Raw genomic sequence first — 53,905 nt, 5'->3', positions numbered from 1 at the left:
GACCCTGCTTATCGTTGTCGAGGCCGACCACGCCGACCGCCGTGCGTCCGGTGCGCAGCGGCAGATAGAGCCGCTTCGCACCGGGCAGCGTATCGGCGCCGCGGCCGGCGGCGCGGTCGTGCTCCCAGGCCCAGCGGGCCGCGGCGATATCGGCTTCGGCCAGCGTATCGTCGGGCGGATAGCCCGCCTTGACGGTGATGGCACCGTTTTCGGGCAAAAGCAGCACGACCCGCAATTTCAACATGGAGGCGATCTGGAAGGCCGTGACCCACAGGACGTCGTCGAGCGAGCTGGCGCCGGCAAGCTTCTTGGAGAACAGGTAGATATCCTCCGTTGCCCGTGCCCGTGAGCGGGCGGCGGCAGCCTGGCGCTGCACGCGCGCCGTCAGGTTGCTGGCGATGACGGCAACGACAAGGAAGACGGCAAACGCAACGATGCTCTCAGGATCCCTGATCGTCAGCGTGTAGCGCGGCTCGAGGAAGAAGTAGTTGAAGGCAAGGGCGCTCAGGAAACAGGCGTACAGGGCAGGCCACAGTCCGAATGTCACCGCCGATGTCAGCACCGCCAGCAAGAGCACGATCGCCAGATTGCGCACGTCGAGGAACTGATCGAGAACCGTGCCGACGGCCAGCGAGCCCGCGACATAGGCCGTGGCGAACAGATATGGCCATATCTGGAACGGCCGCTGCTCGGCGGCCGTCCTGACCTTTCTCGATGCTGCGTCGGTATCGCGCTCGGTTCCCGAAATGACATGGACGCTGATGTCGCCGGCATTGCGGATCAAATCATAGGTGAGCGAGCCCTCGATCAATTCCCGCCAGCGCGACCGGGTCGGCCTGCCGACCACGATATGGGTGAAATTGTTCGCCGTCGCATGGCGAACGATGTCCTGCGCGACGTTCTGGCCCGGAATGGTCGTCACCTCGGCGCCGAGCTGCTCGGCAAGGCGCAGATGGGTCGCCAGCCTGTCCTTCTCTTCCTCCGACATGGAGGCCGAACGAGGCGTGTCGACATGAAGCGCCGTCCATGGGGCGCGGAGCCGGTCGGCCAGCCTGCGCGCATAGCGCACGCGCGCCGCCCCGCCCGGACGCGCGTCCAGGCAAACGAGCACCCTTTCCCCCGCCGCCCATGGGCCCTGGATGGCATGGGACTGCATGTGGTTGAGCAGTTGTTCGTCGACACGCTGGGCGGTGCGGCGTAGCGCCAGCTCGCGCAGCGCCGTCAGATTGCCTGGCGAGAAATAGTTCTCGATGGCGCGCTGGGCGGTATTGGGAAAATAGACCTTGCCTTCCTCCAGCCGCTTAATCAGGTCGTCGGGCGTCAGATCGATGATTTCGACATCGTCGGCCTGGTCGATGATGGAATCGGGAACCGTTTCGCGCACCCTGACCCGCGTGATCTGGGCGACGACGTCGTTCAGGCTTTCGACATGCTGGATGTTGAGCGTCGTGTAGACGTCGATGCCGCGCGCCAGGATTTCCTGCACGTCGAGATAGCGCTTGGGGTGGCGGCTGCCGGGCGCGTTTGTGTGGGCGAGTTCGTCGACCAGGACCAGTGCCGGGCGGCGTGCCAGGATGGCATCTATGTCCATCTCGTCGAGAGTGCGCCCCTTGTATTCGACCGGCCGCCGGGGAATGACCTCGTAGCCCTCGACCAGGGCCAGCGTTTCCTTGCGGCCGTGCGTCTCGACGATGCCGATCACCACGTCGATGCCGTCGGCCAGCCTGGCGCGTCCCGACATCAGCATTTCGTAGGTTTTGCCGACGCCCGGTGCCGCGCCCAGGAAGATGCGCAGACGCCCGCGGCCCTCGCGCTCGGCATGCTCGAGCAGCGCGTCGGGGGAAGGTCTGTTTTCGACGTTGCTTCTGTCGTCCGGCATCGGGATCCAGTTTGAACGGCGCTGGGGACGGTGTCGATCCCCGGCGCTGTTCTTCATTGCTTGGCGGTGTCGTCCAATGCGAGGTTAAGGGCCAGCACATTGACCACCGGCTCGCCCAGGACACTGAGTTCCCGGTCCTCGACATGGCTGTCGACCAGCGCCTTGACCTTGGCTTCATCGATGCGCCTTGCCTTGGCGACACGTGGAATCTGGAAATAAGCGTCGTCGGGGCTGATATCAGGATCGAGCCCGCTGCCCGATGTCGTGACGAGGCCCATCGGAACCGGCGCATTGGGGTTTTCGGCCTTCAGCTTCCCGGCGTCGCCCTTGATGCGCTCGATCAGCTTGGGATTGGTCGGACCGAGATTGGAACCGCTGGAGGCGCCGGCGTCATAGCCATTGCCGGCGGCAGAGGGCCGGCCGTGGAAATAGCGGTCGCTCGCAAAGGCCTGGCCGATCAGTTCGGAACCGACCACCTTGCCGTCCTTCTCTATCAGGCTGCCATTGGCCTGTTTCGGGAACAGCGCCTGGGCGATGCCGGTCATGCCGATAGGATAGATAAGCCCGGTCAGCACGGTGAAGAAGACGATCATAACGATCGCGGGTCTGATTTGCTTGAGCATCGGAATGATCCCTTATGCAAGACCGAGGGTCGTGACGGCCATGTCGATTATCTTGATGCCGGCGAACGGCACGACGATGCCGCCGAGGCCGTAGACGAGCAGGTTGCGGCTGAGCAGCGCCCCGGCGCCGATCGCCCGGTATTTGACGCCGCGCAGCGACAGCGGGATCAGCGCGATGATGATCAGCGCATTGAAGATGATGGCCGACAGGATGGCGCTCTGCGGCGTCCCCAGATGCATGATGTTGAGCGCCTGCAGCGGACCTGTGGTCCGGCCGGGCGCGACGTAGAACACGGCGAACATGGCCGGGATGATGGCGAAGTACTTGGCCACGTCGTTGGCGATGGAGAAGGTGGTCAGCGAACCGCGCGTCATCAGCAGCGCCTTGCCGATCTCGACGATCTCGATCAGCTTGGTCGGATCGGAGTCCAAATCCACCATGTTGCCTGCTTCCCGCGCGGCCACCGTGCCGGTGTTCATGGCGACGCCCACATCGGCTTGGGCAAGGGCCGGCGCATCGTTGGTGCCGTCGCCGCACATGGCGACGAGCTTACCCTTGGCCTGCTCGTCGCGGATCAGCTTCAGCTTGTCCTCCGGCGTCGCCTGGGCAAGGAAGTCGTCGACGCCGGCTTCGGCTGCGATCGCCGCCGCCGTCATCGGGTTGTCGCCGGTGATCATCACCGTGCGGATGCCCATGCTGCGCAGCTCGGCGAAGCGCTCGCGGATACCGCCCTTGACGATGTCCTTGAGGTGCACGATGCCGAGCAGGCGCCCGTCGCGCTCCACCGCAAGCGGCGTGCCGCCCGATTTGGCGACCTCGTCGGCGATCGCCTGCAAATCCCTGATCGTATCGCTGTTCGGGCGCGTCGCGTGGCTGGCTGATGTCGTCTGGTTGACATGGCCGAGCACGGAATCGACCGCGCCCTTGCGCACGGAGGAGCCGTCTATGTCGACGCCGCTCATGCGGGTTTGCGCGGTGAAGGGCACGAAGGTGGCGTGCAGTGTCGCCATGTCGCGAGCGCGGATGGCGTATTTCTCCTTGGCCAGCACGACGATCGAGCGGCCTTCCGGTGTTTCGTCGGCGAGCGAGGCAAGCTGCGCCGCGTCGGCCAGTTCCTGCTCGGTGACGCCCTTCACCGGCCGGAATTCGGTCGCTTGGCGGTTGCCGAGCGTGATCGTGCCGGTCTTGTCGAGCAAAAGCGTGTCGACGTCGCCGGCCGCTTCGACGGCGCGGCCGGACATGGCGAGCACATTGAAGCGCACCAGACGGTCCATGCCGGCGATGCCGATGGCCGACAAAAGCGCGCCAATAGTGGTCGGGATCAAGGTCACGAACAAAGCGACGAGCACCGTGACCGGGATATAGCCGCCCGAATAGGAAGCGAAGCTCGGGATGGTAGCGGTAGCCAGAACGAAGATCAGCGTCATGCCGACCAGCAGGATGTTGAGCGCGATCTCGTTCGGCGTCTTCTGGCGCTCGGCGCCCTCGACCAGCGAGATCATGCGGTCGAGAAAGGTGTGACCGGCGGCGGCGGTGATGCGCACGCGGATCCAGTCGGAGAGCACCTGCGTGCCGCCGGTGACCGCGGAGCGGTCGCCGCCGGATTCGCGAATGACGGGGGCCGATTCACCCGTAATCGCCGCCTCGTTGACCGAAGCCACGCCTTCGATCACCTCGCCGTCGGAGGGGATGATATCGCCGGCCTCGACCAGCACGGCGTCGCCCACCTTCAAGCTGGTGCCCGGCACCAGCTTGAATTTCGTCCGGTCCTCGCCGGCGAGCAGCTTGGCCTGGGTCTCGGTGCGCGCCTTGCGCAGCGAATCGGCCTGCGCCTTGCCGCGGCCTTCGGCGACGGCTTCGGCGAAGTTGGCGAACAGCACGGTGAACCACAGCCAGATGATGATCTGGATGGTGAAGCCGAGATTGCCGCCGCCGCTGGCGAGGTCCTTGATGAAAAGCACTGATGTCAGCGCTGAGACGACGGCAACGACGAACATTACCGGGTTCCTGGCCAATGTGCGTGGGTTCAGCTTTTTGAAGGCGCCGCCGATGGCGGGCCACAGGATGCCGGCATCCATGATGCTGGCCGATTTCGACTGGCTCATTTTGGAGCTCCAGCTTCGGTGTTGGTGGGCGGCACCGAGCGGTCGGATGCCGAAAGAAGATGCGGAAGCCCGTAGGCCAGCAACCACAGAACGATCATGACGGCGGCGATGCCGAGGAATGTCGACATCGTGGGGAAAGGAGGAGGCCGTTCCTCCTTTCCATTGTCGGCGGGATGGCGATCGTTGCGATGCCTGTTGTTGAACCAGGACATTTCCGTTTCAGCCAAGAGTCTTCCGTTTCAGAATGTCTGCCCGTGGATGGCGGCCAGATGCTCGACAATCGGCCCGACGGCGAGCGCCGGGAAGAAGGTCAGACCGCCGACGATGACGATGACGCCGACCAGCAGCCCGACGAACAGCGGGCCGTCGGTCGGGAACGTGCCGGCCGAGGCAGGCACGGTCTTCTTCGCCGCCAGCGAGCCGGCGATGGCGAGCGCCGGGATGATGACCAGGAAGCGGCCCATGAGCATGCCGAGGCCCAGCGTGATGTTGTACCAGGGCGTGTTGCCGGTGAGGCCGCCGAAGGCCGAGCCGTTGTTCGCCGCCGCAGACGTATAGGCGTAGAGGATCTCGGAGAAGCCGTGCGGACCGCCATTGGCGATCGATGCCACGGCGCTCGGCAGGAGCACCGCGATGGCCGTGAAGACCAGCATCGCCAGCGGCAGGCACAGGATCGCCAGCATCGCCATCTTGACCTCTTTGGCCTCGATCTTCTTGCCGAGATATTCGGGCGTGCGTCCGACCATCAGGCCGGCGACGAAGACGGCGATGAGGATGAACATCAGCATTCCGTAGAAGCCGGCACCGACGCCGCCGACGATGACTTCGCCGAGCTGCATGTTGATGAGCGGGATCATGCCGCCGAGCGCGGTGAACGAGTCATGCATGGCGTTGACCGCGCCGCAGGAGGCCGCCGTGGTGATGACCGCGAACAGCGCCGAAAGCGCGATGCCGAAGCGGGTTTCCTTGCCTTCCATGTTGCCGCCCTCGATGCCAAGCACATGGACCAGCGGATTGCCCGTGGCTTCCGCCCAGTAGCAGACGGCGACGCCGGCGATGAACAGCGCGCCCATGGCGGCCAGGATGGCCCAGCCCTGGCGCTGGTTGCCGACCATGCGGCCGAAGACGTTGGTGAGTGCCGCTCCGATGGCGAAGATCGACAGCATCTGGATCAGGTTGGAGATGGCGTCCGGATTCTCGAAGGGATGCGCGGCATTGGCGTTGAAGAAGCCGCCGCCATTGGTGCCGAGCATCTTGATGGCGACCTGCGAGGCGACCGGCCCGACGGCGATGGTCTGCTGCGCGCCTTCGAGCGTGGTGGCGCCGACATAGGCTCCCAGCGTCTGCGGCATTCCGAGCCAGACATAGACCAGGGTGAGCACGACGCAGAGCGGCAAAAGCACGTAGAGCGTGGCACGGGTCATATCGACCCAGAAATTGCCGATCGACTTGCCGGAGGCGCGGGCAAAGCCGCGGATCAGAGCCATGGCGATGGCGATGCCGGTGGCCGCCGACAGGAAGTTCTGCACGGTGAGGCCGGCCATCTGCACGAGATAGGACATCGTGCTCTCGCCGCCGTAGTTCTGCCAGTTGGTGTTGGTCATGAAGCTGGCGGCGGTGTTGAAGGCGAGCCCCGGTTCGACCGCGCTCATGCCGGCCGGATTGTAGGGCAGGCCGCCTTGCAGGCGCTGCAGGAAATAGAGCGCCAGGAAGCCGGCAAGGTTGAAGAACAGCATGGCGGCGGCATAGCCCGTCCAGTGCTGCTCGTGGTCGCCGGTTCCAGCCAGGCGATAAAGGCCCCGTTCGACGGGGCCGAGCACCGGCGACAGCAAGGTGCGGTCGCCGGTGAAGACGCGATGCATGTAGCCGCCCAGCGGCTTCACGAGCAAAATCAGGATCCCGCAATAGAGAAGGATCTGTATCCATCCGTTTATAGTCATGATGTGGCTTTCCGTGCGCCGGTCAGAAGCGTTCCGGGCGGATGAGGGCGTATGTCAGGTAGGCGAGCAGGAACAACGTCACGCCGCCACCGAGGATGTAATCGACAAGCATGGTTCGATCCCTTCGCTCAAATTCTGTCGCAGGCTTTGACATAGGCGAAAGACAGGGCGAAAAACAAAACCCCTATCCCGAGAACAATGATGTCCATTGTGCTTGTTCCTTACTTCCATTTTTCCACTTTGCGCCCGCTCGAAGCAGCTTGGCGATTACATGAAAACGGCGCGCCCACTTGGATTGGTGACGGCGTCCGACGTTTTTTCTCAAAGCGGAATATGGACCCGATCGCCATAAAGGTTCGAGACGGGGCAAAGCGGAAAGAAATAGGAATTTTATAAAGATTTTCGGCGGAATGAATTTGAAGTTGTGAATGCGCCCAAGCGCTCCAGTCGTAAGGGGTGGCTAGGTTGGCCGACGACGCGCCTCGTCGCCGGCAAACGCAATTTTATCCCTGCGGCTCAACGGCCTTGAGGGTCACGCCTTCTTTACGAACTCGGTTTTGAGCACCAGGCCCTTCACTTGCCTGGTACTGCATTCGATCTCACCGGGATTGCCGTTAAGACGAATGTTCTTCACCAACGTGCCCCGCTTGATCGTCTCCGAAGTGCCTTTGACCTTGAGGTCCTTGATCAGCGTGACGGAATCGCCGTCCTTCAACTGAGCGCCGTTGCTGTCGCGCACCATTACATCGTCCGGCATGCCATCTCCTGTGATCGGGATCACCACTACCAGATCACCAGGAATTCCAAAACCGGCTCGTGGGCGGCATTTCATGGAACGCCCAAGGATCACTCGATGCTATGCCGCGATTTCGCCCTCCTACGCTGAAGCTTCGGAGGGCATCCTGCTTCGCGTCTTCGATCGGCAAATCCTGCGAAGCTCGAAGGTCGAAGCAGGGTGGCGGAGAGAGCGGGATTCGAACCCGCGTTACGGTTTCCCGTAAACACACTTTCCAGGCGTGCGCCTTCAACCACTCGGCCACCTCTCCGTCCTTGCCTTTCGCGCCGGCCGGCTTCGCCGCGCGGGTTGGGGAGATGCGCTCCCTTTGGGGCTGCGGTGCGGAACTTCCCACACCGGGCGCCGCCAACCAGCGGACGCCCTGCCCGCACCTGAGCCGTCAAAGCAACAGGCGCGGGGCTCATCTAGTCGATCCCGCGCCGAATGCCAAGCCATAACGGCTGTCAATTCGCTTTGCCGGCCACACGGCGTTCATAGGGCCGCCGCTAACATCCGTTTGGGCTCCCGCTATTTGAATCGCTGCTTGAATGATGTGCGCAGGCATGGGCTGCGAGACCAGCCGCGCTTGACTCCGTCCCGAGCGGCCTGTCGAGTGTCCGAAAGGCTTTGCGGGGGCATCGTCGCGATATGGCGTCAAACAGCGGAATTCCAGGCGGTACGCCGCACAATGGACAGCCACCGGCCGAGGGAAAGGTCCCGGCCGGACGGCCGGACAGCGGACTTTCCTATGTCCCGGTGGGCTGGCTCGTCATCGTCATGGCCCTGTCGGTCTATTGGCTGGCGTCGGCCTTGTGGCTGGTGGGGAGTTCAGGCCTGCCGGACGCCGTTTTCTATTTCCTCTTCAGCGGGCTCGTCGCCGACGTCATCACCATCCTATGGGGACTTTACCTGCTCGGCCTCGCCTTCGGCCGTTCGGCGCGCTTCCCCAGCCACTTCACCATCTGGCAGGCCGCCACGATCATATGGCTGCTGGCAAGTCACGCTTACGCACTTGCCGTGCCGGGCTTCGTCTTCTCCGCCAGAAGCCTGGCCATCACCGCCGCCGAGATCGCCATCGGCCTGCTTTGCATCTACCTTTTGCGCCGCGGCTCCGGCGCCGAGACCGTTTATGCCAAGCCGCGAGCCGAAGCGCCGTCGGTCTTCGTTTCCATTGTCGCCGCGCTGCTCGGCATCATCCTCGGCGCGGTCGTCGGCGCGGTGGGCGGTTTCCTGGCCGGCTCGGTCATCGCCGATGTCACCGACATGAGCTGCTTCGAGGGCGCTTGCGGCTACTTCGCCGCCTTCATAGGGCTGGCCGGGCTGGTGGTCGGCGCCATTGCCGGCGGCATTCTCGCCGTCTGGCTCGCCAACCGGCGCAAGCACAGGCCGGCCGGCTAGGCTGCGTCGGCCGCGATTCATTCGCGTGCCGTGATTGCGAATAGGGCCTGCGCGCTCTATTTCTCGTTCGGAACACCGCCGGAGATCCTCGGGAGGATGTCGAGGATCGGCCAGGGGAAAGGTCTTTGATGTTTCGCTTTGTCTTTCGTCTCGCGGCCATGGTCGCGCTGTCGATTTCGGTCATCATGGCGGTGCTTGACACGACACGCACGGTCGCCGCCTCGGCACTGGTGCTGACCCCGCTCAATGCAAGCTGGCTGGCCGTGTCGCCCGACACGCGCGCCGCCTTTGAAAGCTTCGTTCGCGCCAAGGCCGGCCCGCTGCTATGGGACGGCGCCATCGCCCGGGTGCTCGACCAGCCGGGCTTTGCCGTGTTCGCGGTGTTGGCCTTGCTGCTCTACGCCATCGGCTACAGGCGGCAGCGGCGCACGGGGCAATTCGCCTGAAGGGCACGGGCGTCACACCCGCCATGCTTTTCCAAAAGGTCAAAATTCCACGTGAATTTTGTTTCGGGCCGTGCCAGATTGCCGCTGAGCGGGAGGGGAATATACACTCCTGGCTGACGTCGCGCGCATGCCGGAGAACCGGGCAGGCGGGCGGGCGTAACGGAAAAAAATAACCGACAGGGTGTGGATCACATGAAACGTATCGTTCTCGGCCTTCTGGCCGCAACTGCAATGGTTCTTCCGGCTTTCGCCGCGGATGTGCAGCCGGCCATCCTCTATGATCTCGGCGGCAAGTTCGACAAATCCTTCAACGAGGCGGCCTACCATGGCGCCGAAAAGTTCAAGACAGAGACCGGCGTTCCCTATGTCGAGTTCGAGGTCTCCAACGCTTCGCAACGCGAGCAGGCGTTGCGCCGCTTCGCCGAGGACGGCCACAACCCGATCGTCATGGCCGGCTTCGCCTGGGAGGATGCGCTGAAGAAGGTCGCGACCGAATATCCTGACCTCAACTTCGCCATCATCGACGATGCTGTCGACCTGCCCAATGTCCGCTCGCTCGTGTTCAAGGAGAATGAAGGCTCCTATCTCGTCGGCATCATGGCGGCGATGGCCTCCAAAACGAAGAAGGTGAGCTTCGTCGGCGGCATGGACATTCCGCTGATCCGCAAGTTCGAATGCGGCTATGTAGGCGGCGCTAAATCGGCAGGCGCGACCGACGTCATCCAGAACATGACCGGCGACACGCCGGCCGCCTGGAACGACCCGGCCAAGGGTGGCGAGATCGCCAAGACGCAGATCGACCAGGGTTCCGACGTGGTCTATGCGGCTGCGGGCGGCACCGGCGTCGGTGTGCTGCAGGCGGCGGCTGATGCCGGCAAGCTCGGCATCGGTGTCGATTCCAACCAGAACGGCCTTCAGCCCGGCAAGGTTCTGACCTCCATGCTGAAGCGCGTCGACGTTGCCGTCTACACCGCCTTCATGGACGGCAAGAACGGCACCTTCAAGGGTGGCGTCGAAAATCTCGGCCTCAAGGAAGGCGGCGTCGACTACGCCATGGACGACAACAATAAGGCGCTGGTGACCGACGAGATGAAGGCGGCGGTCGAGAAGGCCAAGGCCGACATCATCGCCGGCAAGATCGAGGTGCACGATTACACCGCCGATAACGCCTGCCCGTATTGATCGGTAAGCACTAAGTTTCGAACCGCCGGGTGAAAGTCCGGCGGTTTGTTTTTGGGGCCGGAGGTCGGCCCGGTCGCATAGGACAGCGCCAGTGGGGGAGCGCCCTGTGAGATTGTCGTGGACGTCAGGGCAGAAGCGCACCGCCCGTCGACCAAGCCCCCACGAGGTAGCCAAGGGCAAAGACCGCGATCAGCAAGATGGCGATAACCGCGCCGCGGCGGCCGCCGAGCGCGTGTACGCCGACGCCGTAGGGTTGGCGTTCCAGCTTGCGGATTACCACCGAAGTTTTCGCCTCGTCATCGCCGGGCGGGCGCATCTGCGGCAGTTCGGCGATGCGTTGCGAGATTAGCCGCCAGCGATCGTCGCCGGGAGGTTCAGCGCGGTCGAAAATATGCATGCGCTCGGCAAGCTGGACCACGGCATCGCGAAAGGCGGGGTCGATCTCCAGATCGCGCTCTGCCCGTTCGCGCTCTGCATCGTTCATCAGGCCAAGCACGTAGTCGCCGGCCCTTGCGATGCGGTCGCTGGCCATCGCTCGCGCTCCCTTCCCTACCAGTGCGGCGGTTTGGTCACCGGCACGTCGGGCGCCGCCTGTTCCTCCAGCGCCAGGAAGCGGTCGGTCAGCGCATCGAGCTTGCGCTGCATGCGTTCGATCACCTTCCACTGCTCGGCGATCTGGCCTGACAGTTCCTCGATGGTCTTGTCCTGCTCGGCGGAGCGGATCTCCAGCGTCGTCAGCCGGTCGGCGGGCATGGTCATGCGAAGTCCTCAGGCGTTGCGCCGCAGCGTCAAATCGGCTTCCCCATATTAGCGAATATGAGAGCTTCGGCCACGTTCGAAATTGACAAGCGCGCCGGGATTTGTCGAGAGTGGACGCTGCTCCGGCCAATTGGCACGGGCGGAGCGTCATGCTAGGCATTTTGACCAAGCGATAAAAAAATAAGAGTGGGACAGGCTGCATGGCGCATGCCGCGATCGAACTGGCTGCAATCGAACTGATCGGCATCAACAAGAGTTTTGGCGCCGTGCGCGCCAACCGCGACATCAACCTGGAAATCGCGCGCGGCACCATCCACGGCATCGTCGGCGAGAACGGCGCCGGTAAGTCGACGCTGATGTCGATTCTGTATGGCTTCTACCAGGCCGACAGCGGCGAGATCCGCGTCGGCGGCAAGCCGGCATCGATAAGCACGCCCAACGACGCAATCGCGCTCGGCATCGGTATGGTGCACCAGCATTTCATGCTGGTCGACAATTTCTCGGTCCTGGAGAACGTCATCCTCGGCGCCGAAAGCGACGCCTTGCTGAAGAAAAGCATCACCAAGGCGCGTTCCGAACTGGAGCGGCTGGAGCGCGAATACGGCCTCGAAGTCGATCCCGACGCTATCATCGAGGAATTGCCGGTCGGCCTGCAGCAGCGCGTCGAAATCCTGAAGGCGCTCTATCGCGGCGCCGAGATCCTGATCCTCGACGAGCCGACGGGTGTGCTGACGCCGGCCGAGGCCGACCACCTCTTCCGCATCCTCAAGCAATTGAAGGAGCAGGGAAAGACGGTGGTGCTGATCACCCACAAATTGCGCGAGATCATGGCCATCACCGACACGGTTTCGGTGATGCGCCAGGGCACGATGGTGGCAACCAGGGAAACGAAGAAGACCACCGTCGCGGAACTGGCCGAGCTGATGGTCGGGCGCCGCGTGCTCTTGCGGGTGGAGAAGGGCGAAGCGGAAGCCGGCGCGGTAAAACTCGCGGTCAAGAACCTGACGGTCAAGGATTCCCGCGGCGTCACCATGGTCGACGACATCTCCTTCGACCTGCGCGCCGGCGAGATCGTCGGCATCGCCGGTGTCGCCGGCAACGGCCAGTCCGAACTGCTCGAGGCGATCTCCGGCATCAGGCACGCCGTTTCCGGTTCGGTGATGCTCGAGGGCAAACCCATCGATCTCACCGGCAAAGCCGATCCCGGCGAACTGCGCGACCGCGGCCTGGCCCATGTGCCTGAGGATCGCCATCATGTCGGGCTGGTGCTGGCCTTCGAGGAGAACGAGAATTCCATCCTCGGCTACCATGACGATCCCCGGTATCTGAAAGGGCCGTTCCTGAATATCGATGCCATCATGGCCGATGCCAAGGACAAGATCGAGAAATACGATATCCGCCCCGGCAATCCTCGGCTGAAGACCGCCAACTTCTCCGGCGGCAACCAGCAGAAGATCGTGCTCGCGCGGGAAATCGAACAGGACCCCGGCGTTCTCATCGTCGGCCAGCCGACGCGCGGCGTCGATGTCGGCGCCATCGAATTCATCCACAAGCGCCTGATCGCCATGCGCGACCAAGGCAAGGCCGTGCTGGTCGTGTCGGTCGAGCTCGATGAGATCCGCTCGCTCTCCGACCGCATCCTGGTGATGTTTGCCGGCCGCATCGTCGGCGAGCGCGGGCCGGAGGCGAGCGAGGGCGAGCTCGGCCTGCTGATGGCGGGTGTTGAGCGCCAGGAGGCGGCGCAATGAGCACGCCCTATGCCAAATTGCCGGCCTGGGCCGACTATGGGCTGATCCCGCTGATCAATCTGTCGGTGGCCTTCATCGTCGCCGGCTTCGTCGTGCTTCTGGTCGGCGAGAACCCGTTCCGTGCCGCCGTCATCCTGGTCGAGGGCGCCTTCGGCAAGGGAACAGGCATCGCCTTCACCCTCTTCTATGCCACCACCTTCATCTTCACCGGGCTTTCGGTGGCGGTGGCAGCGCATTGCGGCCTGTTCAACATCGGCACCGAGGGGCAGGCCTACATCGCCGGCCTCGGCATCGCCATCGTCTGTCTTTCCTTCGACAGCGTGCTGCCATGGTGGCTGACATTTCCGCTGGCCATCGTGGCTTCGGCGGCCGTGGGCGCATTGTGGGCGCTGATCCCGGCCTATCTGCAGGCCAGGCGCGGCTCGCACATCGTCATCACCACCATCATGTTCAACTTCATTGCCGCCTCGATCATGGTCTACCTGCTGGTCGGCCCGTTGAAACCGGCAGCCTCGCAGGCGCCGCAGACGCGCAACTTCCTGGCGGGCGCGGAATTGCCGAAGCTCAACTGGATCATCGAGCTGTTCGGCGCCAAGATCCGCTCGGCACCGCTCAACATCTCCTTCCTGCTCGCGCTGCTCATGGCCTTCCTGGTCTGGCTGCTGATCTGGCGCACCAAGCTCGGCTATGAGATGCGCACCTACGGCCACAGCCCGAAGGCGGCGCGCTATGCCGGCATTTCGGAAACCCGCATCATCATCACCGCCATGATGATCTCGGGCGCGCTCGCCGGCATGATGGCGCTCAATCCGGTGATGGGCGACCAGCATAATGTCGCGATCGACTTCGTCAGCGGCGCCGGTTTCGTCGGCATCGCCGTGGCGCTGATGGGTCGCCTGCACCCTGTCGGCATCGTGCTGGCGGCCATCCTGTTCGGCATGCTCTACCAGGGCGGCGCCGAACTCGCCTTCGAGATGCCTGCGATCAGTCGTGACATGATCGTGATCATTCAAGGGTTGGTCATCCTGTTCGCCGGTGCTCTCGAACACATGTTCAGGCCTTACATCCAGGCGCTGTTCGCCTCGCTCAGCCCGAGGTCGGTCGGCATGGAAGCGGTCAAGGGAAAAGGCGCCTGAATGGACACCTTCAACGCCATCGTCCAGACGTTGGACTCCACCATCCGCCTCTCGGTGCCGCTGCTGCTAGCCTGCCTGGCCGGCCTCTATTCGGAACGCGCCGGCATCTTCGACATCGGCCTCGAAGGCAAGATGCTGGTCGGCGCCTTCGCCGGTGCGGCGGCCGCGTCGGTTTTCCATTCGGCCTTTCTCGGACTGGGCATGGCGATCCTGATCTCGGTCGCGTTCGCCATGATCCACGGCTTTGCCTCGATCACCCATCGCGGCAACCAGATCGTTTCCGGCGTGGCGATCAACTTCATCGCCGCCGGCTCGACCATCATCCTCGGCCAGGCCTGGTTCCAGCAAGGCGGGCGCACGCCGGCTCTGGAACCAGCCGAGCGGTTCGAGGCGATCACATGGCCCGGCGCCGAGACGCTCCGCGACGTGCCGTTTCTCGGGCCGATCTATTCGGAACTGCTGTCGGGCCACTCGATATTGGTCTATCTCGCCTTCGCGATGGTGCCGTTCACCTGGTGGGTGCTGTTTCGCACGCGCTTCGGCCTCAGGCTGCGCGCGGTCGGCGAAAACCCGGCCGCGGTGGACACCGCCGGCATCTCGGTCGCCTGGCTGCGCTACAGGGCACTGATCTGCACCGGCATCCTGACCGGCGTCGCCGGCGCCTATCTGTCGATGGTGCAGAATGGCGGCTTCGTGAAGGACATGACGGCCGGCAAGGGCTACATCGCGCTGGCCGCATTGATCTTTGCCAAGTGGAAGCCGGTCAACGCCATGTTCGCCTGCCTGCTGTTCGGCTTCCTCGACGCCCTGTCGATCCGCCTGCAAGGCTCGCCGCTGCCGCTCATCGGCAAGGTGCCGGTGCAGTTCATGCAGGCCCTGCCCTATATTCTCACCGTCATCCTGCTCGCCGGTTTCATCGGCAAGGCGATCCCGCCGCGCGCCGGCGGCGTGCCTTATGTCAAGGAACGCTGAGCATCGAGGGCGCGGCCCGGCGCAAAAGAAGCGCCGGCTTTTGAACAAGATCATCGGAGAGAACACTGAAATGTCGCATGAATTGTTCGAAGCGGCGAAGGCAGCCATGGCCAAGGCCTATGCCCCCTATTCGAAATTTCCGGTCGGTGCGGCACTTCGCACCGAGGACGGGCGCGTCTTCACAGGCGCCAACATCGAGGTAGCCTCCTATCCGGAAGGCTGGTGCGCCGAGACGACGGCGCTCGGCCATTACATCATGGGCGGCGGCGGCAAGATCGTGGAAATCGCCGTCATTGCCGAGCGCATGGCCAAATGCTCGCCTTGCGGCGGCTGCCGGCAGCGGCTGGCCGAATTCTGCCGTCCGGAAACGAAACTTTACCTCTGCGACAATGCGGGCGTCGCCGAAACCGTGACCATGGGCGATATGCTGCCTTACGGCTTTCGCGGCGACATGCTGAAATGAAGGAAGCGCTCGACCATCTGATCGAACGGCTGGACGGCCTGGCGCCGACCACGGCGCTGGTGCTGGGTTCTGGCCTGGGAGGGCTGGTCAGCCAGGTCGAGAACCCGATCCGTGTTTCCTATGCCGATCTGCCCGGCTTTCCCAGAAGCGGCGTTTCCGGCCATGCCGGAGAGGTGGTGGCCGGGCTGTTTGCCGACACACCGGTGCTGATGCTGTCGGGCCGCGCCCACTATTACGAGCACGGCAACGCGGCGGCCATGCGGCCTGTGCTGGAGGTGCTTGCCGGCACTGGCATCACCAAGCTGATCCTCACCAATGCCGCCGGCTCGGTCGATCCGGAGATGGGGCCGGGTTCGGTCATGCTGATATCGGACCACATCAATTTCTCCGGCACCAACCCGCTGATCGGCGAGCCGAGCGACCGCCGTTTCGTCGGACTGACCGAAGCCTATGATGCGGGCATCCGCAAGGCGATCGAACAGGCGGCGAAGGCGACCGGCACGGCGCTGCACAAGGGCGTCTACATGTGGTTCTCCGGTCCGTGCTTCGAAACGCCGGCCGAGATCCGCATGGCGCGCATCATGGGCGCCAACGCCGTCGGCATGTCGACCGTGCCGGAAGTCATCCTTGCCCGTTTCCTTGGCCTGCGCGTCGCCGCCTGCTCGATCATCACCAACCTTGCCGCCGGCATGACCGGAGCCGAGCTTTCGCACCAGGAGACCAAGGATATGGCTCCGGTCGGCGGCGCGCGGCTGGCGACGATCCTGAAGCGTGTGTTCCGCGACGGGCTGTTGGACTGATGCTTCCGCAGGAAATCATCCGCCACAAGCGTGACGGCCACAGGCTGCCGGCGCGCGAAATCGCCGACTTCATCGCCGGCGTAACCGATGGCGCCGTCACCGATGGCCAGGTCGCGGCTTTCGCCATGGCGGTGTTCTTCAACGGCATGAGCCGCGACGAGGCCGTGGCGCTGACACTGGCCATGCGCGATTCCGGCGACGTGCTCGACTGGTCGGACCTGCCCGGCCCGGTCACCGACAAACATTCGACGGGCGGCGTCGGCGACAACGTCTCGCTGATGCTGGCGCCGATCGTCGCTGCCTGCGGCGCCTATGTGCCGATGATATCGGGCCGTGGCCTCGGCCATACCGGCGGCACGCTGGACAAGATGGATTCCATCCCCGGCTACGCCAGCCAGCCCGACATCGCGCTGTTTCGCAAGGCGGTGCTGGAAACCGGCTGCGCCATCATCGGCCAGACCGCCGATCTGGCGCCCGCGGACCGCCGGCTCTATGCCATCCGTGACGTGACCGGAACCGTGGAGTCGGTGCCGCTGATCACCGCCTCCATCCTGTCGAAGAAACTGGCGGCGGGCCTGGGCTCGCTGGTGCTCGACGTCAAGGTCGGCAATGGCGCCTTCATGGAGAAGTCGCGCGACGCGACGGCGCTCGCCAACAGCCTGGTCGAAGTCGCAAGCGGCGCCGGACTGAAGGTTTCGGCGCTGATCACCGGCATGAACGAGCCGCTGGCCTCAGCCGCCGGCAATGCGGTCGAGGTGCGCAACGCCGTCGATTTCCTGACCGGCCGCCTTCGCGACCGGCGCCTGGAGGATGTGACGCTGGCGCTCGCCGCCGAAATGCTGCAGGCGGCGGGACTGGTGCCGTCCAACCAGGACGGCATGCGGCGCGCCACCGAAACGCTTGCCAGCGGCCGCGCAGCCGCCACCTTCGCGCGCATGGTGACGGTGCTCGGCGGACCTGCCGATTTCATCGACAAGCCGGAACGATATTTGCCCGTTGCGCCAACGGAACACGCGGTGAGAGCGACCGCGGACGGCTTCGTCACCGGCATTGCCACGCGCGATATCGGCCTTGCCGTGGTCGGGCTGGGCGGCGGCCGCACCCGGCCCGACGACAAGGTCGATCCGGCGGTCGGCATCACCAGGCTGTTGCCGGTCGGCGCCGAGGTTCGAGCTGGCGAGCCGCTGGCGCTGGTCCATGCCCGCTCGGTGTCCGACGCCGAAGCCGCGGCGGCAACGGTGCTTTCGGCCTATGCGATCGGCGCTTCCAAGCCGCCTGCCGACAAATCGGTCATCCGGCGCATCCTGCCGCGTGGCTAAAGCAATTCCAGGAAAAGTACGTACAGCTCCGACCGGCCGTGCCCGCTCATTGGACAAGAAGCAGCGTGCCGTTTTCGGCCTGATACTTGCCCAGCCGATTGAGAAAGCTCATGCCGATCAAATTGGTGCGCAGCGCCTTGTCGTCGAGCACGATGGCCTGCACGTCGTTGACGGTGATGCTGCCGATCTGCAGGCGGTCGATCATCACCACCGCCGCGTTGATCGTGCCGTTGGCCGTATTGACCTCATGACTGAAATCCGACGGGTTCAGCGACAATCCGATCCTGCGCGCCGTCGAGGTGTTGACGGCGACCAGTGTCGCTCCGGTATCGATCATGCCGTCGATCTGGCGTCCGTTGAGTTTGAAGGCCGACGAGAAATGCCCTCGCGCGTCGGCCGTGACGACAACCTTGCGGCCCATCGGCAACGGCGCCACCGGCTTGTCGGGAGCCGCTGCCAGGGCGACCTCCGGACGGGCGTCGCCCGCCGGCTTGGCTGTCATCGTCTTTTTCAGCAGGCTTTCGAACATCTGCGGATTCGACTGATAGACAATCGGGATGGATGCCGATGTACCGGCAAAGACGCTGAGAATAAGTAGCTTGCGCAGCATGGATCGGCCCCGGCGCATGACCCCGAAAATCGGGATCGATTTTCGGAAAGGATCACGCGCAAATCAAAGTGCTGCGGCGTCCGACAGGACGCGCGGCGCTGTCGTGAAGGCCAATCCTTAACGCGGGATGGTGTTTGCCGTTTTAACGCCGCTCGAAACCGCGCCGTTGCGTAAACTTTCGGTAAATCACTTTGTCCCGTACATGCGGTCGCCGGCGTCGCCGAGGCCGGGCATGATGTATCCCTTCTCGTTGAGCTGGCGATCGATGGAAGCCGTGAAGACGGGAACGTCGGGATGTGCCTTGGTGAAGCGCTCGATGCCTTCGGGCGCCGCCAGCAGGCACAGAAAGCGGATGTTGGTGGCGCCGCGCCCCTTCAACTTGTCGATCGCCGCGATCGCGGAATTGGCGGTGGCCAGCATCGGATCGACGACGATGACCAGCCGGTCGGCGAGGTCGCTCGGCGCCTTGAAGAAATATTCGACCGCTTCCAGCGTCTCATGGTCGCGATAGAGGCCGATATGGGCGACGCGGGCCGCCGGCACCAGGTCCAGCAGGCCTTCGAGCAACCCATTGCCGGCGCGCAGCACGGAGGCGAACACCAGCTTCTTGCCTTCCAGCGTCGGCGCCTCCATCGTTTCGATCGGCGTTTCGATGGTCGTCGTCGTGAGTTCGAGATTGCGCGTCACCTCATAGCCGAGCAGCAGCGATATCTCGCGCAGCAGCCGCCGGAACCCGGCCGTCGAGGTCTCCTTCTTGCGCATGATGCTCAGCTTGTGCTGGACAAGCGGGTGGTCGACGACGGTGACGCCCTTCATGATGTGCTCCGACGTGGTTCGTGGTGAGTAGCCAATAGTGAGTAGTGAATAGTGAGCCGATTTGCGAGTCCCGATGCGCGCTCGGCCCAACTGCCCACTGCTGGCCAGTCACTGTTCACCCAGCCTTCATTCACCTGGCCTTCGCATCCAGCCGGCTGAGCAGCGTCGCCTTGGTCTTCCTGTCGACGAAAGCGGCCTCGATGGCCGTTCGGGTGACGGCGGCCAGCGCCTTCTCGTTCATCGAGAAATATTCCGCCGCGATGTCGTATTCGCGTTTCAGCGAGGTCCAGAAATAGGGCGGGTCATCCGAGTTGAGCGTCACCTTGCAGCCGGCCGCGAGCAGGGCGGGGAATGGGTGAGCGGCGAAACTGTCGAACAGTTTCAGCGCAATGTTGGAGCCGGGACAGCATTCCAGCACCACCCCCTCCTCGGCGATGCGCCGGACAAGATCGGGGTTCTCGATTGCGCGCACGCCATGGCCGATGCGCGACGGGCGGATGTGATCGAGCGCCGCCTGGACCGTCTCCCACCCCGTCAGTTCGCCTGCATGGACGGTAATGCCGAGCCCGGCTTCGCGGGCTATTTCGAATGCCCTGACATAGTCCTCCATCTCGCCGACCCTCTCGTCGCCGGCGACGCCGAAGCCGGTTACCAGCGGATGTCCGCAGCGCGCGGCGAAGCGCGCTGCCCGCTCGATGGACTCGACCCCGGCATGGCGCACGCCGGTGACGATCATGCGGCCCTCGATGCCGGTCTTGGCCTTGGCGCGGGCCATGCCTTCGCCGAGCGCGTCAGTATAGGCCTTGGGGGACAGGCCCGCCTTCGTGGCATGATCCGGCGAGGTGAAGACCTCTGAGTAGATAGCGCCGTCACGAGCCAGGCTGGTCAGATAATGGTCAGCCAGCCGCGCATAGTCTTCCTCGGTCCGGAACAAGTCGGAGGCGAAATCATAGGCGGCGAGAAAGGAGGTGAAATCGTGCCAGACGAAAGAGCCGTTCTGGATATAGGGCGAGGTGTCCTTGCCGTATTTCTGCGCCTGGCGGATGACGAGTTCCGGTGCCGCTGCCCCTTCGATGTGGCAGTGCAGTTCCGCTTTCAAAGGCATTCAAACATCCCGTCGGTCAGTCCAGGTCTCGAAACCCGCCACCTGGAAGCGCGGCTGAACACCGCGCCTTAAACAATAGCGCCCGCACCATCGATCGGCTATGGTCCCGCCGGTTTTATGACGGATCAAAAAAATGTCAGTTGAGAGAACCACGGCCGCCGGCGGCATGGAAACCTCCTATGGTTTCAAGCGCGTAGGGGCAGGCGACAAGCAGCCCCTGGTCAACGATGTTTTCCACAAGGTGGCCAACCGCTACGATCTGATGAACGACCTGATGTCGGGCGGCCTGCACCGGCTGTGGAAGGATGCCATGGTAACTTGGCTCAATCCGCCGAAGCGGCCGGACTGGCGCGTGCTCGATGTCGCCGGCGGCACCGGCGACATTGCCTTTCGCATCGTCGATGCCAGCCATGGGCATGCTCATGCCACCGTGCTCGACATCAATGGCTCGATGCTCGCCGTCGGTCGCGACAGGGCGCAAAAGAAAGGTATGTCCGGCAACACCGACTTCGTCGAAGCCAATGCCGAGGAACTGCCCTTCGCGGACGCCACCTTCGACGCCTACACCATCGCTTTCGGCATCCGCAACGTGCCCAGGATCGACGTCGCGCTCAGCGAAGCATTCCGCGTGCTGAAGCCCGGCGGGCGGTTCCTGTGTCTGGAATTTTCCGAGGTCGAGATGCCGTTGCTCGACAAGGTCTACGAGGCCTGGTCGTTCAAGGCCATTCCGAAGATCGGCAAGGCCGTCACCGGCGACGGCGAGCCTTATTCCTATCTCGTCGAGTCGATCGCGAAATTCCCCAACCAGGCGAATTTTGCTTCCATGATAACCCGCGCGGGCTTCGATCGGGTCTCGTTCCGCAACTATTCCGGCGGCATCGCCGCGCTTCATTCGGGCTGGAAGCTTTGAGGCAGGCCCGGGCATGAGCACCGTCAGCGCTGGATTTCGGCTCATGCGGGCCGGCTGGGTGCTTGTGCGCGAGGGCGTCGTCGCCGCTTTGCCTGGCGAGGAACTGTCCGGCCTGCCGAAATTGGGCTGGCGGCTGGCGCGGCTGTTTACCCGCCGCCGCGCACTCGCCTATGAGCGCAGCGACCGGCTGGCCAAGGCGGTGGTCCGGCTTGGGCCCTCCTATGTCAAGCTTGGCCAGTTTCTGGCGACACGACCCGATGTCGTCGGCAACGACATGGCGCTCGATCTCGCCATGCTGCAGGACAAGATGCACACCTTCCCGACGGCCGAGGCGGTGGCGGCCATCGAGGGCTCGCTCGGGCGCAAGCTCGGCGACCTCTACACGCAGTTCGGCGACCCGGTCGCCGCGGCCTCCATCGCCCAGGTCCATGCCGCTGAAACGATCGATGGCGGCGTCGCCAGGAAGGTGGCGGTCAAGGTGATCCGGCCGGGCGTGCGCCGCCGCTTCTTCCAGGATCTCGAAAGCTACTTCCTCGCCGCCCGCCTGCAGGAGAAATACATCCCCTCCTCACGCCGGCTGCGGCCTGTGGAGGTGACCGAGACGCTGGCGCAGACCACCAAGATCGAGATGGACCTTCGCCTCGAGGCGGCTGCGCTTTCGGAACTTGGTCAAGGCACCAGGGAGGATCCGGGCTTTCGCGTCCCTTCCGTCGACTGGGAGCGCACCGGCCGCGACGTGCTGACCATGGAATGGGTCGACGGCATCAAGATGAACGACATCGCCGGACTCGCCGCCGCGGGACACGATCTGAGGGCAATCGCGGCCAACCTGATCCAGTCGTTCTTGCGCCATACGCTGCGCGACGGCTTCTTCCACGCCGACATGCATCCGGGCAACCTGTTCGTCGAGGCTGATGGCACGATCGTCGCCGTCGATCTCGGCATTGCCGGCAGGCTGGGCAAGAAGGAGCGCCGGTTCCTCGCCGAAATCCTCTACGGCTTCATCACGCGCGACTATCTGCGCGTCGCCGAGGTTCATTTCGAGGCCGGCTACGTGCCGCGCCAGCACAATGTCGCGGCCTTCGCCCAGGCGATCCGTGCCATCGGCGAGCCGATCCATGGCCAGCCGGCCGAGACCATTTCCATGGCCAAGCTTCTGACGCTGCTGTTCGAGGTGACCGAACTCTTCGATATGGCGACGCGGCCCGAACTGATCCTCCTGCAGAAAACCATGGTGGTGGTCGAGGGCGTGGCGCGCACGCTCGATCCGGCCTTCAACATGTGGAAAACCGCCGAACCTGTGGTCAGCGGCTGGATATCAGGAAATCTCGGGCCAAGCGGCCTGCTGGCCGACGCCCGCGACGGCGGCAAGGCGATGCTGACGCTGATCCGCCAAGCCCCCGAGTTGGCAGCGCGAACCGAGCGGCTGTCGCGCGAGATCGACCTGATGGCCGAGCATGGTCTGCGCTTCGACGAGGCGACGGCCCGCGCCATCGGCAAGGCCGAGGCACGCTATACCCGCTCCGGCCGCCTGGCGCTGTGGGTGATCGCGCTGACGTTGGTCTACATCGCCTGGAAGCTGCTCTGAGCGATCTGCATGCAATGACAGCACTGCTGTCATTGCATGCAGATCGCTTCGGGACTATATGGAGGGTAGGAGCAAAATATGAGCACCATTACCATCCGCAATCTCGACGCCGGCGTGAAGCAGAAATTGCGTGAGCGGGCTGCCGTGAAGGGGGTCTCAATGGAAGAGGAAGCGCGTAGCGCTCTCGCCAGGAGTGTCCTTTCGGACGACTCGGATCAAGGCGCTCGGGGAGAGTCCCTTTATGCTGCTATTCGTAGGCTGGTTGAGCCGCATGGTGGTTTCGATATCGACTTGCCGGAGCGCGGCCCAGCGCGCGAGCCACCGAAATTCGACTGACATGTTCGTGCTGGATACGAATGTTGTTTCGGAAACTTTCAAGCCATTGCCTGATGCGGGAGTGGCTGCCTGGATGGATAGCCCGTCCGCGATCCGCTCACATATCACTGCGATGACCAAAGCAGAGCTGCTCCTGGGGCTTGCGTACATGCCAGATGGAAAACGCAAAGCTGCACTGGGCAGTGTCATCGGGGCCTTTTTCACCACATGGCTCAAGACCCCAGTGCTCGCGTTCGGTGACCGCGAGGCAGAAGCATATGCGGAGATTGTTTCAAGGAGACGGTTTCTGGGACGTCCTATCCGCGAATTTGACGCTCAGATCGCTTCGGTCGCTAGGTCGCGGGGCTTTGCGGTCGTAACTCGAAACGTTGCCGACTTTGCCGATTGCGGCGTCAAGATAGTCAATCCTTGGGAAGCCGCATGAGCCTCTCCAACAGACGCGTCCTGCTCATCATCGGCGGCGGCATCGCCGCCTACAAGGCACTCGACCTGATCCGCCGTCTGCGTGAAAGGGGTGCGGCGGTGCGCGTGGTCATGACGTCGGCTGCGCGGGAATTCGTCACCACGCTGTCGGCGGGAGCGCTCTCGGCAGACCATGTCTTCACCGATCTGTTCGATCGCAACGACGAGCACGATGTCGGCCACATCAGGTTGTCGCGCGAGGCCGATCTGCTGGTGGTGGCGCCCGCCACCGCCGACCTGATGGCAAAGCTTGCCAACGGCCATGCCAATGATCTTGCCTCCACGGTGCTCCTGGCCACCGACAAGCCGGTGCTCATGGCGCCGGCCATGAACCCCAGAATGTGGGCGCATCCGGCGACGCGGCGCAACCGTGCGGCGCTGCACAAGGATGGCATCACCTTCGTTGGCCCCGCCAAAGGCGAGATGGCCGAGAGCAACGAAGCCGGCGAAGGCCGCATGGCCGAGCCGCTGGAGATCGTCGCCGCCATCGAAGCGCTGCTCGATACCGGCCCGAAGCCGCTGGCCGGCAAGAAGATCATCGTCACATCGGGCCCGACACACGAGCCGATCGACCCGGTGCGTTACATCGCCAACCGCTCGTCCGGCAAGCAGGGCCATGCCATAGCGGCGGCACTGGCGAGGCTTGGCGCCGACGTGAGGCTGGTCTCCGGGCCCGTCAGCATCGCCGATCCGGCTGGTGTGAAAACCATCCATGTCGAGCGGGCGCAGGAGATGCGCGATGCCGTGGAACAGCTTCTGCCCGCCGATGCGGCGGTGTTCGTCGCCGCCGTCGCCGATTGGCGCACCGAAAACTCAGCCGGCGAGAAGATCAAGAAGGCGCCGGGCGAAGGCCCGCCGGTGCTGCGCATGGTCGAAAACCCCGACATCCTTGCGGGCGTCGGGCATCACAGGCAGCGGCCGGCGCTGGTGGTCGGCTTCGCCGCCGAGACGCAGGACCTCTTGCGCAACGCCGAAGCCAAGCTGAGGAAGAAGGGCGCCGATTTCATTGTCGCCAACGACGTCTCGCGCGAAAGCGGCATCGGTCCATCCGGTGTGATGGGCGGCGACCGCAACCGGGTTCGCATCGTCTCGAAGACCGGCGCCGAGGAATGGCCCGAGATGAGCAAGGACGAAGTGGCGGCCCGGCTCGCCACCCTGATCGCAGAACGGCTAAAAACGACCGTAGCGTGACGAGCTGGACCGTCGGAATTCCTAAGACAAAGGCTTAGCGCGATTCTGTGGAACGCTGAACCGCTAGTCGGCAAGAAGCTCCGCAGTTCGTGCGAGCGCACTGCCGAAGCCGTTGAGCGGAATGGAGAAGCTGACCGCTTGCCCCGTATCCGCCGCGAAGGCATCGATCTTCAAGGTGGTGCCCCCCTTGAGCATGGGGATTGCGTTGGCATCGAACGCCACCGGCACCAGACAGCCGACGGGCTGGCAGGTGTTGAACTGCAAGCTGCCGTCCAGCTTCTGGTCGTCGATCGTCAGGCTGACGCCCTTGGCGAGCGCCAGGCCGAACGGCAGAGCGAGCGTGCCGGTCGCGTCTTCGCCCGTCTTGCTCGACAGCTCTATCGCCAGCAGACGCTGGTTGCTTTGCTTATTGAACTGCTGGTGCGACAGGCTGCATGCCTTGGCCGCGCCCGATACCTGGCAGTTGACCGTCCAGTCGCCATGGGTTTCGGACAGGGCCGATGCACCGCCGGGCAACTGCGGCGGATTGACGGCATTGGCGGCGGGCGCCGCTGCCGCGCCTTTTGTCTGTGCCGCCGCGGCCGGCAGACCGGCGATGCAGGCAGCCCCCAGCAACGCCATCAGATACGCATGCTTCCTCATAAGGACCCCTTTTGCCTGGCTCCATCCTGAGCCAGCTGGAAGCTGACCTTGAGGGACGCACTGTCGGCGTTCTGTTTGACCGTTTCCCCGAAGGCGCCGTTACATCCGACGGACATGCCGACGCCGTTGACGCCATGGAATTCGAGGCCGGCGTCAACCCGATAGAGCGGCGAATCGATCGCCTCCGTCAAGTGCGATGCGGGCGGCGGGGCAGATTCTCCTCCGCCGCGAAGGGGGCGCGATCACGCGATTTCCTGTTAATCGGCACTCTGGCGTGGCACGAGGGGACAAACGCACTATATGTAGGGTGAAATTTTGTTGTGCGGGAATGAGCAGATGTTGGCGCTTCGGCCATCGACGGTTTTCATGACGGCGGCATTGGCAGCCGCGACGCTGGCGGGCATTTGCCTGCCTGCTTCCGCGCAGGTGCTCATTCCCTCCGTCGACAACAACGCGCTGATCCAGCAGAACGATCTGCAGGCCTTGCAAAACCGTGTCCAGCGGCAGCAGTTTCAGCAACAGCAGCAACAGAATCGGGCTCAGGACCGGGTGATCGTGCAACAGCCGCCGCCCATTGTGCCGCGGGTCAGGCCGAACTGCCAGACGCAGATAATCGGCAACACCGCCGTAAGCACCTGCCGCTGAGGCGGGCTTCCCTTTTATTTAGCCGACTTACATGGTAGGGGCGTTCCGGTGCCCCTGCGGCAGTTTGGGTTTTGCAACGACACCGCGTCACGGTATGGGCACTGCACCGACTGGATTTTACGAATGGCAGCCACCAAGAAAAAGGCCGTGCGCAAGGCCAAGAAGGGCGAGACGATCCGCCAGGTCGCGGCTATCCCTTTTCGGCTGGACCAGCGCGGCCACATCGAGGTGATGCTGGTCACCTCGCGCACCACCAGGCGCTTCATCGTACCCAAGGGCTGGCCGATGAAAGGCAAGAGCGGACGCAAGGCGGCCACCATCGAAGCGCAGGAAGAAGCGGGCGTACTCGGCAAGACCCTGAAGCAGCCGGCGGGCACCTATTCCTATTGGAAGCGGTTGGCCAACCGTTTCGTCCGCGTCGATGTCATCGTCTATCTGTTGGAAGTAACGCAAGAGCTTGCCGACTGGCAGGAAGCCAAACGGCGGCAACGGGCCTGGCTGGCGCCGGCGGATGCGGCCATGCTCATCGACGAACCCGAACTTTCGACGCTGGTAAGGACCTTGAAGCTTCCCCAGCCCGCATAAATCGACCCCGCGTAAGGGCCTCACGCCCCGGCGCCGTCCTCTTCGGGGAGCGATCGCACCGGCGTACCGGTATAGGCCCATAGCCATTCGCGTGGCAGCGGACCCTTGTTCCGCTCGGCTTGCTGCGATTGTTCCCAGGCATGCGCCAGAATGCCGACCGAGCGCGACAGCACGAAAAGCCCTCGCGTCAGCGGTGGCGGAAAGCCGAGCTCGCCGTAAATGACGGCGGTCGCGCCATCGATGTTGAGCGGTATCTTTTTGCCCTTGCGTCGCGCGACCTCCGCCTCGATCGCCTCGGCGATGTCGGCGAAGCGGCCATTGATCACGCCACGCGCGGCAAACTCCCGAGTCAGTTCCATAAGGCGCGGCGCGCGCGGGTCGACCGGATGGAAGCGATGGCCCAGCCCCGGCACGTAGCCCTTTTCCCCGGCAAAGAACCGGTCAAGCCGCCCCGAGACAGCCTCTTTCAGCGTCGTGCCGCCATCGAGCGCCGCGGCAATGTCGCCATAGAAGGCAAGCGCCTGCTCGCCGGCGCCGCCATGCACGTCGCCAAGCACGTTGATGGCCGAAGCCATGGCGCTGTTGATGCCGATACCGCAGGTCGCCGCCATGCGGGCGATGGCGATCGACGGCGCCTGCGGCCCGTGGTCGACTGCGGCGGCCAGCGCGATGCCGAGCAGCGCGGCCTCTTCCTCGCTGGGCAATTCGCCGCGCAGCATCAGCCAGATGACAGCCGGAAAGCTGACGCGGCCGATCAGGTCCTGGATTTCATAGCCGCGCAGCCGGATGACGCCCGGCCGCATTTCGATAATGCCAGTCTGCCACCACTCCTCGCCGCGCTCGCGGCCGGTTTTCTCGTCCGTCCCGCTCATGTCAGTGCCTTCGCCTTGGCTCGCGGCGACAGGCCGGCGAACACCTCGTCCATATGCTCGCCCAGAGCCGGCGGCGGTAGCGTCGGCAAGGGCGCGGCACCATCGACCGTGAAGCCGCCGCGCAGAACCGTCAGCGGCCTCTCCATGTCAGCCACGCCGTCGAAATCCCTGGTCATCTGGCGCTCGAGCACCTGCGGTTCGGCCAGCACCTGCGGGATCGTCAGCACCCTGCCCGCCGGCACCCCGGCGCGGTTCAGTTTTTCTTCCCACGCAGCCGCCGGGCCATTCGCCAGCGCTTCCTCGATCTCGATCTTCAGCGCCGCACGGTTCCTCTTGCGCGTCTCGCGCTCGGCAAAGCGCGGATCCGACGCCAGCTCCGGCCGTTCGATAAGCCGGCAAAGCGTCACGAACTGCTCCTGCTTGTTGGCGGCGATGTTGAGCAGGCCGTCGCCGGTGCGGAAGGCGCCCGACGGTGCCGCCGTCATGTTCTCATTGCCCATCGGCTTGGGATCGACCCCGGCCGTCAGATAGTTGGAAACCGGCCAGCCAAGCGCCGACAGCGTACATTCAAGCATCGACACGTCGAGGAAGGCACCCTCGCCGCTCGTCTTCTGCCTCACCAGCGCCGAGACGATGGCGAAGGCCCCGACCAGTCCGCCCAGCGTGTCGGCAACGGGATAGCCGACCCGCAAGGGTGCTGTTTCCGACGTGCCGGTGATGCTCATAATGCCCGAAAGGCCCTGGATGATCTGGTCATAGGCCGGATTGTCGCGCATCGGCCCGGTCTGACCGAAGCCTGATATCGCGCAGTAGACAAGGCTGGGGCGGACCGCCTTCAGCGCCTCGTAACCGAGGCCAAGCCGGTCCATGACGCCGGGGCGGAAGTTTTCCACCAGCGCATCGGCGCTGGCTACCAGGTCCAGGAAGCGTTCGCGCTCGGCTTCCTTCTTGAGATCGAGCACGACGGAGCGTTTGCCGGCATTCTGCGCCAGGAACGAAGCGCCCATGCCGGCCTGGTTGAGTTCCGGCGAACCGCCGAGCTGGCGCGCCAGGTCGCCGCCTTGCGGCGCCTCGACCTTGATCACGTCGGCGCCGAGCAGCGCCAACTGGTAGGCGCAATAGGGCCCGGCCAGGACGTTGGTCAGGTCGAGCACGCGAATACCGGAAAGCAGGTCTGTCATCTCACTTCAAATCGATCAGGCATCGCCCGGCACATGCTCCGGCCCGCGCAATCGGCGGCGTTCGATGTAGGCCCAGATATGCGGCCCGACCAGGCCGATGAAGGCCAGCGTCAGCAGGGTCAGCGACAGCGGGTGCTTGTAGAACACCGACCAGTCGCCGTTCGAGATCGTCATGGCACGGCGGAACTGGGTTTCGGCCAGCGGTCCCAGGATCATGCCGATGATGACGGGCGCGGTCGGGAAATCGAAGCGCCGCATCAGGAAGCCGGCCGCACCCAGGAGATAGAGGATGGCGAGGTCGATCGGCGACTGCGAGATGCCGTAGGTGCCGACGGTGGCGAAAACCAGGATGCCGGCATAGAGCTGCGGCGCCGGGATCTTCAGCAGCCGCACCCAAAGCCCGATCAGCGGCAGGTTGAGGATGACGAGAATGACGTTGGCGATGAACAGGCTGGCGATCAGTCCCCAGACCAGATTGCCTTGTGTCGTCAGAAGCAGCGGGCCTGGATTGATGCCGTAGCTCTGGAAGGCCGAAAGCATGATCGCCGCCGTCGCCGAGGTCGGCAGGCCGAGCGTCAGCATCGGCACCAGCACACCGGCGGCCGAGGCATTGTTGGCGGCCTCCGGACCGGCTACGCCCTCGATGGCGCCAACCGTGCCGAATTCCTGCTTGTGCTTCGAAAGCTTCTTTTCGATGGCATAGGACAGGAAGGTCGGGATCTCGGCGCCGCCGGCCGGCATGGCGCCGATCGGGAAGCCTATCGCGGCGCCGCGCAACCAGGGCTTCCACGAGCGCCCCCATTCGGCCGCCGTCATGTAGAGCGAGCCCTTCAGCGGCACGATCTCGTCCTTGCCGGCATAGCGACGCGAGGCCATGTAGAGCGTCTCGCCGACGGCGAACAGGCCGACGGCGGCGATGATGACGTCGACGCCGTCGAGCAGTTCGGTCATGCCGAAGGTGAAGCGCGGCTGGCCGGTCTGCAGGTCGACCCCGATCATGCCGATAACAAAGCCGGCGAACAGGCTGGTCAAGCCGCGCACCGAGGACGAGCCGAGCACCGCCGAAACCGTGATGAAAGCAAGCACCATCAGCGAGAAATACTCGGCCGGGCCGAAGGCCAGCGCGAACCTGACCACGATAGGCGCCAGGAAGGCGACGCCCAGCGTGCCGAGCGTGCCGGCGACGAAGGAGCCGATCGCCGAGGTGGCAAGTGCAGCGCCGCCGCGCCCGGACCGGGCCATCTTGTTGCCTTCCAGCGCGGTGACGATGGTGGCGCTTTCGCCTGGCGTGTTGAGCAGGATCGACGTCGTCGAGCCGCCATACATGGCGCCGTAATAGATGCCGGCAAACAGGATGAACGAAGCCTCCGGCGCAACCTGGTAGGTGATCGGCAGAAGCAGCGCGATGGTCAGTGCCGGTCCGAGGCCGGGCAGCACGCCGATTGCGGTGCCAAGCGTGGTGCCGAGCAGGCACCACAGAAGATTGACCGGGGTGAAGGCGACGGCGAAACCGTGTGCCAGATGGCCTAGCGTTTCCATGGCGTCAGCCTCCCAGCGTGCTGGTGAACGCATCGATCACCGTATTCAGCTGGTTCTCGATGAAACCGGCGCCGATATTGACGCCGAGCGCCTTGGCGAAGCCGAAATAGGCGGCCAGCGCCAGCACGAGGCCAGTGAGCGCATCGCGCAGCGTATGCCGGCTGCCGAAGCCGTAGCAGACCAGAACGAACATGATGACGGATGCCGCGGTGAAGCCGAGCGGCTGGATCAGGAGTAGGTTGGCGATAAGACCGATGACGACGAAGCCCATCGCCTTCCAGTCGGTCGGCGTCTCCCTTTCCTCTTCCGGCTGCCAGCCGCCGCGCAGTGCGGCGACGATGAGCAGGAGCGAAAGAACCACCAGGCCGAACATGGTGAGATAGGGAAAGACGGTCGGGCCGACCTTGGAGTAGAGCGGCGACACCGGGATCGCCAGCGTCTGCCAGGCAACCGCCCCGGCACAGGCCAGAAGCCCGATGCCGATCAGCAGTTCGGGCACGGCAAGGCGCGAGGACGCAGCCTGCTGGTCGCTGGTGCTCATGAATGTCCTCCCAAGACAGCCGGCATTCCATAGCCAGCATTCATCCTACCTTCATCCCCGGTGGATCGCATGTCCATGCGATCGGCGGGAGGAAAAAGGGCGGACCATGGCCCGCCCCCTTCAGGCAAATCAGGCGAGCCCGAGATCCTTGAGGATGGCTTCGATGCGGGCCGTATCCTCGGCGAGGAACTTCGCATAATCGTCGCCGGTGAGCAGGATGGGCGTCCAGTTGCGGTTCTTGCATTCCTTGGCCCAGGCATCGCTCTTGGCCATGGTCTCGACCAGCGTGATCATCGCCGCCTTGTCGGTATCGGAGACGCCGGGGGGTGCGAAAACGCCGCGCCAGTTGAACAGTTCGACGTCGATGCCGGCTTCCTTCAGCGTTGGCGCATCGATGCCCTCCTGCCGCTTGTCGGCGGAAATGGCGAGCAGCCTGAGCGCCCCTGCCTTGACCTGTTCGGAGAACTCGCCGAAGCCGGAAATGCCCGCCGCCACCTGGTTGCCGAGCAGCGCCGACAGGGCCTCGCCGCCGCCCGCGAACGGCACGTAGGACAGGTTTGTCGCCGGCACGCCCGCCGTCTTGGCGATCAGGCCGAACAGGATGTGGTCGGAGCCGCCGGCCGAACCGCCGGCAACGGGAACCTTCGTCGGATCCTCTTTAAGCGCGGCGACGAAATCGGCGGCCGTCTTGAACGGCGAGGCCGCCGGCACCACCAGCGCTTCGAACTCGCCGGTGAGCCGGGCGATCGGCGTGACCTGCGTCAAATTGTTGGCAGCCTTGTTGGCGATGATGGCGCCGACCATGACCATGCCGCCAACCATCAGCGAATTGCCCTTGCCGTTCCATTGACTGATGAATTGCGGCAGCCCCACCGTGCCGCCGGCGCCGCCGACATTGGTGATCTGCGAGCCGGAGATCAGCTTCTCGCTGCGCATCACCTGGTCCATCGTGCGCGCGGTCTGGTCCCAGCCGCCTCCGGGCGCCGCCGGCACGAAAATCTGTATCTGCGGCGTGCCTTGGGCAAGGGCGGGAGAAAGACGCGACGCCACCAGCCCGGCGGCCCCCGCGGCAGCGGTGCTCATCAAAAATCTGCGTCTGTTCAGCATGGGATTCCTCCAAATCACGACACCTCCTCCGGTGCCCGCCAAAAACGCGCCTGAAACCAGACCCGCGCTTGAGTTCAAGCAGACTTTACCGCGTTCCGTCAACAGGAACGATATTCTGCTGGACAGAATGCTCGGGCTGCGCGACACAATCGCGCCGCTCGACCTTTGTTCGACTCGACCTTTGTTCGACTGGGGACCAATGAATTCGGCAGGCAAACCAGCTGGCATCGAAATCCGGAGCACGTCAGCCGATGGTGTTGCCGCGCTTGACCGGGCCATTGCCATCCTCGATGCATTCACCACGGCGGACCGCTCGCTCAGCCTTTCCGAGATCGCGGCCCGAACCGGCCTCTACAAGAGCACCATTCTGCGGCTGGCCAATTCGCTTTTGCGCGGACAATTGCTCGAGCGCCTGGACGACGGTCGTTACCGCATCGGACCAGCCAGCTTCCGGCTCGGCGCGCTCTATCAGCGTTCGGTCGTGGCGGTCGACATCCTGCTGCCGATCATGCGCGATCTCTGCGAGCTAAGCTGGGAAAGCGTTGCGTTCTATGTCCGCTCGGGGGACGTGCGCACCTGCCTCTATCGCGTCGAGTCCAAGCATCCTATCCGCTACACGATCCGCGAGGGTGACGTCCTGCCGCTGCTTGTGGGCTCCGGCGGGCGTGTGCTGGCGGCGTTTTCCGGACAGCCGGGCGAACCCTACGAAACCATCCGCAAGACATGCAACTGCCTCGCCATCGGCGATCGCGACCCCCAGACGGGAGGCGTGTCGGCGCCGGTGTTCGGGCCCGGACGCGTGCTGATTGGCGCCTTGACCCTGGCCGGCCCGAGCACACGCGTCGACGCGGCCTTCCTGCGGCGCATGCGACGGCCGCTGCTCGAGGCGGCGGCCCGCGCCACCCGCGCCTTCGGCGAGGATGCCTCGATGCTCGATGAAGCGGCCCGCGAAGCCGCGGTGCAAACAGATATGGCCAGTCCCGGCGCGGTGATCAGGAGCAGACGGCGTTCTCGGATCATTTCGACGCCCTTGCGGAACGACCGCTGATTTAGACACTTGCCGAGTGCTCAGACCAGCCGCTCCAGCAGGATCATCGGAGCATCGTGATAGACGGTCCTGGCCAGTTCCCGGTGACCGCACTTCCTCGCCACATTCAATGAAGCGGTGTTTTCGGGGTCGATGATGCAGACGGTTTTCGCACGTCCGAACGTCTCGTCGCCCCAGTCATGCACGCGGCTTACGATCTCGGTGGCGAGGCCGGCGCCGTGAGCGGCCGGAGCGAGCGCCCACCCGGCCTCCGGAATGCCCTCTATCGACGGCTCCATGTCGCGCTTGAGATCGTGAAACCCGGCCTCGCCGATGAAACGGCCCGTCGCCTTCTCCTCGATCGCCCAGAAACCATAGCCGAGCAGCGACCAGAGGCCGGCGTGACGCAGGAAGCGCATCCAGCTCTCTTCCCGGGTGCGCGGCTTGCCGCCGATGAAGCGGGTGACGACCGGATCGGCCCACATGGCGACATAGGCGTCGAAATCCTCCAGCCGGTGCGCTCGCAGGACGGCGCGCGCCGTTTCGATAACCGGAACGCCGCTTGTGTGATGGTTCATGGGTCGCCCTCGCTTAAACCTGCAAAGCACCTAGCAAATCACCCGCCGCGAACAAGGGCCAGGCCGGGGCGGATCATCTTCCAGACAGAATGCGCGCTCGTTTGGGTGGCCCGATCCAGCCGGAACGGTCGTTCCTCCGATGGTCCGGCCGCGCCTCATGGGCAGCCAGCCAGAACGGTTGCGGATATCAGCACTTTGCCATTTGAGTACGATTGCAATCTGTTAGCCTGCCCTAGTTGTACCCGTGCAGCCGGTGTCGAGGAGAACTCTGCGCAGCGGTTGAAGATTTAAGCTCTGGGAGGAAATCACGATGAGAAGATTTGTCGCCGCTCTGGCTGCCGCCGTGGCCGTCACGCTTTATCCAGTCGCCGCAGGCGCGCAAACCTATCCCGAACGCACCATCACCGTCGTGGTGCCGTTTGCGGCCGGCGGCCCGACCGACACGGTCACACGTCTCGTCGCGGAAGCCATGTCGAAGGATCTCGGCCAGCAGGTCATCGTCGAGAATGTCGGCGGCGCCGGTGGCACGCTGGGCGCGGGCCGCGTCGCCAAGGCCGAGCCGGATGGCTACACCCTGCTTCTCCATCACATCGGCATGGCCACCAGTGCCACACTCTACCGAAAGCTCGCCTATGACACGCTGAACGCCTTCGAATATGTCGGCCTCGTCACCGAGGTGCCAATGACCATCGTTGGCCGCAAGGACCTCGAGCCGACCGATTTGAAGGGACTGGTCGAGTATGCCAAGGCCAACAAGGATAGCGTCACCGTAGCCAATGCCGGCATAGGTGCTGCCTCGCATCTCTGCGGCATGCTGTTCATGAGCGCTATCAAGACGCCCCTGGTCACCGTCCCCTACAAGGGCACCGGCCCGGCCATGACCGACCTCCTCGGCGGCCAGGTCGACATCATGTGCGACCAGACGACCAACACCACCAAGCAGATCCAGGGCGGTACGATCAAGGCCTACGCCGTCACCTCGCCGGAGCGCCTCGATGTGCTGCCCGATGTCCCGACGACGACGGAAGCCGGCCTTCCCGACGTGCAGGTCAGCATCTGGCACGGCCTTTATGCCCCCAAGGGCACTCCGGCGGCGATCACCGAACGGCTGTCGAAATCCCTGCAGGTCGCGCTGAAGGACGAGAACGTCGCCGCCCGCTTCGCCGAGCTCGGCACCAGGCCGTCGCCCGAGGCCGACGCGACGCCGGCCGCGCTGAAGGCCAAGCTGGAAAGCGAAATCATGCGCTGGAAGCCGATTATCGAAGCTGCCGGCCAGTACGCCGACTGAGTTTTGAACGGGGCGCCGCCGGCGCCCCGTTTTCGCTTCGGCCCCGCTTTCGCTTCGACATCGTCGCACGCCCGCAGCCTGGGAGGAACGTCATGAAGGCTTTCGCAATCGACAGGACGAACGGCATATGCGCTGCGCTGTTCATCGTTTTCGGCACATTTTTCGCGTTGCAGTCGCTCGGCCTCGAAATAGGCACCGCCTTCCGCATGGGGCCGGGCTATTTCCCGCTGGTGCTGGCGATCGTACTGATCCTGCTTGGCCTCGTCATCCTCGTCCAGGCGATGCGATTCGAGGGCGATCCGATCGGCTACATTGCGTGGCGCGGCTCGCTGTTCATCCTTCCCGCTCCGATCTTCTTCGGCCTTACGGTGCGCGGCCTCGGCTTCATTCCGTCAATCTTCCTGACGGCGTTGATCGCATCGTTTGCCAGCGGCCGCATGAAACCGCTGACCGCGTTCGTGCTGTCGGCCGGCCTGACGCTATTTGCATTCCTCGTCTTCAGCTACGCGCTCGGCCTTCCATTCCAGCGCTTCGGCCCATGGCTGGCTCCGTAGCTGCCATTGTGAGGAGATGAGCATGGAGCTCCTCGACAATCTGGCGCTCGGCTTTTCGACCGCTTCATCGCTGACGAACCTTGGCTTCTGCCTGATCGGCGTCCTTCTTGGCACGCTGATCGGCGTCCTGCCCGGGATTGGCGCCACCGCGACCATCGCCATGCTATTGCCCATCACCTTCCAGATCGGCGACCCGGTTTCCTCCCTCATCATGCTCGCCGGCATCTATTACGGCGCGCAATATGGCGGCTCGACCACAGCAATTCTCATCAACATGCCCGGCGAATCGTCCTCGGCGGTCACCGCGATCGACGGCTATCAGATGGCCAGGAACGGCCGCGCCGGCGCGGCACTCGCGATTGCGGCGATCGGTTCGTTCTTCGCCGGCACGGTGTCGACCTTCCTCGTCGCCATCTTCGCCCCGCCGCTGACCTCGATCGCGCTGGAATTCGGCGCGGCCGAATATTTTTCGCTGATGGTCGTCGGCCTTGTCTCGTCGGTCGCGCTTGCCCACGGTTCGATCGTCAAGGCGCTGGCGATGGTCGTGCTCGGCCTGTTGCTCGGCATTGTCGGCACCGATATCTACACCGGCACACCGCGCTTCACGCTCGGTATCCCCGAATATGCCGACGGATTGAATTTCGTCGCCGTGGCGGTCGGCGTCTTCGGCATCGCCGAGATCCTGCGCAATCTCGAGAACGAGCATGAGCGCTCGGTGATGATCCGAAAGGTTTCAGGGCTCATGCCCACCCGCGACGACTTCAGGCGCATGGCGGCGCCCATCGTGCGCGGAACCATCATCGGTTCAGCGCTCGGCATCCTGCCCGGAGGCGGCGCGATCCTCGCGGCCTTTGCCTCCTACACGGTCGAAAAGCGCGTATCGAAAAACCCGCAAGAATTCGGCAAGGGCGCGATCGCAGGCGTCGCCGGGCCGGAATCGGCCAACAATGCCGGCGCGCAGACCTCCTTCATCCCCATGCTGACGCTCGGCATTCCAGCCAATCCGGTCATGGCGCTGATGATCGGCGCGATGATCATCCAGGGCATCGTGCCCGGCCCCAATGTCGCGACCGAACAGCCGGCGCTTTTCTGGGGCATTATCGCCTCCATGTGGATCGGCAACCTGATGTTGATCGTCCTGAACCTGCCGCTGATCGGGCTCTGGGTGAAGCTGCTCACCATCCCGTACTACGTGCTTTTCCCGATCATCATGGCGTTCTGCTCGATCGGCGTTTACAGCGTCAACACCAATGTCTACGACCTCTACGCCGTCGCCTTTTTCGGCTTCCTCGGCTATCTCCTGACCAAACTGCGCTGCGAACCCGCGCCCCTGCTGCTCGGCTTCGTGCTTGGCCCCCTGCTTGAGGAAAATCTCCGCCGGGCCATGATTCTGTCGCGTGGCGATCCCAGCGCCTTCGTGACGAGACCGATCAGCGCCGGCCTGCTCCTCATCGCGCTCGCCGTGCTCGTCATCGTCTTCCTGCCCGCGGTCAAGAAGAAGCGCGAAGAGGTGTTTGTGGAGGAGAGTTAACTTATTGAATTCCGCTGGCTTCCTCGAGCGGTGCGATCTCGACCAGCGGCGCCGGCACGCTGGTCGTCTTTTCCTGCGCCTTGCAGAGGTCGGCGATGACGCAGGCCGGGCAATCCGGCTTGCGCGCCTTGCAGACGTAGCGGCCATGCAGGATCAGCCAGTGATGCGCGTGGCGCATATATTCGTCGGGAATGATCTTCAACAGCCCCTGCTCGACCTGTTCGGGCGTCTTACCGGGCGCCAGTCCTATGCGGTTGCCGATGCGGAAGATGTGCGTGTCGACGGCCATCGTGTACTGGCCGAAGGCCATGTTGAGCACGACATTGGCGGTCTTGCGTCCGACCCCCGGCAACTTGACCAGTTCGTCCCGGCTGTCCGGCACCTCGCCGCCATGATCTCGAATCAGCGCCTGCGACAGCGCGATGACATTCTTGGCCTTGTTGCGCCACAGACCGATGGTCCTGATATAGTCGCCCACCCTGGCCTCACCCAGATCGAGCATTTTGCTCGGCGTATCGGCGACCTTGAACAGCGCCCGCGTCGCCTTGTTGACGCCGGCGTCGGTCGCCTGCGCCGACAGCACGACGGCCACCAGCAGCGTAAAGGCATTGACATGTTCGAGTTCGCCCTTGGGCTCCGGCCGCTGGACGGCAAAGCGTCGGAAAATCTCGTGCACCTCCGCCGGACTGTAGAGCGGCCTGGATCGGGCGGGCCTCGGACGCGGCTTGACGTTCGAGCCGTCGCGCCGTCCAGGCAGTAGCTTCTTTTCGGATTGTGCGGGTACTTTGGACTTGGGGCTTGCCATTTCCTTCCTATAATATCCAGATATGGACGATACAAACGCCTCGTTCCAGGCGGACGAACCCTTCTTCAGCGCCTTGCTGACCCCGCACCGGTCTCTGGGCAAGACCGGCTTCGCCGTGCTGATGGGCGCGCTGCTGTTCGGCTGGCTGGTGACCGGGGCTTTTTTCCTGTCGCGCGGCGCCTGGCCGGTTTTCGGCTTCTTCGGTCTGGACGTTGTCGCCGTCTATATTGCCTTCCGCATCAACTACCGTGCCGCCCGCGCCCGCGAGGAGGTGTCGATCTCGCGCACCAGCCTCGATATCCGCAAAACCGCCCCGTCGGGAAAATCGGAAGCGCACCGCTTCAACCCGTTCTGGGCGCGCTTTTCGGTCGCCCGCCACGCCGAAATCGGGATCACCCGGATGGCGGTCGAGGCGCAGGGACAAACCGTGCCGATCGGCGGCTTTCTCGACCCCGATTCCCGCGAAAGCTTCGCCACCGCCTTTTCACGTGCGCTCGCCACCGCCAAGGCGCGCTAGCCGAAACGGTTTGCGTCCGGACCGCTTCGAACAAGTGGTACGACGACTTAGAAGCGATAGCGCAAAAGCCTGCCGATCTTGCGCAGTGCGGGAATGTGTTTCCAAAGCCGAACGAACAGCTGCGCGGACCAGCCCATGCGGGCGGCATGTTCAGGTCTATAGGCCGGAATGTCTTCGATGAATCGCAGCTTCGGGACAGCCAGTTCCAGTTCGTGCGGATCCTCGATCGCCCAGTGAACCTCGGCGCCTGTCGCCTTGACGGCCGGATTGAGGCGCAGCAGCTTCAGGCCGAAACCGCTGTAAGCGTCGAAAATCAGGTCGCCGCCGGCAAGATGTATGACCAGGCGCGAGAACAGGCGGAATCCTTCCTCGGCCGGGAGATAGGGCGTCAGCCCCTCCGCCACCACGATGGCCGGTCGGTTGCGGGGCACTTCAACCAGCCAGTCCGGTTCAGTTACCGACGAAGCGATGAGGCGGTAGCGGTCGCGCGGCGGGTATAGCTTGCGCCTGAGTTCAATGACTTCCGGATAGTCGACATCGAACCAGTCAACGCCTGGTGGCGGACCGACCCGGAAGATGCGCGTGTCGAGCCCGCACCCCAGATGCAGCACGATGGCCCCAGGATTTCTGGCCAGAAACTCCTCGACGCGGACGTCCAGCGTCTTTGCCCTGATCGCCAGGCCGATGCCGAGATTTTTGTCGACCTTGAGCCTTGAGAAATCATAGTCGATCTTGCGCACCGCCTCGTCGGCGAAACGATCCCCAAGCAGCGAATGGGGCATCCGGCTTTCCAGCGCCTTGCCGTAGAGCGTCATCAGCAAGGTTTCTTTCGCTCCGGCGAGATTTACCTTTTCGCCCGCCATGGCGACTCCTGGGCTCAAAACCAGAGTTTATCTGGGTATGCGGCGCAAGAAGGCAAGTTTCGGGTGGCGATCGGCGCCCCAAGGGCTGATATTCCGGCTCAAGGAGAAGTCCCATGAGCACACAGACAGCAGTCCTCAAGAAGGACATCACGCCCGAAGGCAACGACTACGAAATCGTGCGCCGCGCCATCGAGAAGATCAGCCTCGACTATCGCGATCAGCCTTCTCTCGAGGAGCTTGCAGAGGAGGTCGGCGAGACGCCGACCGGCCTGCAGAAGCTGTTCACACGCTGGGCAGGCCTGTCGCCCAAGGCATTCCTGCAGGCGGTGACGCTGGACCATGCCCGCAGGCTGCTCGATTCCGGCATGCCGCTGCTCGAAACCTCGTTCGAGCTCGGCATGTCCGGCCCCGGCCGGCTGCACGACCTGTTCGTCACCCATGAGGCGATGTCGCCGGGCGATTACAAGACGCGCGGCGCCGGGCTCACCATCCGCTACGGCTATCATACCTCGCCATTCGGCACCGCCCTGATCATGGCCACCGACCGCGGGCTTGCAGGCCTCGCCTTCAGCGATCCGGGCGAGGAACGCGCCGCTTTCGCCGATATGTCCAGCCGCTGGCCGAATGCCGTCTATGTCGAGGACATGGCCGCGACCGGTCCCTACGCCGCGCGTATCTTCGACCCGACGCTGTGGCGCCCGGACCAGCCGCTGCATGTCGTGATGATCGGCACCGACTTCCAGGTTCGCGTCTGGGAGGCCTTGCTCCAGATTCCGATGGGCAAGGCTCGCACCTATTCCTCAATTGCCGCCAGCATCGGCGCGCCAAGCGCCAGCCGCGCCGTCGGCGCCGCCAACGGCGCCAACCCGCTCTCCTTCGTGGTGCCTTGCCACCGCGCCATCGGCAAGTCCGGCGACCTCACCGGCTACCACTGGGGCCTGACCCGCAAGCGCGCCATTCTGGGCTGGGAGGCTGGACAGGTCACCTCTTGAAATCGGGAACGCCGGCGAACCTGCCGCCGGCATTGTCATGCCGAATACGACGACGCCCGCTGACTCGCACAGTGCGGCGCCACGGCGCTTGCCATATCGACATGCACTGGAAAGCAACGATCTTACAGGATAGCTTCCCGCTCATTCATGAGGAGGCATTCCTTGATCATCGTCGTCGGCTCGATCAATCTCGACCTTATCGCCAATGTCGACCGCTTGCCGAGCCCTGGCGAGACGGTGAGCGGCTCCGGTTTCGCCACCGCGCCCGGCGGCAAGGGCGCCAACCAGGCGTTGGCCGCCGCGCGCGCCGGCGCCAAGGTGCGTATGGTGGGAGCCGTCGGCAAGGATAATTTCGCCGTCGAGGCCCTGGCCCTGCTGCGCCAGGCCAGGGTGGATTTGTCTGGCGTGGGCGAAACTTTTGCCTCGACCGGCACCGCGCTGATCATGGTCGGCGACGATGGCGAGAACATCATCGCCGTGGTGCCGGGTGCCAATGCTTCCGTGGTGCCCGGAGACCTCTCCAAGACCTTTCTGAAAAAGGGCGATGTCGTGCTCCTGCAACACGAGATCCCGCTCGCGACCGTCGAAGCCGCGCTCGATCAGGCAAGCGCGGCCGGCGCCGTCACCGTGCTCAACACCGCGCCCTTCCATCGCGACGCAGCCGGCTTGCTCGGCAAGGCCGACTATGTCGTCGCCAATGAGACCGAGTTCGACCTCTATGGCGAGGTGCTGTCGCTGAGCGGGCGCGACCGCGCGGCACGGATGGGCGACTTTGCCGGGAAAACCGGCCGCACCATCGTCGTCACGCTCGGCGGCGACGGCGTGATGGCGGCGACGCCGACCGATTCCCTGACGGTTCCCGCATTGAAGATCGCCCCGGTCGATACGGTTGGTGCAGGCGACACCTTTTGCGGCTATTTCGCCGCCGGCCTGTCGTCGGGCCTGCCCCTCGAGCAGGCGCTCGCCCGGGCCGGCGCGGCCGGCTCGCTGGCATGCCTGAAGCCGGGCGCCCAGCCGGCCATCCCGTTGGCCGCCGATGTCGACCAGGCACTCCTGAAATCCCGCTGAGACGACCAGAATGCGCCCCCAGACGAAGCATGCCGCGCCACCGGCCGGCGACATATGCCGCCTGTCCGCCGTCGAACTGACCGACGCGATCCGGCAAAGGAAACTTTCGGTCCGTGAGGTGGTGACGGCATTCCTCGACCGCATCGAAACCGTCAATCCGCTCGTCAACGCCGTCGTTTCCTTGCGCGATCGTAGCGATATCCTGCGCGAGGCCGACACAGCCGATGCCCGTCCGGACCGGGCCGGTGCGCTCTTCGGCCTGCCGATCGCGGTCAAGGATCTCGCAATGACCCGCGGCCTGCGCACTTCCTTCGGCTCGCCGATCTTCGCCGATTTCGTGCCCCAGGAGGACGATTTCTTCGTCGAGCGCATGCGCAAGGCTGGCGCCATCATCATCGGCAAGACCAACGTTCCCGAATTCGGCCTCGGCTCCAACACCTACAATCCCGTGTTCGGCCCGACGCTGAACGCGTTTGATCCAGCTTTGAGCGCCGGCGGCTCGAGCGGCGGCGCCGCAGTGGCACTGGCGCTGGACATGGTGCCCGTCGCCGATGGCAGCGACTTCGGCGGCTCGTTGCGCAATCCAGCCGCCTGGAACAATGTCTATGGCTTCCGGCCATCGCAGGGGCTCGTCCCCGGCGGCCCGGACGTCGAGGCCTTTCATGCCCAGATGGGCGTCGATGGGCCGATGGGGCGCAATGTCGGCGACATGGCGCTGCTGCTCGACGTGCAGGCGGGCTATCATCCGCACGCGCCCTTGTCCTATGAGAAACAAGGCTCCTTCCTCGAAGGCCTGCGGATGCCCGCCAAAGGCGGCCGTGTCGCCTGGCTCGGCGATCTGGGCGGGCATTTGCCCATGGAGCCCGGCATCCTCGAGCTCTGCCAGGCCGCGCTCGAGCGCTTCGAGGAGGCGTCCTTCAAGGCCGAGGCACTGGTGCCGGACTTCGATTTCGAGGCCTTGTGGCAGGCTTTCGTGACGTTGCGCCAGGCAAGCAGCGGCTGCGCGCTGAAAGTGCATTATGACGACCCCGCCAGGCGCGCCCTGTTGAAGCCCGAAGCCGTTTGGGAGGTGGAGAACGCGCAACTCCTGACAGCGCCCCGGATACGCGCCGCCTCGGTCGTCCGCACCTCCTGGCATCGGACGCTGCTGTCGCTGTTCGACCGCTTCGACCTCATTGCATTGCCGACCGCGCAGGTCTTTCCGTTCGACGCCGGCACCCATTGGCCGCGCGAGGTCGCCGGCCGGCCGATGGACAGCTATCACCGCTGGATGCAGGTTTCGGCGCTCGCCACCATGGGCGGCTGTCCGGCCGTTAGCGTGCCGGTCGGCTTCGACGCCAAAGGCCGGCCGATGGGCATGCAACTGATCGGCAGGCCGCGCGGCGACATGGCCGTGCTGAAGGCGGCGGCGGCCTATGAAGCGACGCTGCCGTGGCCGCCCGGAGCCTGAGCCGGTTCGTTGCGGTGTCGCGGCTTCATGTGCCGGCTTGCACCGGCATCGTCGTCATGCATTGATTGTAGGACGCCGCGCAGGCGGCATTCTGCCCGAGGGAAAATCATGTCGCTGGAACTCTATGCCGCCTATGTCCTCGCTTGCGTCGTCATCATCCTGGTGCCTGGGCCGACGGTCACGCTGATCATCGCCAACAGCATCCGCCATGGCTCCCGCGCCGGCCTGGCCAATGTCGCCGGCACGCAGGCCGGCCTGGCGGTCATGATCGCCATCGTCGGCATCGGCCTCAACACGCTGATATCGGGCATGGGGCACTGGTTCGAATGGGTGCGGCTGATCGGTGCCGCCTACCTGATCTGGATGGGCGTCCAGATGTTCCGGTCCAAGGGCGAGCTGAACGCCGACGGAACAGCGCGGAAGCCGCGCGGCGGGTTTTTCCTGCAGGGCCTGCTGGTGGCGCTCAGCAACCCGAAGACGCTGATCTTCTTCGGCGCCTTCTTTCCGCAATTCATCGCGCCGCAAGGCAATTATTCGCTGCAGATCGTCGTCATGGGCCTCACCGCCATGATCTTCGCCGCCATGTCGGATTCGACTTATGCGCTGGCCGCCGGCCGCGCCGGTCGCATCCTGTCCGCCCGCCGCGTCAAGCTCCTGTCCAGGATCAGCGGCAGCTTCATGGTCGGCGGCGGCCTGTGGCTGGCGTTTTCGCGGTCGAAGTGAGCACCGCCGCCTTTCCTTCCCCCCTTGTGGGGGAAGGTGGATCGGTGCGCAGCGCCGAGCCGGTTGAGGATGTGTGACGGAGTTTGGCGTTCCCTGGAACACCTTCATCCGACCTCGCTTTGCGAGGCCGCCTTCTCCCGCAAGGGGAGAAGGTAAGGAGGCGAATCTAAAGCCGCCCCAGCCTTTCCACCAGCAGCGCGAAGAAGCCGTCATGGTCGATGTCGCCCATCACCTTGGCGTTCTTTTCCCGCTTGGTGACGCCCCACCAGTCGATCACGGTCATGCCCATGGTCAGTTCCGAGCTGGTTTCCACGCTGACATTGCAGTTGCGGCCTTTGAACAGCTCCGGTTTCAACAGGTAGGCGATGACGCAGGGGTCATGCAGCGGCCCGCCATCGGTGCCGTATTTCTCCTCGTCGAAACGCTCGAAAAACTCCAGCATCTCGGCCGTTGCGGTACCGACCTTGGTGCCGAGCTTGCGAAAGGCCTGGGTGCGCTTGGCGGTGGTCAGCGCCTTGTGGGTGACGTCGAGCGGCATCAGCACGATCGGAATGCCGGATTTCAACACCACCTCGGCCGCGTGCGGATCGACATAAATGTTGAATTCGGCCGCCGGCGTGACATTGCCGCCTTCGAAGAAACCACCGCCCATCAGGATGATTTCCTTGATGCGCGGCGCGATCCTGGGCTCGCGGATCAGCGCCAGCGCGATATTGGTGAGCGGCCCGAGAGCGCACAGGGTGATGCTGCCGCTCTCTTCCTTCATCAGCGTCTCGACGATGAAATCGACGGCGTACTTATCCTGCAGCTTCATCGTCGGTTCGGGCAATTGCGGCCCGTTGAGGCCGGTTTGGCCATGCACCGCCTCGGCCGTAACCAGTTCACGCGCCAGGGGACGGACGGCGCCGGCATAGACCTTTATGTCGGGTCGGCCGGCCAGTTCGCAGATCTTGCGGGCGTTCTTCTCGGTAAGCTTCAGCGGCACGTTGCCGGCTACGGCTGATATGCCGACGATCTCCAGTTCGGGGCTGCCAAGCGCCAGCAATATGGCGACGGCATCGTCCTGGCCAGGATCCGTGTCGATGATGATCTTGCGTGTCTGGGGCATTTCAATTCCTTGTTTGGCCATGAGCTCATGCGTCCGAGCGAGCATGCGAAACGCACCGAACCGGCCTTGAGCTGCCGAACCGCTCCGCCCGGGGGACGAATCCCGGCGCAGCGCTTCTCCTTGCATCTCACTGCCGTTTCAAGCGCCATGTCGATCATTCTTGTGAGTCCACGACGTGGTCTTTTTGGGCGGGTGTTTTGATGGCTTGAACTTGGTCGTGGGGCGGACCATATCAAGAGCATCGGGAAAAATGCCATCTGGGTTTTTCCAGTTTATGTCGCTCTTGAGAGGACAATGTAACATGAGCCGAATGACGCCTTTCTCCAGCCCGCTTCTCCTGGGTTTCGACGCCATGGAAAAGACGCTGGAGCGCTTGGCGAAGTCCGGCGACAGCTATCCTCCTTACAACATCGAGCGGCTCAGCGGCGCCGACGGCAAGGCCGAAAGGCTGCGCATCACGCTCGCTGTCGCCGGTTTCGCCGAAAGCGATCTCGATGTCACCACGGAGGAAAACCAGTTGGTCGTGCGCGGTCGTCAGACCGACGATACCGAGCGCGAATTTCTTCATCGCGGCATCGCCGCACGCCAATTCCAGCGCTGTTTCGTGCTGGCCGATGGCATGCGGGTGATCGCGGCGGAGCTGAAGAACGGCCTTTTGTCGATCGATCTCGATCGGCCCGAAGCCGAGCGGCTGGTACGGAAAATAAACATATCGGTGAAAGACTGATCTTTGCCGATGGCTCTCATGCGGGATGGCCTACTGCCCAGGACCAGGGCGGCGTCTCGCGGCAAGGAGGCTTGAAATGACCAGAACTGACCGAAATCCTACCCAAAATCCCACCATGACCAGCGGTGAATTCGCCCATCTCGGCGAGGGCTCTGTCGCTTATCTGCGCAAGGTCACGAGCGAGGAACTGCTCGGCCGCTTCCCGGGCATTGGCGAAATCGCGCCCGGCATGGAATTGTGGGCGCTGTTTGCCGCCAATGGCCAGCCGATCCTGCTTTCGGATGCGCGCGACCGCGCGCTGGCCGGCGCCATGGAAAACGACCTGACCACGGTCGCCATTCATTAACACGATTTCCCGCTGAAAACGAACGGGGCCGCCCGTGGCGGCCCTCGACCATCGTTCATCCAGAAAACGTCAGGCCGCGTGCGAGGCCTGGGTGTCCGACAAAAGCGCGTGGATCGCCACGGCGTCGCGCGTTCCTCTGATCTTGGCCACCGTATCGGCATCGCGCAGCACCCGCGCGATGCGCGACAGCGCCTTCAGATGATCGGCGCCGGCCCCTTCAGGGGCCAGCAACAGGAACACCAGATCGACCGGCTGGTCGTCGAGCGCCTCGAAATCGACCGGCGTCTCCAGGCGGGCGAACACGCCGGCGATGCGCTTCACGCCGGCCAGCTTGCCGTGCGGAATGGCGATGCCGTTGCCGACTCCGGTCGAGCCGAGCCGCTCGCGCTGCAGGATGGTGTCGAACACCTCCCGCTCCGGAATGCCTGATATCGCGGCCGCCCTCTCCGACAGCAATTGCAGAAGCTGCTTCTTGGAGTTCGCCTTCAACGCCGGCAATATCGCCGGAACGTTGATGAGATCGCTCAGATCCATGCTTGAAAATCCCTTGTTCGCCTGCCGTCACCAGTCCCCACCCCTCGTGCGGCCGGTTTTATCCCTGTGCGACCTCGGTCGTCACCTGTGCGACCTTGGTCGTGGACGGGTCGATCCAGCCGATGTTCCCATCCGGCCGGCGATAGACGATGTTGACGTGATCGTTTCCGGCGTTGCGGAAGACGAAGACCGGACTGTCCTTGGTGTCGAGTTCGATGACCGCCGACGCCACCGACATGGTCTTCAGCGTCATGGTCGATTCGGCGACGATGGCCGGCGCAAAATCCTCCGGAATGTCCTCGTCGTCATCGGCAAGCGGCGCCATCACCGTGTAGGCGATATCGGTGAGCTCGCCATTGCCCGAATTGTGCGATTTCAGCCGGCGCTTGTAGCGCCGAAGCCGGGTTTCCAGACGATCCGCCGCGGCCTCGAAAGCCAGCGTCGGGTCCTGGGCATCGCCGGTCGCCTGCAGCGAAGCGCCGGAATCCAACCGGATCATGCAATCCGCCGAATAGCGCGAGCCCGATTTGATGACGGTGACATGTCCGGCAAAGCCGCGGTCGAAATATTTGCCAATCGCCTCGCCGACACGATCGTTGATGCGCGTACGGAACGCATCGCCGATATCCATGTGTTTTCCCGATATGCGCAGATTCATCTGAAAACTGACCTTCCTTGCTCAGGCTTCAAACTGGCCGGAGTTTATACTCGTGGTCCGTGCGCACAAGCTTTGCGGCGTCACTCGCGCCGATTTAAATCCAAACTTTCCGGTTGATCACAAGCCGCCTTCTTGACCATCCCTAGGCCATTGTCGTGACGGACCATCCGCTAGCGGGCGTCGAGCCCGTCTCATGCGGGCGGGCTTCTAGCCACTTCACCGCAGCTTGTCAATGAAGCGCGAACGCTGTGGAAAATCGCCGAACCTAGCGCCCGGCGCTGGCAAGGGCCCGCTTCTCGCGCCGGCGCTGCACCGAGGACGGGATATTCATGCCTTCCCTGTATTTGGCGACCGTGCGTCTGGCGATGTCGACGCCGCTTTCGCGCAACATGTCGACGATCGCGTCGTCGGACAGGACGTCGACGGTTTTTTCCTCGTCGATCAATTGCTTGATGCGGTCGCGCACCGCTTCCGACGAATGCGCCTCGCCGCCGCCCGACGCGGCTATCGAGGCGGTGAAGAAATAGCGCAGTTCGAACACGCCGCGCGGCGTCAGCATGTACTTGTTCGCGGTAACCCGGCTGACGGTCGATTCGTGCATGCCTATCGCGTCGGCCACCGTGCGCAGGTTGAGCGGCTTCAGCTGGCGCACGCCATGGACGAGGAAGGCATCCTGCTGGCGCACGATCTCCGATGCGACCTTGAGAATGGTCTTTGCCCGCTGATCGAGGCTTCGCGTCAGCCAATTGGCGTTCTGCAGGCACTCGGCCAGGAAATCCTTTTCGGCCTGGTTCTTGGCGTGCGGCGAAACCTGGGCGAAATAGACGTGGTCGACCAGCACGCGCGGCAGCGTTTCGGCGTTGAGTTCGACAGTCCAACTGCCGTCATTGGCCGCGCGCACCTCGACATCGGCAATGACGGCGTCGCTGGCGCCGCCCGAAAATGCCATGCCCGGCCGCGGATCGAGCGCCCGGATCTCGGCCAGCATGTCGAGCAAGTCCTCCTCGTCGACGCCGCAGATCCGCTTCAGCGTGTGGAAATCGCGGCGCGCCAGGAGTTCGAGGTTGGCAATCAGCGCCTTCATCGCCGGATCGAGCCTGTCGCGCACGGCAAGTTGCAGCGACAGACATTCAGCAAGGTCGCGCGCGAACAGGCCGGCCGGCTCGAAGCTCTGGCACACCGACAGCACCTTGGCCACGGCGTCGGCGCTGCTACCAAGGCGCGAGGCTATCTCTGCCGTATCCGCGCGCATATAGCCGGTCTCGTCGAGGCCGTCTGCGAGTTCGCCGGCGATCAGGCGCGCCGCCGGATCGGCGAAGGCGAGCGCGATCTGCTCGCTGACATGATCGCGCAGCGTGATCGCGGTCGCCGCCATATCGCCGGCGTCGAAGCCATCGGACGAGGAAGTGCTGCCATTGCCGGTCGCCGATTTCCACTGCGCCGTGAGGTCTGGTCCGAGCCGCTCGCTGGTGCCCGGGTCGTCCGGGAACAGATTCTCCAGCGAAGTGTCGAGCTTTTCCGAGATCGCCTCGGCGCTCCATCCCGCTTCGGTCTCGAACCAGTCGCCGTCGGTGGTCGTTTCCGGTGCCGCCTCGGTCCTCGGCACCTGGTCGCCGGCGGCATCGTCCTGCGGCTCGGCGCGCTCCAGCAACGGATTGCGCTCGATCTCCTCGTCGATGAAGTGCTCGAGTTCGGCATGGGTGAACTGCAGCAGCCGGATCGACTGCATCAGCTGCGGCGTCATCACCAGCGACTGCGACTGTCGTAGCTGTAGTTTCGCCGCCAACGCCATGGTTCGGTTTCAAACGCCTCGTCTGCATCCGGACTGCCGGAAGGAATTTCGCGAACCGATAGAAACTGGCCCGGCTTTTGCTTGTCAAGGCAAACGCTAGCAAAACCCGCTTACCGGAGCGTTATCCCGGAGCAAAATCGCGAGAAAACGGCCCCTGACAGGCAAAAAATCGCGTCAGGAAACAAATTTCACGCTCAAAGCGTGAATCCCTCGCCCAGATAGAGCCGCCGCACATCGGGATTTGCGACCACCTCGTCGGCCCGGCCGTGAGTGAGCACCTGGCCGGCATGGATGATGTAGGCACGGTCGATCAGGCCGAGCGTCTCGCGCACATTGTGATCGGTGATGAGCACGCCGATGCCGCGCGCCGTCAGATGACGCACCAATTGCTGGATGTCGGCAACGGCGATCGGGTCGATACCGGCGAAAGGCTCGTCGAGCAGCATGTAGGCCGGGCGCGTGGCCAGCGCACGCGCGATCTCCAGGCGCCGACGTTCGCCGCCGGAAAGCGACATAGAGGGCGCCTTGCGCAGATGGCTGATGTGGAACTCCTCGAGCAGTTCGTCGAGGCTGCGCTCGCGCTCCTTGCGGCTCTTTTCGACCACTTCCAGCACGGCGCGAATGTTCTGCTCGACGCTGAGGCCGCGGAAGATCGAGGCCTCCTGCGGCAGATAGCCGATGCCCAGACGCGCACGCCGGTACATCGGCATGGAGGTGACATCGAAGCCGTCTATCTCGATCGTGCCCTCGTCCACCGGCACCAGGCCGGTGACCATGTAGAAACAGGTGGTCTTGCCGGCGCCGTTGGGACCGAGCAGCCCGACGGCCTCGCCGGCACGCACCCCGAGCGTGACGCCGCTGACCACCTTGCGACCCTTGTAGCTCTTGGTCAGGCCCTTGGCGATCAAGGTTCCCTTGAACTTCGCCTTATCGGCGGTGACCGTGGCCGGAGCCGAAACCTTGCCAGCGGCCCGCCCCGGAAGACGCGCCGTCAGCGACGACAGGCTGGCCATCAGGGGTTCGTCGCTCCCGATTTCGGCGGTGGCGTCATCGACATGATGACACGTCCGCCGCAGCCGTCGACATTGGCGAGGCCGGTCTTCATCTGCACGGTGAGCTTGCAGCCCTTGAGGACATTGGGGCCTTGCGACAGCACCACTTCCTTGCCGGACAGGACCAGCACCTGCGTCTTCATGTCGAAGGTGCCATTGTCGCCGGTCGCGATCTGGTCATTCGACTTGATGTAAACTTTTCCGCTGACTTCAAGGTGGTCGATGTTGGCGGAGCCGGTCATCGCCGCTCCCGCTGCTTCCGTCCCCTTTGCGGCCGCGTTCGGGTCCTTGACGTAGTAGACCATCATCTTGCCGGACTTGAGCAGGGTCGGACCCTGCACGACCGTGACGTTGCCGGTGAACACGGCGACGTTGTCCGCCTGCCGGACCTCCAGTTTGTCGCTCTCGATCTGGATGGGCTTGTCCCCCGATAGTTTGAGCCCGGACGCGCTCTCGGCGCTGGATTGCGCCAGCGCCGGCGCAAGCCCCAGCAAAAGCAGCGCCGAAGCTGCGGCGGCAACCCGTGTCGAACTAATGAGCCACATTCGCTTCTTCGCCCTTTGCCTCTGCCGCCTTCAGATTGGCGGGATCGATATTGACGCGCACTTTGTTCTCGAACACCAGAACCTTGCCATTGTCCTGCACCGACAAGGAATTCGCGGTGATCTGCGACCCGTCACGGCTAACGTCCACGGGATCATCCGTCTTCATAGTGCCTTTGCCCATGTCGAGGAAGACCGATTTGAACCTGGCCTGAAGGCCGTCGGTCGTGGCGATCGTGACGTCGCTGGTCAGGTGCATCGTATTGCCTTCGCGATCGTAGGTACCATGCGTGGCTTTGATCGCAGCGACATTGTCGGCCGCGATCGGCACCTTGGCGTCGATGCCGTCAAGTTCGATGATGCCTTGCGTGCTGACGTCCTGTATGGCGCGCAATGCCGTCATGGAATAGGGCAATTTCTGCTTGGTGAAGCCGTTGAGCTTGGGGTTGGCCATTACCAGCTTGCCGTTGGAAAAGGCGGTGCCTTCCGCCTGGACCGCGACGGACACCGGTGCGGCGAGGTAGGAATAGACCGGGAAGGCGATGGCGATCAACGCCGCCAGCACCGGCACGGCGAATTTGAGCACGCGCACGCGGCGCGAATGCCGCCGTGCGCGATCGAACGCGTCCCCCCTCGCCGGGCCGTCCGCCGGTGGAGCCAACTCCGTCTCGGTGCTGCTCGCTTCACTCGTTCGCGCTAACATAACTGCTTTCTTCTAAAAATCCCTGCCCGCCGGGCAACACCGCCTATAGGTGGGACGTCGGCGCTTTCAAGCAAGCACAAGCCGACGAAAACCGCGAAAATGTGACAGTTACGGCCGTGCAGATCAGAACGGATCGACACCGACAGCCCTGCTTCATAGCAGAAATAGACGTCTAGCGTACATTTTTCGTTACCGCCGGCTCTCCCCTTTACCTGCCGTTCGTTTCACGGACCAATCACGAAGCCGACGTCTTGGCGGACGCTGACGCGCACTTGCCTCGCGTGCGCCGCGCGCGGATTGCCGCGTCATGCGCAGACGGAATTGCTTCCAGACCGGGACGTCATGGTCTAAAAGCATCTCTTTCCATCGACCGTGAGGCTGACCATGGCATTGAGAGCCGACGACCTGATCGACCGCCGCCGCTTGCGGCGTAAGCTGACTTTCTGGCGCGTTGCGGCCATCGCCATCGTTGCGCTCGGCATCATTGCGATCTCGGCCTGGTTCTATCGCGATGATTTCAGCGGCTCGGCCGTCGATCATATCGCCAAGGTCAGGATCGAAGGCACCATCACCGAGGACGACGAGTTGATCAAGCGGCTGGAAACCATCCGCAAATCGTCAAGAGTAAAAGGCGTGATCCTTGCCATCGATTCCCCCGGCGGCACGACGGTCGGCGGTGAATCGATCTATGAGGAGGTGCGCAAGCTCGCCGCCGACAAGCCTGTCGCGGCCGAGGTCGGCACGCTCGCCGCGTCGGCCGGCTACATGATCGCGAGCGCCACCGATCACATCGTCGCCCGCAAGACCTCGATCGTCGGCTCGATCGGCGTGCTGATCCAGTATCCTGATGTCAGCGGCCTGATGGACAAGCTCGGCGTCAAGCTGGAGGAAGTGAAATCCTCGCCGCTCAAGGCCTCGCCCTCGCCTTTCAAGCCGACCAACGACGACGAGCGCGCCATGGTCCGCAAGCTCATCCTCGACAGCTACGACTGGTTCGTCGGCATCGTCGCCGAACGCCGCAAGATGACCCGCGAGCAAGCGCTGGCGCTCGCCGACGGATCGATCTTCACCGGTCGCCAAGGGGTCGCCAACGGCCTGATCGACGCTGTTGGCGGCGAGACCGAGGCGATCGACTGGCTGGCGACCAAGGGCGTCGACTCGAAACTCAACGTGGTCGAATGGAAGAACACGGAGCGGCGCGGCGGCTTCCTGTTGTCCAAAGCGGTGGTGAGAACGATCGCCGGCGCGCTCGGCCTGCCGGACTACAGCGGCGATATCATCCATGAACTTGGCGCCGACCGCTTGTTTCTTGACGGTCTCGTTTCCGTCTGGCACCCTTGAGATGCCGTTTGGGGTGGATGAAAAAGCAAACAAAATCATCCTCATAATTTCGACCGCACTGATTTCAGGGGACCCGTCCGATGATCAAGTCCGAACTTGTGCAGATTATTGCCACGCGCAATCCGCATCTTTTCCTGCGCGACGTTGAAAACATCGTCGGCGCGATTTTCGACGAGATCACCGACGCGCTCGCCGAAGGCAACCGGGTCGAACTGCGGGGCTTCGGTGCTTTTTCGGTCAAGAACCGCCCCGCCCGCACCGGCCGCAACCCGCGCACCGGCGAATCCGTCGAGGTCGAGGAGAAATGGGTGCCGTTCTTCAAGACCGGCAAGGAACTGCGCGAAAGGCTGAATGGCGGAAAGTAGGCGCGACGCCAGACCGGCCCTTCCCGGGAGGCCGGTTTCCGACGGAAAACATCATGCTCAATCGCTTCATGCTCATCGTGGTCTTCGTGCCCCTGGCGATCATCCTGATCGCGCTGGCCGTCGCCAATCGCGAACTCGTCGCCTTCACGCTGGATCCGTTCAATCCCGGCAATCCGGCGCTGACGCTCACTTTGCCGCTGTTCATCTTCCTGTTCCTGGCCCTCGCCGTCGGCATGGTCGTCGGCAGCCTGGCGACCTGGGTCAAGCAGGGACGCTACCGCAAGCTGGCGCGCCAGCGCGGCGTCGAGGCCGAGAACCTGCGCCAGGCGATCGGCCGCGCTCCGTCGACACCGCAGGGACCGGTTCTGCCGAAGCCGACCAACTGACCGCCGCACGGCGCTGTGGGTCCTCTCGGGCCCGCGATTTTCTTCACGGAGTTTTCCCATGCTGACCATTTCGGCCGCAGAGGTCGACCAGGCGTTGACGTTCCCAGGGCTGGTGGAGACGCTACGCGTGGCTTTCCGTGACGGCGCGGTGCAACCCGTCCGGCACCATCACACGGTCGAACGGCCGGACGGTGCGCCCTCGACCTTGCTGCTGATGCCGGCCTGGACCGATTTCAACGCAGCCGGCATCTCGGCCGGGGGGCATATCGGCGTCAAGATCGTTACCGTCTCGCCCGACAACAATGCCATCGGCAAACCGGCGGTGATGGGGCTCTATCTCCTGCTCAACGGCGCCACCGGCGAACCGGAGGCTCTGATCGACGGCCAGCGGCTGACGCAATGGCGCACGGCCTGCGCCTCGGCGCTCGCCGCATCCTATCTGGCGCGCGAAGACGCTTCCCGGCTGCTGGTGATCGGGGCCGGCGCGCTGTCGCCCTTCCTCGCCAAGGCGCATTCCTCCGTGCGGCCGATCAGGACCATCCGCATCTGGAACCGCACCTTGGCCAATGCCGAGAAGGTCGCGGCCGCTTTGCGCGCCGACGGCTTGCCGGCAAGTGCCGCAACCGACCTCGATGCCGAGCTCGGCCAGGCCGACATCGTCTCGTCGGCGACGATCGCGACCGATCCGCTGATCAAGGGCGCCCGCCTGAAGCCGGGAAGCCATGTCGACATGGTCGGCGGCTTCACCCCGACAATGCGCGAAAGCGACGACGAGGCGATAAGGCGCGCCCGCGTCTATGTCGACACCCGCGCCGGCGCCACCAAGGAGGCGGGCGACATCGTCATACCGCTCGCTTCGGGCGTGCTGAAACCGGAAGCCATCATAGCCGACTTGCACGAGCTGGCGCGCGGCCAGAAGCAAGGGCGCCGGAGCGCCGACGAGATCACGCTGTTCAAGTCGGTCGGCGCCGCGCTCGAGGACCTTGCCGCCGGCATTGCCGTCTACAAGGCGCTCAGGACCTAGTTTACTGTCTCGGCTGGCTTAGCGCCCATTGCTTCGGCGATTACGGCGAAATCGGCCGCGCTTACCGAGAACAGGCCGAAGCGCAGTTGATACCCCCAATTCGGCTTGCCGGCCGTGAAGTCCAGCCTGTCGAGCAATGGCTTGATCGGCGCTTCCCCGGCCGCCGCCCAGTCGACATCGCGGCGAAAGGGCGTGAAGCCGCCGCCCATGTCGCCTTGATAGGGTTCTCCCTCCCGCACCGTGCCGATCGCCGTG

Annotated in this window: 61 protein-coding genes and 1 tRNA gene (2 of these 62 only partly in view); 31 read left to right on the top strand and 31 right to left on the bottom strand. The window is 64.0% G+C overall.

Translation table 11 applies throughout. The features are described from left to right. The 8 genes from FJ964_RS06055 to FJ964_RS06020 form a co-directional block, all read right to left on the bottom strand. Positions 1–1,879, bottom strand: the 5' portion of a protein-coding gene (locus FJ964_RS06055; protein ID WP_140549550.1) for a sensor histidine kinase KdpD. It extends 848 nt beyond the left edge of the window; only the first 1,879 of its 2,727 coding nucleotides appear in the window; its start codon is at positions 1,877–1,879; its stop codon lies off the left edge, out of view. A gap of 53 nt (positions 1,880–1,932) precedes the next feature. After that, positions 1,933–2,502 (bottom strand): potassium-transporting ATPase subunit KdpC, encoded by a 570-nt coding sequence (gene kdpC / locus FJ964_RS06050; protein WP_140549549.1) that lies wholly within the window; start codon positions 2,500–2,502, stop codon positions 1,933–1,935. 12 nt (positions 2,503–2,514) lie between these two features. Beyond that, on the bottom strand, positions 2,515–4,608 hold the full coding sequence (kdpB, locus tag FJ964_RS06045; RefSeq protein ID WP_140549548.1) for a potassium-transporting ATPase subunit KdpB: 2,094 nt from the start codon (positions 4,606–4,608) through the stop codon (positions 2,515–2,517). Next, positions 4,605–4,835, bottom strand: a complete 231-nt coding sequence (locus tag FJ964_RS06040; RefSeq protein ID WP_224713170.1) for a hypothetical protein — start codon at positions 4,833–4,835, stop codon at positions 4,605–4,607. Before FJ964_RS06040 ends, kdpB begins: the two co-directional genes overlap by 4 nt. A 12-nt stretch (positions 4,836–4,847) precedes the next feature. Continuing rightward, positions 4,848–6,548: a potassium-transporting ATPase subunit KdpA gene (gene kdpA / locus FJ964_RS06035; protein WP_140549547.1), complete on the bottom strand. Its 1,701-nt coding sequence runs from the start codon at positions 6,546–6,548 to the stop codon at positions 4,848–4,850. Positions 6,549–6,570: 22 nt separating this feature from the next. Beyond that, a complete protein-coding gene (kdpF, locus tag FJ964_RS06030; protein ID WP_015315765.1) occupies positions 6,571–6,660 on the bottom strand; it encodes a K(+)-transporting ATPase subunit F in 90 nt (29 codons plus the stop codon). A 420-nt stretch (positions 6,661–7,080) separates the two neighbouring features. Beyond that, entirely contained in the window at positions 7,081–7,305 is a 225-nt protein-coding gene (locus FJ964_RS06025) for an alkylphosphonate utilization protein (RefSeq protein WP_140549546.1), read from the bottom strand. Positions 7,306–7,504: 199 nt separating this feature from the next. Continuing rightward, positions 7,505–7,594: transfer RNA gene (locus FJ964_RS06020), tRNA-Ser, on the bottom strand. A 377-nt stretch (positions 7,595–7,971) separates the two neighbouring features. On the opposite strand from FJ964_RS06020, the gene FJ964_RS06015 reads away from it, so the two are divergent. The 3 genes from FJ964_RS06015 to FJ964_RS06005 all read left to right on the top strand — a co-directional run bounded on the left by FJ964_RS06015 (position 7,972) and on the right by FJ964_RS06005 (position 10,349). Further along, positions 7,972–8,721: a hypothetical protein gene (locus tag FJ964_RS06015; protein WP_224713169.1), complete on the top strand. Its 750-nt coding sequence runs from the start codon at positions 7,972–7,974 to the stop codon at positions 8,719–8,721. Positions 8,722–8,849: 128 nt separating this feature from the next. Continuing rightward, positions 8,850–9,167: a hypothetical protein gene (locus tag FJ964_RS06010; protein ID WP_140549544.1), complete on the top strand. Its 318-nt coding sequence runs from the start codon at positions 8,850–8,852 to the stop codon at positions 9,165–9,167. A 192-nt stretch (positions 9,168–9,359) separates the two neighbouring features. Then, the gene (locus FJ964_RS06005) at positions 9,360–10,349 is read left to right on the top strand and encodes a BMP family ABC transporter substrate-binding protein (protein WP_140549543.1); all 990 of its coding nucleotides are present in this window, start codon (positions 9,360–9,362) and stop codon (positions 10,347–10,349) included. A gap of 124 nt (positions 10,350–10,473) precedes the next feature. Here FJ964_RS06005 and FJ964_RS06000 read toward each other — a convergent pair whose 3' ends face one another. Beyond that, the gene (locus tag FJ964_RS06000) at positions 10,474–10,881 is read right to left on the bottom strand and encodes a hypothetical protein (RefSeq protein WP_140549542.1); all 408 of its coding nucleotides are present in this window, start codon (positions 10,879–10,881) and stop codon (positions 10,474–10,476) included. A 17-nt stretch (positions 10,882–10,898) separates the two neighbouring features. Then, positions 10,899–11,108, bottom strand: coding sequence for a SlyX family protein (locus FJ964_RS05995; RefSeq protein ID WP_140549541.1), 210 nt, complete (start codon positions 11,106–11,108; stop codon positions 10,899–10,901). A gap of 215 nt (positions 11,109–11,323) precedes the next feature. Between FJ964_RS05995 and FJ964_RS05990 the strand changes: the two genes are divergently transcribed. From FJ964_RS05990 to deoA, 6 genes are all read left to right on the top strand, one after another. Then, on the top strand, positions 11,324–12,856 hold the full coding sequence (locus FJ964_RS05990; protein ID WP_140549989.1) for an ABC transporter ATP-binding protein: 1,533 nt from the start codon (positions 11,324–11,326) through the stop codon (positions 12,854–12,856). Beyond that, positions 12,853–13,992 (top strand): ABC transporter permease, encoded by a 1,140-nt coding sequence (locus FJ964_RS05985; protein WP_140549540.1) that lies wholly within the window; start codon positions 12,853–12,855, stop codon positions 13,990–13,992. The genes FJ964_RS05990 and FJ964_RS05985 overlap by 4 nt, the downstream gene beginning before the upstream one ends. Further along, positions 13,993–14,964 carry an ABC transporter permease gene (locus tag FJ964_RS05980; RefSeq protein ID WP_140549539.1) on the top strand — a complete coding sequence of 324 codons (972 nt, stop codon included), beginning with the start codon at positions 13,993–13,995 and terminating at the stop codon, positions 14,962–14,964. A 70-nt stretch (positions 14,965–15,034) separates the two neighbouring features. Continuing rightward, entirely contained in the window at positions 15,035–15,427 is a 393-nt protein-coding gene (gene cdd / locus FJ964_RS05975) for a cytidine deaminase (protein ID WP_140549988.1), read from the top strand. Then, on the top strand, positions 15,424–16,227 hold the full coding sequence (locus FJ964_RS05970) for a purine-nucleoside phosphorylase (RefSeq protein ID WP_140549538.1): 804 nt from the start codon (positions 15,424–15,426) through the stop codon (positions 16,225–16,227). Before cdd ends, FJ964_RS05970 begins: the two co-directional genes overlap by 4 nt. Further along, positions 16,227–17,546 (top strand): thymidine phosphorylase, encoded by a 1,320-nt coding sequence (gene deoA / locus FJ964_RS05965; RefSeq protein WP_140549537.1) that lies wholly within the window; start codon positions 16,227–16,229, stop codon positions 17,544–17,546. Before FJ964_RS05970 ends, deoA begins: the two co-directional genes overlap by 1 nt. Before the next feature lie 46 nt (positions 17,547–17,592). Here deoA and FJ964_RS05960 read toward each other — a convergent pair whose 3' ends face one another. From FJ964_RS05960 to FJ964_RS05950, 3 genes are all read right to left on the bottom strand, one after another. Beyond that, positions 17,593–18,156, bottom strand: a complete 564-nt coding sequence (locus FJ964_RS05960; RefSeq protein WP_140549536.1) for a TIGR02281 family clan AA aspartic protease — start codon at positions 18,154–18,156, stop codon at positions 17,593–17,595. Positions 18,157–18,342: 186 nt separating this feature from the next. Next, complete coding sequence (gene upp / locus FJ964_RS05955; protein ID WP_140496366.1) at positions 18,343–18,972, bottom strand: uracil phosphoribosyltransferase; 630 nt, start codon at positions 18,970–18,972, stop codon at positions 18,343–18,345. Positions 18,973–19,102: 130 nt separating this feature from the next. Then, on the bottom strand, positions 19,103–20,077 hold the full coding sequence (locus FJ964_RS05950; RefSeq protein WP_140549535.1) for an adenosine deaminase: 975 nt from the start codon (positions 20,075–20,077) through the stop codon (positions 19,103–19,105). 133 nt (positions 20,078–20,210) lie between these two features. Between FJ964_RS05950 and ubiE the strand changes: the two genes are divergently transcribed. The 5 genes from ubiE to coaBC all read left to right on the top strand — a co-directional run bounded on the left by ubiE (position 20,211) and on the right by coaBC (position 24,564). Beyond that, complete coding sequence (gene ubiE, locus FJ964_RS05945) at positions 20,211–20,987, top strand: bifunctional demethylmenaquinone methyltransferase/2-methoxy-6-polyprenyl-1,4-benzoquinol methylase UbiE (protein ID WP_140549534.1); 777 nt, start codon at positions 20,211–20,213, stop codon at positions 20,985–20,987. Positions 20,988–21,000: 13 nt separating this feature from the next. Next, positions 21,001–22,575 (top strand): 2-polyprenylphenol 6-hydroxylase, encoded by a 1,575-nt coding sequence (ubiB, locus tag FJ964_RS05940; protein WP_140549533.1) that lies wholly within the window; start codon positions 21,001–21,003, stop codon positions 22,573–22,575. 78 nt (positions 22,576–22,653) lie between these two features. After that, positions 22,654–22,911, top strand: coding sequence for a plasmid stabilization protein (locus FJ964_RS05935; RefSeq protein ID WP_140549532.1), 258 nt, complete (start codon positions 22,654–22,656; stop codon positions 22,909–22,911). A 1-nt stretch (position 22,912) separates the two neighbouring features. Continuing rightward, the gene (locus FJ964_RS05930) at positions 22,913–23,335 is read left to right on the top strand and encodes a type II toxin-antitoxin system VapC family toxin (protein WP_140549531.1); all 423 of its coding nucleotides are present in this window, start codon (positions 22,913–22,915) and stop codon (positions 23,333–23,335) included. Continuing rightward, the gene (gene coaBC / locus FJ964_RS05925; protein WP_140549530.1) at positions 23,332–24,564 is read left to right on the top strand and encodes a bifunctional phosphopantothenoylcysteine decarboxylase/phosphopantothenate--cysteine ligase CoaBC; all 1,233 of its coding nucleotides are present in this window, start codon (positions 23,332–23,334) and stop codon (positions 24,562–24,564) included. The genes FJ964_RS05930 and coaBC overlap by 4 nt, the downstream gene beginning before the upstream one ends. 63 nt (positions 24,565–24,627) lie before the next feature. Here coaBC and FJ964_RS05920 read toward each other — a convergent pair whose 3' ends face one another. Together FJ964_RS05920 and FJ964_RS05915 are read right to left on the bottom strand one after the other, a co-directional pair. Then, positions 24,628–25,206 carry an invasion associated locus B family protein gene (locus FJ964_RS05920; RefSeq protein WP_140549529.1) on the bottom strand — a complete coding sequence of 193 codons (579 nt, stop codon included), beginning with the start codon at positions 25,204–25,206 and terminating at the stop codon, positions 24,628–24,630. Beyond that, positions 25,203–25,397, bottom strand: coding sequence for a hypothetical protein (locus tag FJ964_RS05915; RefSeq protein ID WP_140549528.1), 195 nt, complete (start codon positions 25,395–25,397; stop codon positions 25,203–25,205). Before FJ964_RS05915 ends, FJ964_RS05920 begins: the two co-directional genes overlap by 4 nt. A gap of 145 nt (positions 25,398–25,542) precedes the next feature. Between FJ964_RS05915 and FJ964_RS05910 the strand changes: the two genes are divergently transcribed. Both FJ964_RS05910 and FJ964_RS05905 read left to right on the top strand, forming a co-directional pair. After that, the gene (locus FJ964_RS05910) at positions 25,543–25,851 is read left to right on the top strand and encodes a hypothetical protein (protein ID WP_140549527.1); all 309 of its coding nucleotides are present in this window, start codon (positions 25,543–25,545) and stop codon (positions 25,849–25,851) included. 123 nt (positions 25,852–25,974) lie between these two features. After that, positions 25,975–26,436, top strand: a complete 462-nt coding sequence (locus FJ964_RS05905; protein ID WP_140549526.1) for an NUDIX hydrolase — start codon at positions 25,975–25,977, stop codon at positions 26,434–26,436. Positions 26,437–26,456: 20 nt separating this feature from the next. On the opposite strand, the gene FJ964_RS05900 is transcribed toward FJ964_RS05905, so the two are convergent. From FJ964_RS05900 to FJ964_RS05880, 5 genes are all read right to left on the bottom strand, one after another. After that, the gene (locus FJ964_RS05900) at positions 26,457–27,308 is read right to left on the bottom strand and encodes a citryl-CoA lyase (RefSeq protein WP_140549525.1); all 852 of its coding nucleotides are present in this window, start codon (positions 27,306–27,308) and stop codon (positions 26,457–26,459) included. Then, entirely contained in the window at positions 27,305–28,489 is a 1,185-nt protein-coding gene (locus FJ964_RS05895; RefSeq protein ID WP_140549524.1) for a CoA transferase, read from the bottom strand. Before FJ964_RS05895 ends, FJ964_RS05900 begins: the two co-directional genes overlap by 4 nt. Before the next feature lie 15 nt (positions 28,490–28,504). Further along, positions 28,505–30,028 carry a tripartite tricarboxylate transporter permease gene (locus FJ964_RS05890; RefSeq protein ID WP_140549523.1) on the bottom strand — a complete coding sequence of 508 codons (1,524 nt, stop codon included), beginning with the start codon at positions 30,026–30,028 and terminating at the stop codon, positions 28,505–28,507. 4 nt (positions 30,029–30,032) lie between these two features. Beyond that, positions 30,033–30,569 carry a tripartite tricarboxylate transporter TctB family protein gene (locus FJ964_RS05885; protein ID WP_140549522.1) on the bottom strand — a complete coding sequence of 179 codons (537 nt, stop codon included), beginning with the start codon at positions 30,567–30,569 and terminating at the stop codon, positions 30,033–30,035. Between the two features lie 129 nt (positions 30,570–30,698). Then, positions 30,699–31,676: a tripartite tricarboxylate transporter substrate-binding protein gene (locus tag FJ964_RS05880; protein WP_140549521.1), complete on the bottom strand. Its 978-nt coding sequence runs from the start codon at positions 31,674–31,676 to the stop codon at positions 30,699–30,701. 199 nt (positions 31,677–31,875) lie between these two features. On the opposite strand from FJ964_RS05880, the gene FJ964_RS05875 reads away from it, so the two are divergent. Further along, a complete protein-coding gene (locus tag FJ964_RS05875) occupies positions 31,876–32,724 on the top strand; it encodes an IclR family transcriptional regulator (RefSeq protein ID WP_224624040.1) in 849 nt (282 codons plus the stop codon). Positions 32,725–32,744: 20 nt separating this feature from the next. Here FJ964_RS05875 and FJ964_RS05870 read toward each other — a convergent pair whose 3' ends face one another. Continuing rightward, complete coding sequence (locus FJ964_RS05870) at positions 32,745–33,281, bottom strand: GNAT family N-acetyltransferase (protein WP_140549520.1); 537 nt, start codon at positions 33,279–33,281, stop codon at positions 32,745–32,747. A gap of 310 nt (positions 33,282–33,591) precedes the next feature. Here FJ964_RS05870 and FJ964_RS05865 point away from each other — a divergent pair, with 310 nt between their 5' ends. The 3 genes from FJ964_RS05865 to FJ964_RS05855 all read left to right on the top strand — a co-directional run bounded on the left by FJ964_RS05865 (position 33,592) and on the right by FJ964_RS05855 (position 36,654). Beyond that, on the top strand, positions 33,592–34,569 hold the full coding sequence (locus FJ964_RS05865) for a tripartite tricarboxylate transporter substrate-binding protein (RefSeq protein ID WP_140549519.1): 978 nt from the start codon (positions 33,592–33,594) through the stop codon (positions 34,567–34,569). A 92-nt stretch (positions 34,570–34,661) separates the two neighbouring features. After that, positions 34,662–35,123: a tripartite tricarboxylate transporter TctB family protein gene (locus FJ964_RS05860; RefSeq protein ID WP_140549518.1), complete on the top strand. Its 462-nt coding sequence runs from the start codon at positions 34,662–34,664 to the stop codon at positions 35,121–35,123. A gap of 22 nt (positions 35,124–35,145) precedes the next feature. Beyond that, positions 35,146–36,654 carry a tripartite tricarboxylate transporter permease gene (locus FJ964_RS05855; RefSeq protein ID WP_140549517.1) on the top strand — a complete coding sequence of 503 codons (1,509 nt, stop codon included), beginning with the start codon at positions 35,146–35,148 and terminating at the stop codon, positions 36,652–36,654. A 1-nt stretch (position 36,655) separates the two neighbouring features. Here the strand turns inward: FJ964_RS05855 and nth are convergent, their stop codons facing one another. Continuing rightward, a complete protein-coding gene (nth, locus tag FJ964_RS05850; RefSeq protein WP_140549516.1) occupies positions 36,656–37,459 on the bottom strand; it encodes an endonuclease III in 804 nt (267 codons plus the stop codon). Between the two features lie 22 nt (positions 37,460–37,481). Here nth and FJ964_RS05845 point away from each other — a divergent pair, with 22 nt between their 5' ends. Next, on the top strand, positions 37,482–37,976 hold the full coding sequence (locus FJ964_RS05845; RefSeq protein WP_140549515.1) for a DUF2244 domain-containing protein: 495 nt from the start codon (positions 37,482–37,484) through the stop codon (positions 37,974–37,976). Between the two features lie 47 nt (positions 37,977–38,023). On the opposite strand, the gene FJ964_RS05840 is transcribed toward FJ964_RS05845, so the two are convergent. Continuing rightward, positions 38,024–38,839 carry a class I SAM-dependent methyltransferase gene (locus FJ964_RS05840; RefSeq protein ID WP_140549514.1) on the bottom strand — a complete coding sequence of 272 codons (816 nt, stop codon included), beginning with the start codon at positions 38,837–38,839 and terminating at the stop codon, positions 38,024–38,026. Positions 38,840–38,952: 113 nt separating this feature from the next. Between FJ964_RS05840 and FJ964_RS05835 the strand changes: the two genes are divergently transcribed. From FJ964_RS05835 to FJ964_RS05820, 4 genes are all read left to right on the top strand, one after another. After that, positions 38,953–39,831: a bifunctional helix-turn-helix domain-containing protein/methylated-DNA--[protein]-cysteine S-methyltransferase gene (locus FJ964_RS05835; protein ID WP_140549513.1), complete on the top strand. Its 879-nt coding sequence runs from the start codon at positions 38,953–38,955 to the stop codon at positions 39,829–39,831. A 162-nt stretch (positions 39,832–39,993) separates the two neighbouring features. After that, complete coding sequence (locus FJ964_RS05830) at positions 39,994–40,899, top strand: ribokinase (RefSeq protein WP_140549512.1); 906 nt, start codon at positions 39,994–39,996, stop codon at positions 40,897–40,899. A 10-nt stretch (positions 40,900–40,909) separates the two neighbouring features. Further along, entirely contained in the window at positions 40,910–42,349 is a 1,440-nt protein-coding gene (locus FJ964_RS05825; protein WP_140549511.1) for an amidase, read from the top strand. Positions 42,350–42,457: 108 nt separating this feature from the next. Beyond that, positions 42,458–43,072 carry a LysE family translocator gene (locus tag FJ964_RS05820; RefSeq protein ID WP_140549510.1) on the top strand — a complete coding sequence of 205 codons (615 nt, stop codon included), beginning with the start codon at positions 42,458–42,460 and terminating at the stop codon, positions 43,070–43,072. A gap of 166 nt (positions 43,073–43,238) precedes the next feature. Here FJ964_RS05820 and FJ964_RS05815 read toward each other — a convergent pair whose 3' ends face one another. Continuing rightward, positions 43,239–44,180, bottom strand: a complete 942-nt coding sequence (locus FJ964_RS05815) for a nucleoside hydrolase (protein WP_140549509.1) — start codon at positions 44,178–44,180, stop codon at positions 43,239–43,241. A 301-nt stretch (positions 44,181–44,481) separates the two neighbouring features. On the opposite strand from FJ964_RS05815, the gene FJ964_RS05810 reads away from it, so the two are divergent. Next, on the top strand, positions 44,482–44,907 hold the full coding sequence (locus tag FJ964_RS05810) for an Hsp20 family protein (RefSeq protein ID WP_137932813.1): 426 nt from the start codon (positions 44,482–44,484) through the stop codon (positions 44,905–44,907). A gap of 76 nt (positions 44,908–44,983) precedes the next feature. Then, positions 44,984–45,253: a DUF1150 family protein gene (locus FJ964_RS05805; protein ID WP_140549508.1), complete on the top strand. Its 270-nt coding sequence runs from the start codon at positions 44,984–44,986 to the stop codon at positions 45,251–45,253. A gap of 69 nt (positions 45,254–45,322) precedes the next feature. Here the strand turns inward: FJ964_RS05805 and ptsN are convergent, their stop codons facing one another. From ptsN to lptC, 6 genes are all read right to left on the bottom strand, one after another. Beyond that, the gene (gene ptsN / locus FJ964_RS05800) at positions 45,323–45,787 is read right to left on the bottom strand and encodes a PTS IIA-like nitrogen regulatory protein PtsN (protein WP_135898701.1); all 465 of its coding nucleotides are present in this window, start codon (positions 45,785–45,787) and stop codon (positions 45,323–45,325) included. 58 nt (positions 45,788–45,845) lie between these two features. Then, a complete protein-coding gene (raiA, locus tag FJ964_RS05795) occupies positions 45,846–46,445 on the bottom strand; it encodes a ribosome-associated translation inhibitor RaiA (protein ID WP_140549507.1) in 600 nt (199 codons plus the stop codon). 265 nt (positions 46,446–46,710) lie between these two features. Continuing rightward, positions 46,711–48,237 carry an RNA polymerase factor sigma-54 gene (rpoN, locus tag FJ964_RS05790; RefSeq protein ID WP_140549506.1) on the bottom strand — a complete coding sequence of 509 codons (1,527 nt, stop codon included), beginning with the start codon at positions 48,235–48,237 and terminating at the stop codon, positions 46,711–46,713. A gap of 194 nt (positions 48,238–48,431) precedes the next feature. Then, positions 48,432–49,250: an LPS export ABC transporter ATP-binding protein gene (gene lptB, locus FJ964_RS05785; protein WP_140500202.1), complete on the bottom strand. Its 819-nt coding sequence runs from the start codon at positions 49,248–49,250 to the stop codon at positions 48,432–48,434. Continuing rightward, the gene (locus tag FJ964_RS05780) at positions 49,250–49,834 is read right to left on the bottom strand and encodes an LptA/OstA family protein (protein WP_140549505.1); all 585 of its coding nucleotides are present in this window, start codon (positions 49,832–49,834) and stop codon (positions 49,250–49,252) included. Before FJ964_RS05780 ends, lptB begins: the two co-directional genes overlap by 1 nt. Next, positions 49,821–50,534 carry an LPS export ABC transporter periplasmic protein LptC gene (gene lptC, locus FJ964_RS05775; protein ID WP_140500206.1) on the bottom strand — a complete coding sequence of 238 codons (714 nt, stop codon included), beginning with the start codon at positions 50,532–50,534 and terminating at the stop codon, positions 49,821–49,823. Before lptC ends, FJ964_RS05780 begins: the two co-directional genes overlap by 14 nt. Before the next feature lie 384 nt (positions 50,535–50,918). On the opposite strand from lptC, the gene sppA reads away from it, so the two are divergent. The 4 genes from sppA (at position 50,919) to FJ964_RS05755 (ending at position 53,650) form a co-directional block, all read left to right on the top strand. Next, positions 50,919–51,875, top strand: coding sequence for a signal peptide peptidase SppA (gene sppA / locus FJ964_RS05770; RefSeq protein WP_140549504.1), 957 nt, complete (start codon positions 50,919–50,921; stop codon positions 51,873–51,875). A gap of 80 nt (positions 51,876–51,955) precedes the next feature. Next, positions 51,956–52,240 (top strand): integration host factor subunit beta, encoded by a 285-nt coding sequence (locus FJ964_RS05765; protein ID WP_006200394.1) that lies wholly within the window; start codon positions 51,956–51,958, stop codon positions 52,238–52,240. 53 nt (positions 52,241–52,293) lie between these two features. Further along, positions 52,294–52,626, top strand: a complete 333-nt coding sequence (locus FJ964_RS05760; RefSeq protein ID WP_140549503.1) for a DUF1049 domain-containing protein — start codon at positions 52,294–52,296, stop codon at positions 52,624–52,626. A gap of 58 nt (positions 52,627–52,684) precedes the next feature. After that, positions 52,685–53,650, top strand: coding sequence for an ornithine cyclodeaminase family protein (locus tag FJ964_RS05755; protein WP_140549502.1), 966 nt, complete (start codon positions 52,685–52,687; stop codon positions 53,648–53,650). On the opposite strand, the gene FJ964_RS05750 is transcribed toward FJ964_RS05755, so the two are convergent. Next, a protein-coding gene (locus FJ964_RS05750; RefSeq protein ID WP_140549501.1) for an EVE domain-containing protein crosses the window boundary here: on the bottom strand, positions 53,647–53,905 show its 3' portion. The gene runs 179 nt beyond the window's last position; the window shows 259 of its 438 coding nt (coding positions 180–438); its start codon lies beyond the right edge, outside the window — the gene reads right to left on this strand; its stop codon occupies positions 53,647–53,649. The genes FJ964_RS05755 and FJ964_RS05750 overlap by 4 nt on opposite strands.

Origin of the sequence: Mesorhizobium sp. B2-3-2, from assembly GCF_006442295.1 — a bacterium.
Taxonomy (GTDB): domain Bacteria; phylum Pseudomonadota; class Alphaproteobacteria; order Rhizobiales; family Rhizobiaceae; genus Mesorhizobium.
The sequence above is the reverse complement of the archived record's forward strand: the minus strand, read 5'-3'. Positions and strand labels throughout refer to the sequence as shown.

Bases quoted from the DNA above. Each gene is read 5' to 3' on its own strand.
- kdpC (WP_140549549.1), bottom strand. From the start codon at position 2,502: ATGCTCAAGCAAATCAGACCCGCGATCGTTATGATCGTCTTCTTCACC.
- kdpB (WP_140549548.1), bottom strand. From the start codon at position 4,608: ATGAGCCAGTCGAAATCGGCCAGCATCATGGATGCCGGCATCCTGTGG.
- kdpA (WP_140549547.1), bottom strand. From the start codon at position 6,548: ATGACTATAAACGGATGGATACAGATCCTTCTCTATTGCGGGATCCTG.
- kdpF (WP_015315765.1), bottom strand. From the start codon at position 6,660: ATGCTTGTCGATTACATCCTCGGTGGCGGCGTGACGTTGTTCCTGCTC.
- FJ964_RS06025 (WP_140549546.1), bottom strand. From the start codon at position 7,305: ATGCCGGACGATGTAATGGTGCGCGACAGCAACGGCGCTCAGTTGAAG.
- FJ964_RS06015 (WP_224713169.1), top strand. From the start codon at position 7,972: ATGGCGTCAAACAGCGGAATTCCAGGCGGTACGCCGCACAATGGACAG.
- FJ964_RS06010 (WP_140549544.1), top strand. From the start codon at position 8,850: ATGTTTCGCTTTGTCTTTCGTCTCGCGGCCATGGTCGCGCTGTCGATT.
- FJ964_RS06005 (WP_140549543.1), top strand. From the start codon at position 9,360: ATGAAACGTATCGTTCTCGGCCTTCTGGCCGCAACTGCAATGGTTCTT.
- FJ964_RS06000 (WP_140549542.1), bottom strand. From the start codon at position 10,881: ATGGCCAGCGACCGCATCGCAAGGGCCGGCGACTACGTGCTTGGCCTG.
- FJ964_RS05995 (WP_140549541.1), bottom strand. From the start codon at position 11,108: ATGACCATGCCCGCCGACCGGCTGACGACGCTGGAGATCCGCTCCGCC.
- FJ964_RS05985 (WP_140549540.1), top strand. From the start codon at position 12,853: ATGAGCACGCCCTATGCCAAATTGCCGGCCTGGGCCGACTATGGGCTG.
- FJ964_RS05980 (WP_140549539.1), top strand. From the start codon at position 13,993: ATGGACACCTTCAACGCCATCGTCCAGACGTTGGACTCCACCATCCGC.
- cdd (WP_140549988.1), top strand. From the start codon at position 15,035: ATGTCGCATGAATTGTTCGAAGCGGCGAAGGCAGCCATGGCCAAGGCC.
- FJ964_RS05970 (WP_140549538.1), top strand. From the start codon at position 15,424: ATGAAGGAAGCGCTCGACCATCTGATCGAACGGCTGGACGGCCTGGCG.
- deoA (WP_140549537.1), top strand. From the start codon at position 16,227: ATGCTTCCGCAGGAAATCATCCGCCACAAGCGTGACGGCCACAGGCTG.
- FJ964_RS05960 (WP_140549536.1), bottom strand. From the start codon at position 18,156: ATGCTGCGCAAGCTACTTATTCTCAGCGTCTTTGCCGGTACATCGGCA.
- upp (WP_140496366.1), bottom strand. From the start codon at position 18,972: ATGAAGGGCGTCACCGTCGTCGACCACCCGCTTGTCCAGCACAAGCTG.
- FJ964_RS05950 (WP_140549535.1), bottom strand. From the start codon at position 20,077: ATGCCTTTGAAAGCGGAACTGCACTGCCACATCGAAGGGGCAGCGGCA.
- ubiE (WP_140549534.1), top strand. From the start codon at position 20,211: ATGTCAGTTGAGAGAACCACGGCCGCCGGCGGCATGGAAACCTCCTAT.
- ubiB (WP_140549533.1), top strand. From the start codon at position 21,001: ATGAGCACCGTCAGCGCTGGATTTCGGCTCATGCGGGCCGGCTGGGTG.
- FJ964_RS05935 (WP_140549532.1), top strand. From the start codon at position 22,654: ATGAGCACCATTACCATCCGCAATCTCGACGCCGGCGTGAAGCAGAAA.
- FJ964_RS05930 (WP_140549531.1), top strand. From the start codon at position 22,913: ATGTTCGTGCTGGATACGAATGTTGTTTCGGAAACTTTCAAGCCATTG.
- coaBC (WP_140549530.1), top strand. From the start codon at position 23,332: ATGAGCCTCTCCAACAGACGCGTCCTGCTCATCATCGGCGGCGGCATC.
- FJ964_RS05920 (WP_140549529.1), bottom strand. From the start codon at position 25,206: ATGAGGAAGCATGCGTATCTGATGGCGTTGCTGGGGGCTGCCTGCATC.
- FJ964_RS05910 (WP_140549527.1), top strand. From the start codon at position 25,543: ATGTTGGCGCTTCGGCCATCGACGGTTTTCATGACGGCGGCATTGGCA.
- FJ964_RS05905 (WP_140549526.1), top strand. From the start codon at position 25,975: ATGGCAGCCACCAAGAAAAAGGCCGTGCGCAAGGCCAAGAAGGGCGAG.
- FJ964_RS05900 (WP_140549525.1), bottom strand. From the start codon at position 27,308: ATGAGCGGGACGGACGAGAAAACCGGCCGCGAGCGCGGCGAGGAGTGG.
- FJ964_RS05895 (WP_140549524.1), bottom strand. From the start codon at position 28,489: ATGACAGACCTGCTTTCCGGTATTCGCGTGCTCGACCTGACCAACGTC.
- FJ964_RS05890 (WP_140549523.1), bottom strand. From the start codon at position 30,028: ATGGAAACGCTAGGCCATCTGGCACACGGTTTCGCCGTCGCCTTCACC.
- FJ964_RS05885 (WP_140549522.1), bottom strand. From the start codon at position 30,569: ATGAGCACCAGCGACCAGCAGGCTGCGTCCTCGCGCCTTGCCGTGCCC.
- FJ964_RS05880 (WP_140549521.1), bottom strand. From the start codon at position 31,676: ATGCTGAACAGACGCAGATTTTTGATGAGCACCGCTGCCGCGGGGGCC.
- FJ964_RS05875 (WP_224624040.1), top strand. From the start codon at position 31,876: ATGAATTCGGCAGGCAAACCAGCTGGCATCGAAATCCGGAGCACGTCA.
- FJ964_RS05870 (WP_140549520.1), bottom strand. From the start codon at position 33,281: ATGAACCATCACACAAGCGGCGTTCCGGTTATCGAAACGGCGCGCGCC.
- FJ964_RS05865 (WP_140549519.1), top strand. From the start codon at position 33,592: ATGAGAAGATTTGTCGCCGCTCTGGCTGCCGCCGTGGCCGTCACGCTT.
- FJ964_RS05860 (WP_140549518.1), top strand. From the start codon at position 34,662: ATGAAGGCTTTCGCAATCGACAGGACGAACGGCATATGCGCTGCGCTG.
- FJ964_RS05855 (WP_140549517.1), top strand. From the start codon at position 35,146: ATGGAGCTCCTCGACAATCTGGCGCTCGGCTTTTCGACCGCTTCATCG.
- nth (WP_140549516.1), bottom strand. From the start codon at position 37,459: ATGGCAAGCCCCAAGTCCAAAGTACCCGCACAATCCGAAAAGAAGCTA.
- FJ964_RS05845 (WP_140549515.1), top strand. From the start codon at position 37,482: ATGGACGATACAAACGCCTCGTTCCAGGCGGACGAACCCTTCTTCAGC.
- FJ964_RS05840 (WP_140549514.1), bottom strand. From the start codon at position 38,839: ATGGCGGGCGAAAAGGTAAATCTCGCCGGAGCGAAAGAAACCTTGCTG.
- FJ964_RS05835 (WP_140549513.1), top strand. From the start codon at position 38,953: ATGAGCACACAGACAGCAGTCCTCAAGAAGGACATCACGCCCGAAGGC.
- FJ964_RS05825 (WP_140549511.1), top strand. From the start codon at position 40,910: ATGCGCCCCCAGACGAAGCATGCCGCGCCACCGGCCGGCGACATATGC.
- FJ964_RS05820 (WP_140549510.1), top strand. From the start codon at position 42,458: ATGTCGCTGGAACTCTATGCCGCCTATGTCCTCGCTTGCGTCGTCATC.
- FJ964_RS05815 (WP_140549509.1), bottom strand. From the start codon at position 44,180: ATGCCCCAGACACGCAAGATCATCATCGACACGGATCCTGGCCAGGAC.
- FJ964_RS05810 (WP_137932813.1), top strand. From the start codon at position 44,482: ATGAGCCGAATGACGCCTTTCTCCAGCCCGCTTCTCCTGGGTTTCGAC.
- FJ964_RS05805 (WP_140549508.1), top strand. From the start codon at position 44,984: ATGACCAGAACTGACCGAAATCCTACCCAAAATCCCACCATGACCAGC.
- ptsN (WP_135898701.1), bottom strand. From the start codon at position 45,787: ATGGATCTGAGCGATCTCATCAACGTTCCGGCGATATTGCCGGCGTTG.
- raiA (WP_140549507.1), bottom strand. From the start codon at position 46,445: ATGAATCTGCGCATATCGGGAAAACACATGGATATCGGCGATGCGTTC.
- rpoN (WP_140549506.1), bottom strand. From the start codon at position 48,237: ATGGCGTTGGCGGCGAAACTACAGCTACGACAGTCGCAGTCGCTGGTG.
- lptB (WP_140500202.1), bottom strand. From the start codon at position 49,250: ATGGCCAGCCTGTCGTCGCTGACGGCGCGTCTTCCGGGGCGGGCCGCT.
- FJ964_RS05780 (WP_140549505.1), bottom strand. From the start codon at position 49,834: ATGTGGCTCATTAGTTCGACACGGGTTGCCGCCGCAGCTTCGGCGCTG.
- lptC (WP_140500206.1), bottom strand. From the start codon at position 50,534: ATGTTAGCGCGAACGAGTGAAGCGAGCAGCACCGAGACGGAGTTGGCT.
- sppA (WP_140549504.1), top strand. From the start codon at position 50,919: ATGGCATTGAGAGCCGACGACCTGATCGACCGCCGCCGCTTGCGGCGT.
- FJ964_RS05765 (WP_006200394.1), top strand. From the start codon at position 51,956: ATGATCAAGTCCGAACTTGTGCAGATTATTGCCACGCGCAATCCGCAT.
- FJ964_RS05760 (WP_140549503.1), top strand. From the start codon at position 52,294: ATGCTCAATCGCTTCATGCTCATCGTGGTCTTCGTGCCCCTGGCGATC.
- FJ964_RS05755 (WP_140549502.1), top strand. From the start codon at position 52,685: ATGCTGACCATTTCGGCCGCAGAGGTCGACCAGGCGTTGACGTTCCCA.